Source organism: Burkholderia sp. PU8-34, from assembly GCF_053427725.1.
Genome location: NZ_JBSAXC010000009.1, coordinates 1 through 57,671, shown reverse-complemented (window position 1 = coordinate 57,671; position 57,671 = coordinate 1). Strand labels below are relative to the sequence as shown.

Here is a 57,671-nt window from a genome sequence, read left to right as displayed (position 1 = left end):
TTCGAAGGCGAACTTCCCCCGGCCCCGGCTCCTCGACCGGAACCCTGATGAGTTTCAAACCCTGATAGCCGCTATAACTATCAATAACCCAAGCGCGTGCAGTCCTGTTCATCTTAGACCTCCAAGGTATGTGTTGCGTGGTAGTGAAGAGAGTATTTCTGGGCCGTCCTCGCGCCGGATGACGATGTCCTCCAGGCGGATGCCGAAACGGCCGGGCAAATAGATGCCGGGCTCGATGGGAATAACCATGCCTTCTTCGAGTACGGTTTCCGACGTCGCGGCGATATAGGTGGTTCGTGGCCGTCGATATCCATGCCGTGGCCGGTGTGGTGCACAAAATGCTCGCCGTAGCCGGCATCCGCGATGACCTTGCGGGCGGCCGCAGCCACCTCGCGTGGCGAGCACGCCGGGGAGGCGGCGTTCATCGCGGCCTGCACGACCTCTTCCACGGTCGTGCGGATCTCGCCGTATTCCTCCGGCGGCACGCCGACGACGGCAATGCGGGTGATGTCGGACGGGAAGCCCTGCTTGCGTCCGCCGATGTCGCTTACCACCGCGTCGCCTTCTTGGATGACGCTTTCGCTCTCCGAATGGTGCGGGGAAGCACGGTTTCCACCCGCGCCCACGATCCAGAACTGCGGCGAGGCGCCTTCCTCGGAGAAATGCTCGCGTATTTCGGCGGCGAGTTCCTTCTTGGTCATGCCCGGTTTGATGGCGAAGAACGCCACCTGCATGGCGCGGTCGGCAATACCGGCATTCATCTTCGGCTTGGCGTATTCGCTGCTGTCCTTGCGCATGCGAAGGCCAGCGAGCGTCGCCGGCGTGAAGTCGCGGCGCGTATCGGCCGGCAGCGCATTGATGAGCAGCAGGGCGAAGTCGGCACGCATCGTCTCGTCAAGCGCGACGGGACCGGGCGCTTCTGCGCGGAGCGCCGCGTGCGGGCCTTCGTCATCCGCTCAGTTGTGAAAGGCGATCTCGCAGAACTCGCGGCTGCCCTCGGCATTCAGCGCCGGCATCACGAAGGCTTCCTTGTTCGGGCCGATGAGGAGCACACAGCGGCGTTCGTCGGGATGCGGATCGAAGCCCAGCACCCACTCCATGTGGGAGCCCGGCGCGATTGCGACGAGGTCGGTGCCGGTCTGTTCGTTCATGGTTTTGTCCTCGTTCAGGTAGCGGGAATGACGATACGGCTGCCGAAGACTGGCTCGTCATCCGGAAAAGCATTGAAGGCGGCAAGCTCGGCTTCCGAAGGCGCTTCACAGGAGCCCTTGCGGCTCGGCACCCAGCCGCACTGGCGCTTGAGAAGCGCGGCATATTCCGCGCGCTTCAATGCGGCGATAGCGGGGTCGATGACCGGGATGCCGAGTTCCTTCTCAATCTCCTTATAGAATCCGATCTCCATCGTGCAGCCAAGGATCAGCGCTTCCGCGCCGCCCTCCTCCACGGCCTTGCGGCCGGCAGCAAGCAGCCGACGGTTGGTCTCGTCGTGATCCTTCTGGAAATCGTCGACGCCGAGGCCGACGTCATAGAAGCCCGCAAGGCGTTCGGCATGGCCGTAGCCGTGCATGAGGGACTGCATCTGGTGCACCCATTTACGCCGGCCGACGATGATGGCGAAGCGGTTGGACAGGCTTGCGGCAATCTCGCAGGAGGCGATGCAGGGCCCGGTGATGACCATATCGCCCGAAATCTCGCGCGCATCGTCCAGCGCCGTGTCGTAGAAACAGCCGATGGCAAGCGCGTCGAAGCCTTCCAATGCGGCCGTGCGCACGGCGCGGATGATGCCCCGCGTCACAAGCGCCTCATATGTGCGGAATTCGATATGGGAAAAGCCGTAGCGGGCTTTCGGCAGGGCTGCGATATGCACTTCCGTGCAGGGCAATTTGTGATCCCGCGCCATGGCGGCGAAGATCGCGTCGACGGTTTCGTCCTCGCCGACGGGATTGAGATACATGATCCTGAGCGTTTGCGTGCTCATGTGTTTCTCCTCCGTTGGGTTCGATCCCCGGCCGATGGTCCGGGGATCGTCAGATGTCAAAGGCTGACGCCATAGACCTCACGCACGCTTTCGGCGGTGATGTAGCCGTTCTTGATGTCCTCGCGGACCAGCGCCGGATCGCGCTCCTTCGACTAACCGTTCCGGCGCGCCCACCACATTAGAATGTATGCCGGATGCCCACCGTCACCGCAACCTGGTTACGGGAATTGGCCGTGCCGAGCGCAGCAAGCTGAGCAAGCGGCAGGCCGGAAGTCGTTTCCCCCGTCACCGGATTCGTATAGCGGCCGATGCCGTCGCCGCCCGCATGTTCGTAGTTGAGAATCCCGTACAGCGCTGTCCGCTTTGACAGGTTGTAGGTCAGGTCGACGCTGGCGATATGGAATTTCGGACGCTGTCCCGTCGTCTTCACGTGGCCAAATTCGTAGCTGTAGGCTGCGCCAAGCACAAGGGCTTCGGACAGGTTATAAGTCCCGTTGAGCTCCACAGTGTCGAACGTCACGTCGCTGCCCGAACCGCTGTTGGCTTGAGCGAAATAAAGGCTGTTCGCCAGACGGGAATGGGTATACAAGAGCCCCATGGTCGCGCTCCCGAACGTGTACGAGCCGCCGACCCCAAGGTTCGAGAGCGAATTGGCGTTCTGAATCTGATCATAGGGCGCGGGCCCGAGTGCCGACCAGCTAAGATCGCCGATATACCCGCTGTCGTCTCCGTTCGCACCGCCGCCCAGCGCCGACTGGAACGGATGGTTGACGTAGAGGTAGCCGGCCGCCAGCGTCACCGGTCCATTGCTGTAATTCAGTCCGAGAGACCACGCACTGTTCGTGGCGATACTGCCCGCCTTTCCACCGAAGCTATAGAGCGCACCGAACTTGAAGCCATTCCAGGTGGGGCTCTCGTACTTCAGCGCGTTGGGGATGTTCATCGCGAAGTTGAGGTTGTCGATGTCGCCGAAGTGCGACCCGATGTAAGACGCACCATTGCAGCTCGACGCGAGCACACCCAGATATGACGTGTAGGGGTCAAACTGGCGGCCAAACGTAATCGTGCCGTATGACCCGTTACTGAGACCCAGATAGGCCTGATGGTTGAACAGGGTATTGGGTTGAAGCAAGGCTCCCGTCGGGGTGACGAAGCTGTTTTCCAGAGTAAAGATTGCCTGCGTCCCGCCGCCCAGATCCTCGACGCCCTTCAATCCGAAGACGGAAGGGAAGTTATTTCCGCCCGTCATCGCCACGCTCTTGCCGCCGGTTCTGTTTCCAGCCTGGTCCGACGTAACCTGACTGCTTAGATAGGTAACCCCGACATCCACCACCCCATACAGCGTGACAGTGCTTTGCGAAAAGGCCGCACTGGATGCGGCGGCAAGAGCCACCAACGCGATACCGTTCTTCCACATCTCCAAACCCCTTTAATTAGTATTGCAAAACAACTAGTAAAAAATTTATCCTCTTCGTAAATCTCAACTATTGCGACCGGCCCGAAATCGAACCGTCACCTCACTGAACGGGCTCCGTATGTTGAATGAGCCAGTCCGCTGCCGGGCCGGACACCAGGTCCGTCAGCTCTTTACGAACCCGCGCGTGATAATCGTTCAACCAACGAACCTCGCTATCGGCGAGCATGGACCGCTCGATGCATCGACGGTCGAATGGACAGAGCGTGAGTGTCTCGAACCTCAGGAACGCTCCGAACTGTGTACGCTGTGCACCGATGGTCGCGGCGAGGTTCTCGAGGCGAATTCCCCATCGTCCTGGACGATAAATGCCCGGTTCGATTGAGGTGATCATCCCTTCGCGGATCGCCATGCTCGCGTCCGACGCGCGGAAGTAGTTGATAGCGAAAAGGCCTTCGTGAACGTTCAGGAAATAGCCGACGCCATGCCCGGTTCCGTGGTTGTAGTCGACGCCGCGTCGCCACAGCGGCCGTCTCGCGATAGCGTCGAGCACCGGCGCATGAACGCCTTCGGGAAAATGAGACGTGCTCAGCGCGATCAGCGCCTTGAGTACGAGCGTGTAATCTCGCTTTTGTGCACGACTCGGTTCGCCAAGGGGAACGACGCGTGTGACATCGGTCGTTCCGCCCAGGTAATGGCCACCCGAATCCACAAGCAGCATGCCACTGCCCGTAATTTGCGCGCTGCCCTGCCTGCTCGGCGAGTAGTGCGGAAGCGCACCATTCGCATTGAACCCTGCGACCGTTTCAAAGCTCGCACCGACGAATCCCTGTCGGCCCGCGCGAAACGCGACGAGCCTGTCGTGAATTTCCCACTCGTAAACAGGCTCGCCGGCCTCGATCGCGGCTTCGAGCCACGAGAAGAACTCGCACAATGCAGCGCCGTCCTGACGCATCGCCTTATGGATATGCGCTCGCTCGATCGGCAGCTTGCGCGACTTCGACAATGCACTCGGATTTGTCTCGGCAACGAAATCGACGCTCGCCGCTCGCGCGGCATCGGCAATGCTGAACGTCGTTCTGGCCGGATCCACCAACACGCGGTCGCCAGAAGGGATTGCGGCGATCAGGTCTGCAGCCTCGCGATACGGCTCGATCAGCACCCGTTCGACTGCAAGGGCGTCGCAGAGCTCAGCCGAGATCCGCTCGGTGCCGACATACAATCTCGCGCTCGACATTCCCACCACAAGATGCGCCGCAAACACCGGGTTATAGTCGATGTCATTACCGCGCAAATTCAGCAGGAATGCGATGTCGTCAAGCGTGGAAACGAGATGCCACGATGCACCGGTACGCTTCATGGCGACCCGCAGTTCCCAGAGATTCTGGGCCACGGTTCTCACCGCATACGGGCGAGGATGTAACGAAATGGCGCCCGTTGGCTCCCCTGGGCGGTCGGGCCATACCGTTGCCAGCACGTCGCCGGACGAGTGAAGCGCCAGTTTGGCGGCGGCCAGGCGCTCACACAGCGCATGCCCTTCGCGGAGACTGATCATCCGACCATCCACCCCGACTCGGTCACCGGGTTCGAGCACACTGCCAAGCAAATCGAGCGCGCCCTGGGCACGCGCATCGTGAACGCGTCGCACACCGATTCCCGTGCCGTCCAGTTCAGCCTCCGCCTGTTCCCAATACCTGCCGTCGGTGAACAAGTCCGCGCTGTCGGCCGTGACGACCAGCGTTCCTGCCGAGCCGCTGAAGCCGCTCAGCCATTCGCGCGCTCGCCACCGCAATAGCGGATACTCGGAAAGGTGCGGATCGCCCGTCGGAACGATGTAGGCCGCAAGACCATGCGCCTTCATTGCGGAACGCAGGACCCTCACACGCTGACGGATCACGCGCGGCGAATGCTGACCGGACATGTCACTGGTGCTCATGCTGATCCCGATCCGCTGCCCCCAGGGAACCGTAGACTTCACGCGCACGCTCGGCCCTGACGTAGCCGTCCCGCAGGTCGGCAGCGATCGCGGCGTCTGCACGCTCGCCAGGGTCGCCATATCCGCCCCCATTCCCCGTGACGACCCGCACAATGTCGCCGCTGTTCAGACGCTTCCCGTTCGCAACGGCAAGACGTTCCGACGTACCGTCGGCTCGAATGACCTCGACATAGTTGGGCGTGCCGTCCCGCCCGCCGGCGATCCCCCAGGGCACATGCTTGTGGCGCGAATACGAGCACGTGAGGAACGTGTCGTCCGAACGCACACGATAGTCGAGAACGATTCCCTTGCCACCGCGAAAGCGTCCCTCTCCGCCCGGCTCGTCGTTAAGCGACAGTTGCTCAACGTACAGACCGTAACGGGCTTCGGCCACTTCGGCCGGACAATTGAAGGTTTCGCCGTGGTGAGCGCTGAACATCGCGCTGTTGCCGTCGGCGAATCGCGCCCCGCCCCAGCCACCGACCTGCGGTTCGACGATCGTGAACAGCTCGCCCGTCTCGGGATTCGGGCCGCTGATCAGCGTGCCGCACACGCTGGAGAAATGCCCTGCCGGCAGGTATTCGGAAACGTGCGCGGCAAGGCAGCGCCACAGCACGTCGTACAGCCGCATCTCCACTTCATAGTAGATACCGAACGCAGCCGGGGCCTGCGCATCGAATACCGAGCCCGGTCGCGTGATGACCTTCAACGGCCGGAACGTACCGCCGTTGGTCACGCCGATCGGCGAGGTCACGTTCTTGAAGATCATTTGTGCTGCGATCGTCGCGCCGTCGCGGCAGGTATTATTCGGTCCCGTGTCCTGGTCCGGGTTGCCGGTGAGATCGACGATGAACTCGTCGTCCGTGATCTCGATCGTCGCGGTGTAGACGAGACCGTTGTCCTGTTCTTCCGAAAAACTGAAGCGGCCGCGCGGCAGGTTCTTCATGGCTGCACGCGAGACGACCTCGCCGTAGTCCATGAAACGCTGCATGGCCACTACGAGCGTATCCGCTCCGTACTTCCCCGCGAGCTCCTCGAGCCGCCGCGCGCCGATGCGCACCGACGCAATTCCGGCCCACATGTCCCCCTCGAGGAATCTCGGCAGCCGGCTGTTCGCCTTCATGATTTCGATCACCGCGTTCACCGGCGTGCCGCGATCGACGAGCTTGACAGCGGGAAGCCGCAACCCTTCCTGATAGATCTCGGTTGCATCGGGTGAAAACGACCCGGGCGCCTTTCCGCCGACATCGTTCCAGTGCGCGATATTGGACGTCCACGCGACGAGTTCGTCTCCGACGAACACGGGCATCGCGAGCACGACGTCGTTCAGGTGCGTCACGCCGCCGAAATAAGGATCGTTCGTCACGAAGATATCGCCGGGGCGAACGCCGTCCCGGCCATGAATCTCCAGCACTTTCTTGACGGCCTTGTCAAGGACGCCGACGAACGACGGGATGCCCGCGCCGGACGAAGCGAGGTTCCCGTCGCCATCCGTGATCGCCGTGCCCATGTCGAGCACTTCATAAATGATTGCGCTCATCGCAGTCTTTTTCAGCGCGGCGAACATCTCGTCGCTGATCGCCTGCAGCGAACTTTGAATGATCTCCAATGTGATCGGGTCGAATGTTCGAACACTATTCATGGTTATGCCTTTTCATGCTGTAGCTCGCCGATGCTCACGCACCACGTCCATCGTCGGTGGTGCGGGCACATGCACGATTGCTGTCAATTCGAAGACCGGACGTTGCGTCGGTCAGTTCGCTTCAGGATTCAGGTCGATCAGGAAATTCCCGTAAGGATCGACAGTCACTCGATTGCCCGGGTGGACGACGGTCGTCGTTCCCTTGCTCTCGATGATCGCCGGACCTTCGAACGTCATTCCCGGTTCGAGCGCTTCGCCGTCGTAGATCCCGGCTTCATGCACGCCCTCTTCGGCGTAGTCGACTGGCCGGACGCCTTTCTTCGCATCGCCCAAGCGCTTCCCCGTGACGGGAAGGCGGCTTAGCCCCGGCTTGTCGATCGCTGCGGTGGCGATCACGTGTATCGAGACGAGTTCGACGTCCGCATCGAGGCGATACGTGTATTCGCGCTCGTAAAGCTCATGGAACAGGCCGATCGCAGCTGTGATCGCGTCCGTATCGACCAGTCCGCTCGTAAGCGGCACTTCGACCGAATGCTCCTGATTCCGGTAGCGCAGGCGAACCAGCCGCTCGAACGAGATCCTGTCGCGCTGGATACCCTCGGCTTCGAAACGGGCGATCGCCGGCTGCTCGATCTCGCCGACGGCGCCGGCGATGGCATGAGCGGCACTGTCGTCGAGCGCCATCAGGCGCGTCACGAAATAATCGCGCCGGAAGTCGCTCGTGATCATTCCGTAGGCGGAAAATACAGCGGCCGCACGCGGGATCACGACTCGCCGCATGCCCAGCTCGGACGCCAGCGCAACGGCATGCATCGCTCCGCCGCCACCGAACGCAACAAGACTGAATTCGCGTGGGTCGTGGCCGCGATTCAGCGAGACGAGCTTCAGCGCGTTCACCATATTCTGGTTCGCAATCCGAATGATGCCGCGCGCGACGTCCTCGCCCGACATGCCGAGCTTCTCGCCGAGCATTCCCAGTGCGCGATGCACCGCGGCCATGTCCGCCTCGAGTTCGCCGCCGCAGAAGTAGGCCGAGTTGATGCGGCCGAGCGCAAGGTTCGCGTCGGTCGTCGTCGCATTGACGCCTCCGCGACCATAAGCAGCCGGCCCCGGTGTCGAACCCGCGCTTTCCGGGCCGACATGCAACTTGCCGAAATCGTCGACACTCGCGATACTGCCCCCGCCGTTTCCGATCTCGACGAGATCCACCACCGGCACCATCATCGGATAGCCGGCCGACAACGCGCTACGTTCGATCCAGTAGTCGGTCACCACGGTAACCTGTCCATCTCGAATCAGGCTGCACTTTGCAGTCGTGCCGCCGATATCGAGTGCGAGGATGTTCCGCTCGCCGATTTGGCGCCCCAGCTCCGCTGCGCCACGAAAGCCACTCGCGGGCCCCGATTCGACGATTGCCACCGGCGCCTCGCAGGTCTTCTCGATGGAATCGACGCCGCAATTCGATTGCATCACGTAAAGGCGTCCGCCAAAACCGCGCGCGCGCATCTCATCCTGCAGCGAGTTCAGATACCGGACGGTGACCGGTTGCACATAAGCGGACAGCACCGTCGTATTCGTCCGCTCGAATTCGCGCCATTCCCGAGTGATCTGGTGCGACGCGACTACCGGCAGATCCGGACACAGCTCGCCGAGAGCGGCGAGCACCGCCAGTTCGTGCGCTGGATTGGCATAGGCGTGGAGCAGACAGACGGCAATCGCCTCGACGCCCTGGGTCCGGAAATCGTCAACGATTGCGGCCAACCCATCGAGCGACAACGGGCTGCGCTCACGCCCGGTAAAGTCGAGACGGCCAGCCACTTCACGACGAAGATGACGCGGCACGAACGGCGTCGGCTTGCGGTAGGCGAGATTAAAGAAATCCGGCCGGTTTCCGCGCGCGATCTCCAGCACATCCTTGAAACCTTCCGTCGTGATCAATCCAACCCTGGCACCCTTTCGCTCGGTCAGTGCATTGATCACGACTGTCGTGCCGTGCACCAGGTGCCCGATCTCTTCCGGCTCGATGCCGGCCTTGGCGATCACGTTCACGACGCCCTTTTGAAACGCGTGTGGCGTCGTATCGCTCTTGGCAGTCACGACCGACTGGCGTCCCGATTCGCCGTCGATCCTGAAGCAAACGAGATCGGTAAACGTGCCGCCAACATCAGTCGCTACTCGAATCAGATCCTGCGTTGTCATTTTTCAGTTCCACTACAAAGTATGTTCCTGGACTGCAAGGCCCGGTCTAGTCCCGGCTGCCATCCTGATTGCCTGTATCGACTGCGAAACAGGCCACTGTGTGACCGTCACCCGTATCGTCGAGTGACGGCATCGCGCCGCATCGGGCAGTCGCATACGGGCACCTTGGGCGGAACGGGCAACCGTCGCCGGCGATCGCCCGGCTGTCGACAACCTTGTCCCAGTCCCATTGAGGCTTCAACGCAGCCTCGGCTTCGCTGACGACGGGAATACTCGCGAACAGCATGCGCGTGTATGGGTGCCGGGGGCGCGCGAAGATGGCTTCGGTCCGGCCCGCTTCGACGATCCTCCCCCGGTAGAAAACCGCGACCCGGTCGCTCACATTGCGCACCACGCCGAGATCGTGCGTGATGAACATGTATGTGAGGTGCTCCTGCTGCTGTAGCTCCCGGAGCAAGGCAAGGACCTTGGCCTGCACCGACACGTCGAGCGCGCTGGTCGGCTCGTCGAGCACCACCAATTCCGGACTCGCGGCGAGTGCGCGGGCGATCGCAACACGTTGACGCTGGCCTCCGGACAACTGCGCCGGAACGCGCGTCAGATAGTCCGCGCCAAGACCGACTGTCTCCAGCAGATCGACGATCCTGGCACGACGTTCCGCACGTGTGCCGAGCCGATGGACGTCGAGCGCAAGCCCGACGCTTTGCTCGATGGTCCGTCGCGGATTAAGCGTTGTCGTGGGATTCTGCTGGACAAGTTGAATCGCACGGCGCAATTCCGGATTGCGATCCTTGCGAAGCCGTTCGCCACGAAATTCAATTTCGCCGTGAGACGGCTCGTCGAGCCCCAGGACCATGTTGGCGAGCGTCGTCTTGCCGCTGCCCGATTCGCCGACGATCGCGAGCGTTTCCCCTTCGTACAGCGTCAGGGTGACATCGCGCAACGCATGAACAGGCTTGTCGCCCCGGCCGAATATCCGGCTCACATTGTTCACGCCAAGCAAATGATTACGCATGACACGCCTCCTGCGAATGCTGAAACAACACACAGCGAACGGTGTGTCCGTCGCCGACGACGGATTCCGCCACCGGCTTCGCACATGCGGCCGTCGCGTGTGGACATCGCGGCATGAAACGGCATCCCGAAGGTGGCGCCAGGTAGTCCGGCACGGACCCGTCGATACCGACCGGCAGCCCGTCTCCGGTCAGCCGCGGCACGCTGGCCAGCAGCGCGCGCGTATAGGGATGTCGGGCGTTGTTGAATATGTCGGCAGTACTTCCCTGCTCGACGATCGTGCCGCCATACATCACGTACACCCGATGCGCAAACTCGCGGACCACACCGAGGTTATGCGTGATCAGGAGAACCGCGGCACCGGTATCGTCGACGCGCCGCGACAGCAGGTTCATTGTCTGGCGCTGCACGGTCACGTCGAGCGCCGTGCCCGGCTCGTCCGCGAGGATGAGCTTCGGCTCGTTCAGCAGTGCCATCGTGATCAGCACGCGCTGGCACAATCCACCGCTCAGCTGAAATGGATATGCCGCCAGAATGCGCTCCGGATCGTCGATGGCGACCTGCCGCAACGAATCGGCGCACAGTTTGTCGAGCGCGCGTCGCGACGCGAACGACCGCGACCGGCGAGCCACCGCGCGCAACTGATCGCCAACCGTGAAGGTCGGATTGAGCGACGCCATCGGATCCTGGAAAATCATCGCGATATCCCTGCCGCGCACCGACGGAAAGTCCTTGCGTCGCAGGATTCGATCATTGAAGACGACGTCCCCGTCGATTCGGGCGTCCCGTCCATCGATCAGTCCGAGAATCACTCGCAGGGTCAGCGACTTGCCGCAGCCGGACTCTCCGACTACGGCCACGTGCTCGTGCGCGTGCACTTCCAGGTTGAGATCGTGCAGGATGTGCGCCGTCCCTTCGAAGCGCTTGAAACGCAGGTTGATGTTTTTCAACGAAAGCAGCGGCATGTTAGTTCCCCGCATCCAGAAGGTCGCGGACACCATCACCCAGCAAATTGAAACCGAGCGTCACGACGACGATACAAAACCCCGGGCAAATCGCGATCCACCACTGATCAGGGAGATAGCGCGCTCCGTCGGCGACCATGCCACCCAGGTCGGGGGTCGGCGGCTGCACGCCCAGTCCCAGGAAGCTCAGGCTCGCCCCAAGCAGGATGGCGAAGCCCATGTCGAGCGTCATCTTCGTGACGATACCCGGCAGGCAGTTCGGAAGAATTTCACGCAGCACGATGTGCCAGTTAGATGCGCCAACGACTCGTGCGGCATCCACGAAACTCTCGTGCTTGATTTCGCGGACCTGCGAATACACGAGCCGCGCATACCAAGGCCACCACATCACCGCAAGTGCAATGGTTGCATTGAACAGCGTCGGTTGCAGGAAGCCCATGATCGCCAGGGAGAGCACAAGTGGCGGAATGGCGATGAACACGTCGGTCGTCCGCATGATGACGACATCCAGTGCCCCGTCGAAATAACCGGCCAGCAAGCCGGCCGCCACGCCAACCGGAACCGCGAAGGCCAGCACGACGATGCCGAGCAGCAGCGACACCCGCAGCCCAAAAATGCATCGGCTCAGGATGTCGCGGCCGATGGTGTCGGTACCGAAAGGATGTGCGACGCTCGGTGGCTGGCTGGCATTGACGAAATCCGTAAATGTTCCCGCGTGCAGCGGAAACGGCGCGAGCCACGGGGCAATCACTGCGGCAACGACGACCGCGATGACGATGCCGAGCCCGATGACGGACAGCGGACTGCGGCTGAATACATACCATCGACGAGCCAGCATCATGACCTCGCACCCAGTCGCGCACGCGGGTTCAACCATGGCAGAACCAGGTCGACGAGCGTGTTGACGATAAGAAAGAAAGCAGCAAGCACCATTACCGTGCCGATAATCGCGTTCAGGTCCTTGCTCATGACGGCCTGCACCCCGTATTGCGCGATGCCCGGCCACCCGAACACGGTCTCGACGAGGAATGCGCTGCCAAGCGCCGCCGATACGTCGAGCCCCATGATCGTCAGCGTCGGCACGAGTGCGGGACGAAGCGCGTATTTGAAGTTGATCTGCGAACCGGCGAGCCCGAACGCGCGCGCCAGCTCCACGTACGTCTTGCCGTACGTCTCGATCATGCTCGTCCGCATCATGCGTGCCGCTTGGCCGATGCCGGCGAGTGCCAGCGAGACGCTCGGCAACACGAGATGCGCCAGCGCATCGCCAGCGATATGCCATTGGCCGGTGATCGCGGCGTCGACGACATACAGGCCCGTGACGTGCGGAGGCGGCGCCATGCCGTCGGTCAAACGGCCGGATATGGGGGTCCAACCCAACTTGTAGCTGAATATCAGCATGAATAGCACTGCCCAAATGAACGTTGGAGTGACGGCGAACAGCATCGCCAGTACACGGGTCACGTGATCAGGCAACGCATCCCGGTACCGAGCCGCGACGACGCCAAGCGGCAATCCGATCAGCACCATGAGCGCGGCGGCCCACAGCACGAGTTCGAGTGTGGCCGGGAAGAGGCGCCGTACTTCGAGGGTCACATCGTCGTGGGATTGCAGCGAGATGCCGAGATCTCCATGCATGACCCCTTTCGCGAAGCGGACGTACTGTTCGGGAAGTGGGTCGTCGAGATGCATCTCATGACGGAGCTGCCGCACCTGTGATTCCGATGCAGTAGGTCCCAACGCCAGCCTTGCGGGATCGCCGGGCATCAACCGCGCCAGGGCGAACACCAGGATCGAAACGCCGAACAGGACAAGACATGACTGCAGCAGCCTGCCGGCCAGAAACTTGGTCATAGGAATTCTCTGTGCCGGGCGGCATACCGCCCGGCAGCGATCGTAGTCAGTTGATACTCATCTTCCTGAACAGGAAGTTTCCGCCGGCCATCGGCACCGTCTTGCCGGGATCGTCGAGCATCGGGTTCGAGATATTTGCCTGCTTCGCAAACACCGCATCGTCCGAATTGACGAAAACGGATGGCTGCAGCGCAACGATCCTTGCACCGAGGTCGCGGTACAGTTGTGCACGTTGCGTAGCGTTCGCCGTCGAGCGAGCCTGTGCAAGCAAGTGATCCACATCAGCGTTCTTCATCCACGACATGCTCAGCCAAGTTCCAGCACCTTCGCTGCCGTAAAGCGGGGATAGCGCCGAATCGACATCCGGTGTGACCAGCGACGTATAGACTTCCGCAACCTGCGGCGTCGTCTCTGGCTTCGATGCATGCTCCGAGAGCACGCTCCATGGCAACTTCGCGATGTTCACCTTGATGCCGATTTCCGCCATGTTCTGCTGGAACAGCAACGCGACCTTTTCTTCGAACGGCACTTCCGCAGCCCAAGCGAGATCGAGCGTCAGCTGCTGCCCCTTGTATTTGGACTTCGCCAGCCATTGTTTCGCCGCCGCGACATCTCGCTTCGGAGCAGGAATCGACGGGTCGTACCCCGGCATACCCGCCGGGATCGGGCCGTTGATCGGTTGCCCCTTCGAAACCTGGCTGTTGATCTTCAGCAGACTCATCATTGTCCCGTAGTCGAATCCGAGCGCAATGGCCTTGCGTACGGCCAGATCGTCCGTCGGCGCCCGCTGCATGTTGAGCGAGAGCAGGAACAGGCCTGTACCCGATTCGCGCATCAGCTTGACCCCGGACGCAGACAGCGCTGCCAGCGTCTCATTCGGCAGCCATTCGCTCGAGATATCGTGCTCCTTGCGCATCAGCATTGCACGCACCGTCGTCGGGTCGAGCGAGTACCGGATACGGACCGTCTCGGGTGCATTCTTTTCGAACGATCCAAAGTACGACGAATCGCGAACCAGCACCGCCATCGACTTGCTGTCCTGCGACTGAACCTTGTATGCACCCGATCCCGCGTCGTGCGTCCTCAGGTAAGCTTGGCAATAGTCGCCATTTGCGCCGAAATTCCCCGGTTTCTTCTGAGCATTACAGACATCCTGGCTCAGCACACGAAGGAATACTAAATTTGCAAGGAACGACGAATCGGGCCGTTTCAGCGTAAACACGACCGTCGACTTTCCGGCAGCAGTCACACTCTCGACGCCGTCAAACAGGTTCGCATTTCCCTGGTTGATGGTGCGCATCCGGTTGAACGAGTAGACGACGTCATCGGCATTGACCTTTCCACCGTCATGGAAGGCGACGTTGCTTCTCAACGTGAACGTATACTTCTTGCCGTCCGGGGAAACGGTCCAGCTGGAAGCCAGGGCCGGCTCGATCTTCGTCTTGCCTTCCGGTTCAACCAGCGCGTCATAGACATTGGTCGTGATTACGACAGACCCATAGTCGCTCGCCTTGGCCGGATCGATGTCTTCGACGGCGGCCTCGTCGATTCGCAGATTGCGTTCGCTCGTGGCATGGGCGCCGATCGACCATACCGCCGCCGCGGACAGACCCGCCGCAGCAACAGCGCGCTTGAGTTTCATATGTCCACCTCACTCGATCCAGGGATATTGCGATTTAAGTGCGTCAAATGCCTTCGGGTTACCCAACAGCCACCACAGCACCTCGGTATCCGCCAGCGCTTCCACTCGATGCGGCTCGCCCGCCGGAATCATCGTGAACGCTCCGGCGTGGAATTCCTGACTGCCATGCGGCGTCGTCACGACACAGCAACCCGAGATGACGAATGAATACTCGTCGACATCGTGAATCGACCACCCGGACTCGGGATGTGTGCTGCCCTTTTCGAAGCGCCCAGCGCCGACGAGCGTGCCGACATCGCTGGAGACGATACGTTCATACGCAACAGCTACTGAGGAATCCGAATTGAACGGAACTATTTGCCTTGCCTCCAAGATATCTCCTCGACAACTATCTAGTTAAAAAAGTCGCGGCGTGCCGACCCACATCAGGACTGTCTCCGTCTTGCCCGGGTTGAGCCAACTATGCGAGCTTGTGGACGGATAATGTGCACTATCGCCTACACCCATCCGGAACGACTGGCCGTCGATCGTAATTTCCAGTTCGCCTTCCATGACGTACACGAACTCCTCGCCTGCATGGGTGGTCACCTCGGTATCCGTGTGCCCCGGCGGCATGCGGGTAACGACGACTTCAAGTTTGCGATCCGGAAACGATCCAGAAAGCCGTGAGTACATGTCGCCCGCACTGCCAACGCTGAAGAAGCTCGCATCACGTGCACGCCGCACGTTTGCGGACTCGTGCGGCAGGTCGATGAAGTACTGCATGCTCACGCCCAGAGCCTTTGCGATCCCCGTCAGCGAGGTAATTGACGGGACCGACACGCCCCGCTCCACCTGTGACAGAAACGGTTTGGAAATGCCTGCTGCCGCTGCCGCCTGCTCAATCGTCAAGCCGAGCCTGCGTCGTAGCAATCGAACCTTCACGCCAATGTCGTTCATTCTTTCATCCACTTCGAACAATGCACCGAACCATAGCAAGATCAAAATCCCACGTCAAACTTTGTATGTTTGACTATCTCTTTGTCTGCTATTGGATGCATTTGTATAGGATGCTGAAGACACCGAATACTGGTGGAAACACTGAGAGACGTAGTCCGGGTTGAATCGGCTACGCGGCGAGCCGTCTGGCAGGAAACGCCAAAGTCGGATGCGCTTGGAACCGGTGTCAGTCAGTCGTGGGTGGCGACGGATAATTCAGATCATGCTCCACGTCTTGGTGCGAAGCGGCTAGTACGATCGTCCTACGCCAGTGTCAGCCGCCCAGGGAAAGGCCACGGGAAATCTGGATGTGCAACGATAGGCCAGCCGCATGTGATCGCATCGGCGTCGCCATTGACAAGGGCGACGCACGCGGGCGAAGTCTGTCGCTCCCGGCGCATCACCGATCGCATGCTTTACGGGCAATGCTGGAAACCTGTTGCCGATAGCGAAAGGGGCAGGTCACCCCCGGACGAAGTGCCGTTCAGTCGAGTCGAGCATGACTGACTAGAAGGTGTCGCCCGCCGGTTTCCGTGCGCGCCCGCCCAGGAAAGCGTGATGAAATACAGTGGCATCGAGCGCACTTCCGCCAAGAAGGATAGTGGCTTTTCATCAGCACCGAAGGCGCAGTGGCGATCGTGAAATTTTAGAAATCTGCGGACGCTCGCTGGCGAATGGCAGTAGATGGTTGCGGATTCAACCGGTCGCAGCAACACACTTGAGGCTGCACGGCAGCGAAGAGTATTGCAATGAAGCAGAGACCGCGAATCTGCTGTGCAGGCAGCCGGAAGGCGTGAATGTGGGAGCACTGGCACAAGGGCGGTTCATTGCAGCAGATCGCCCACGGGGTCGGCCGCTCGGTTTCCCTCTGATAGGGGTAATCTATATGAACGCGTCCCGCGCAGCATCGTTACCGACCAACTGCGCAGCTACCCGGCTGCGAAGGCAGAAATTCCCGAACTCGCCCACGTGAAGCATGTGTTCGTTAAGGCAGCTGCACGCGTGAACAACCGCACCGAGAACAGCCACCAACCGACCCGCAGGCGCGAACGCCAGATGCGCGGCTTTCGCGATCCGCGTCGCACGCAGGCGTTTCTCTCATGTTTCGGCCCGATCCGTCAGCACTTCGCGTTGCCCAGCCATCAGATGAATGCGGCACGTCATCGCACCTTACTCAAGGAACGCCTCGCCACATGGCATGGCTGGACTGTCTGTGCCGCAGCCAACGAAGTTATCTGATAAGGATAACTACTCTTTAGGAGGACGCGTAGCCTGCGCTCGTCAACTTGACAGAGCCGTTTTTGGTCTATTTCCGGACCCTAACGGGTGCTCACGCACCCATCAGCCGCATGGCTCTCGTTGTTTTCGCGAATCCCAGAATCCTCGAGACCCGCGTGAGATTGTAGGCAAGCACGTGCAGGCTCATCTCGGTACGCACGTTGGGCAGTTTGCGCGTCAGGACGTGCGTGTAACCCATCCAGTGCTTGAACGTCCCGAAGACATGTTTGACGGTCCGCCTGCGAACTGTCATCGCATCCGGGGTCTTGTCGAGCCGACGTTGGACTGCATCCAGCACAGACTCATGCTCCCATCGGGTAATACGCCGATAATCGCTCGGCGTACATTGCGACTTCATCGAGCACCGAGGACAGGCACTGCTCCAGTAGCGGTGCAGTTGCATACCATGCTCCTCTCGAGTGAAGCGGTAAATCGCACGTTGGCCGGCGGGGCAATGGTATTCGTCGTCTCGGGCAATGTAGATGAAGTCGGCCCGGTCCAATCGACCATGGGCTTTGGCTCCCGAGGTCGTGGGCTTGGGCAGGATCACAGCGGGCCTGCAGGATATTCAACAGCCGCTTGCGGGCCAATGCCGCAGAAGCCGTGGCCGCCCGAGCGTACCACCTGGCCACGGATATGGACTTCGATATCGTCCCAATGGTTGAACGCATCGAGAATCTGCGCAGCGCTCTTCGGATCGGCACGTAGCAAATTGCCGAGCGTCTGGTCCGAGAAGGCGACGCCCCAGCCGAAGATGTCATACGGCCGGCTTCGCTCGACCACGGTGACGTCGTGCGTCGAATTCTGAAGCTTCATCAGTAGACCGAAGTACAACCTGGCCGGACCGCCGCCGATACACACGATCTTCATGGAAACTCCCGGTGGGATGCACTTTTACACTAGGAGTAGATAATTTAGTTGTAAAGCAATTGCTCGAGAAGAAAGGTCGGGGGTAAACGCTGATCCGGGTCGGCAAAACCCGCTCGAGCGCGAATGGCGAGATTCCGCAAGGCCGTCCCAGCGTTCGGCTTCGGCTTCGGCTGAAGACGACCCAATCGCGCTTCATCGTCTTCACGAAGCTCTCGTCCGGCCGCAGATTCCATCGACATCGGCGGCGCGAGGCTTTCGTCGCCGGTGCCGCGAAACCGCGGCGCACTCGGCGCCGCTCAGCTTGCCGAGTGCGCCGTCTCCTTAGCCAGCGACGCTTGCATGAGCACGGCGTCGCGCTTCGCGAGAAGATGCGCGCGCAGGATGACCGCCATCTTCTTCCCGTCGCGAGCCTCCAGCGCGCGAATCATTTCCTCGTGGTCGTGAATCGCGCTGTCCCACTTCGAGCTCTGGAAATTCGACCGAAAGCGCAGCGCCTGCAAGCGCCGGTTCATCGTGACATAAACCTGCCGCAACGCCGTATTGCGCGCCGCTTCGTTGATCCGATCGTGAATCGCCTGATTGCGCACGTAGTAGCCGGACAGATCGTTCTGCGCGCGGCACGCGAGCATCTCGTAGTGCAGCACCTTGATTTCGGCAAGCTCGGCGGGCGTCATGCGTTCGCACGCCAGTTCGCCCGAAAACGCTTCCAGGCCGCTCAACAACTCGAACATCTCCCGAATCTCGGCTTCGCTCATCTGTGATACCGACGCGCCCCGGTTCGGCGAAATATCGACGAGCCCCTCGGCCGCGAGCACCTTCAGCGCCTCGCGCAAAGGCGTGCGCGAAATGCCGAGGCGCTCGCACAGCTCGCGTTCATTCAGCTTCATGCCCGGCTCGAGCACCCCTTCGACGATGAACGTGCGCAGGTGGTCGACCACAGTGTCGTGCAAGCGTTGCCGCTCCACTTTCGGCAGCAGCGGGGCGACCTTCTCGGATGGCATACCAGGATTTTGCATTCAAATTCTCCAAGACTTCATTCAGTCGCGATTTTACTGCATCTGCCAAGCACCACGTTAATACTGGGGTTTCCCCTAATAAATCCATGCTTTTCCAGATGGCCGTCATGAGATAAAGTTTTTTGCATGCAAAATTCAAACGAGGAAACTGACATGCTCAAGCTGGACTTCCACCCCGCCGGTCGCCACTTCCTGCAGATTCCCGGGCCGAGTCCGGTCCCCGACCGCATCCTGCGGGCGATGAGCTACCCCACCATCGACCACCGCGGGCCGGAATTCGGCGCGCTGGGCCTGCAAGTGCTCGACGGCATCAAGAAGATCTTCAATACCACGCAGCCGGTCGTGATCTATCCGGCTTCCGGCACCGGTGCGTGGGAAGCGGCCCTGTGCAATACGTTGAGCGCGGGCGACACGGTCCTGATGTACGAGACCGGCCACTTCGCGACGCTGTGGAAAAAGATGGCCGAGAACCTCGGCCTGAAGCCGGAGTTTCTCGGCCTGCCGGGCATCGAAGGCTGGCGGCGCGGCGTGCAGCCCGACATGATCGAGGCGCGGCTGCGCGCCGATACGGGCCACGCGATCAAGGCCGTCTGCGTCGTGCATAACGAGACGTCGACGGGCGTGACGTCGGACATCGCGGCCGTGCGCCGTGCGATCGACGCCGCGGGCCACCCGGCGCTGTTGCTCGTCGATACGATCTCGGGCCTCGCGTCGGCCGATTACCGGCATGACGAATGGGGCGTCGATGTCACGGTCTCGGGATCGCAGAAGGGCTTGATGCTGCCCCCGGGCATCAGTTTCAACGCCGTCTCGCAAAAGGCGCTCGACGCGAGCCGGAGCGCCCGGCTGCCGCGCGCGTTCTGGGGCTGGGCGGAAATCATCGCGATGAACAAGCAAGGCTACTGGCCGTACACGCCGAACACTAACCTGCTGTACGGCTTGTCCGAAGCACTCGACATGATCCTTGACGAAGGTCTCGAGAACGTGTTCGCGCGCCATCAGCGGCTTGCCGCCGCGTGCCGCGCCGCCGTCACCGGCTGGGGCCTCGAGATCCAGTGCGCGGACCCGGCGGTCTACTCGCCCGTGCTCACCGGCGTGATGATGCCCGAAGGGATCGACGCCGACGCCGTGCGCAAGCTCATCTACGAGCGTTTCGACATGTCGCTCGGCACGGGTCTCGGCAAGATCAAGGGGCGCATGTTCCGCATCGGCCATCTCGGCGAGTGCAACGACCTCACACTCATGGCCACGCTCACGGGCTGCGAAATGGGATTGAAGCTCGCCGGCGTCAAGCTCGCCGCAAGCGGCGTGGCTGCTGCAATGGAGCATCTGATGAACCACGTCGCCACGCCGGCACTGAAGGTGGCAGCATGACGGCGCCCTCGGGGTTGTCCTCCCCCGTCGAGGGTCTCGCAAGCCTGCTGGCCGAGGCCCGCGTTCGCGGTACCGTCGCGGCGCTTGCGTCGCTGCCTGAATACATGCGCCCGGCATGTGTCGACGAAGCCTACGCCGTCCAGCACGCCACGCTGCGTGCAATGCGGACGCCCCCCGCAGGCTGGAAAATCGGCTCGAAATCGCCTGACGGCCCGATCCAGGGCGCGCCGTTGCCGGCCACCACTGTATACCGAAGCCCCGTCACGCTTGCGCGCGACGCGTTTCCGAAGCCCGGCCTCGAGCTCGAAATCGCCTTCGTGCTCGGGCGACGCTTCAAGGCGCTCAGCGGGCCCTTGTCCGACGACGCCGTGCTCGATGGAATCGCATCCGTGCACGCGGCGATCGAAGTGGTCGCCAGCCGCTTTTCGGGATGGCCGAACGTCGACAAGCTTTGGCAACTCGCCGATCTGCAGAATCACGGCGCGTTGATTCTCGGTGAAGGCGTGCCCTACGACCCGTGCTATCCATTCGTCGCCCCGGCGATGAGCTTTACGTTCGATTGCAAGGACGTGGTCGACGGCAAGCCTGCCAACCCTGCCGGCGATCCGCGCCGCTTGCCGGGCTGGCTCGTCAGGCACTGCTTGTCCCGCGGACTCACGCTCGAGCCCGGTTGCGTGCTGACGTGCGGTTCTTATACGGGCATATATTTTCCGGGCGAAGCCGGCGTGGCGCGGGGCGTGATCGAAGGGCTGCCTCCCGTCGAGCTGATGCTCGCCTGAGCACGTGCCGCTCCCCTAACGAGCGCCGACCCACGCTGAACCGAACCGGCCGTGACACCAATGCCCACTCCATCATCGCAGGGATTCGTCCGCCCGATCCGTCTGATGCCCACCTCGGCGCGCGCGGCGCTCACACCGCTCGCCGCGCGCCTGGCGAAGGAACTCAGGGGCGACGTGCTGTTCGAGCGCGCGGCACGCGGCCGCTATGCGACCGATGCGTCGATCTACCAGATCATGCCGATCGGCGTGGTCGTGCCGACGGATCAGGACGATCTGCGGCGCGCGCTCGAGATCGCCCGCGACACCGGCACGCCGTTGCTTGCGCGCGGCGGCGGCACGAGCCAGTGCGGCCAGACGGTAGGCGAAGCGCTCGTCGTCGACACGAGCAAGTGGCTGAACCGCATCGTCGATTTCGATAAAGAGGCGCGCACCGTGACGGTCGAGCCCGGCATCGTGCTCGATCACCTGAACGCCTGGCTCAAGCCGCATGGCCTCTGGTTTCCCGTGGACGTGTCGACCGGCGCGCAATGCACGATCGGCGGAATGGCCGGCAACAACTCCTGCGGTTCGCGCTCGCTCAAATACGGGATCATGGTTCACAACGTCGAAGCGATCGACGCCGTGCTCGCCGACGGTCACGAGGCGCGCTTCGCGGCGCTCTCGACGATGTCGGCGGACGCGCGCACGCGCCAGCTCGTCGAAGACGTGCGCCGGATCGCCGTGCGCGAGCGCGACGCGTTGCGCGAGTGCGTGCCGAAAGTGCTGCGGCGCGTGTCGGGCTACAACCTCGACCTGTTCGACTGCCAGAACCCCCTCGCCTACACGACGACCGGCGAGCCGAACCTCGCCCACCTTCTCGTGGGCTCGGAAGGCACGCTGGCCTTCAGCCGCCAACTGACACTCAAGCTCGCACCGATCCCAGCGCACAAGGTGCTCGGCGTTGTGAACTTCGCGTCCTTCCATGACGCGATGGACATGACGCAGCACATCGTGAAGCTCGGCCCGGTTGCCGTCGAACTGGTCGATCGCACGATGATCGATCTGTCGATGTCCAATCCGTCGTTCAGGCCCGTCATCGAGGAGGCGCTCGTGGGTTCGCCGCAAGCGGTGCTTCTCGTCGAGTTCGCAGGCGAGGACCACAGTGCGCAGCTTGCCCAGCTTGCGCGGCTCTCCGAGCTGATGGGCGATCTCGGCCAGCCGGGCTCAGTCGTTGAGATGCCCGATGCCTCGCAGCAAAAGGCGTTGTGGGAAGTTCGCAAGGCCGGCCTGAACATCATGATGAGCATGAAGGGCGACGGCAAACCAGTCTCGTTCATCGAGGACTGCGCCGTGCCGCTCGAGCATCTGGCCGAATACACGCGCCGTCTTACCGAGGTGTTTCACAAGCATGGCACCGAAGGCACCTGGTATGCGCACGCCAGCGTCGGCACGCTGCACGTCAGGCCGATTCTCGACATGCGCCGCGACGGCGCGCAAAAAATGCGAGCCATCGCCGAAGAAGCGGCCGCGATGGTGCGCGAGTACAAGGGTGCGTATTCGGGCGAGCACGGCGACGGACTGTGCCGCGGCGAATGGGTCGCATGGCAGTATGGCCCTCGCATCAACGACGCATTCCGGCAAATCAAGGCGCTTTTCGATCCCGACGGCCGGATGAGCCCGAACCGCATCGTCGATCCCCCGACGATGGACGATGCCGCGAACTTCCGCTTCGCGCCCGGTTATTGCGAACGCCCGTTGAACCCGCAGCTCGACTGGTCGGCGTGGAGTGTGACGCGCGATCCGCTGACGGGTGAGGAAGGCGAGCCGGGCTCGGGCGGCGACCTCACGGGCGGCCTCGCCAGGGCCGTCGAAATGTGCAACAACAACGGCCATTGCCGCAAGTTCGATGCGGGCACGATGTGCCCGAGCTATCGCGTGACGAAGGACGAAGCGCATGTCACACGCGGGCGGGCCAACACGCTGCGGCTTGCCCTTTCCGGTCAACTTGGTGCGCACGGGCTGGCCGGACAAGACGTCAAGGACGCCCTCGACCTGTGCGTGTCGTGCAAGGGCTGCAAGCGGGACTGCCCGACCGGCGTCGATATGGCGCGATTCAAGATCGAGGCGCGTGCGGCGTGGAACGGGCGCCACGGGATGCGCCTGCGTGAGCGCCTCATCGCGTTCCTGCCACGCTATGCGCCTGTCGCGAGCCGCATGTCGGCGCTCGTTGCGACGCTCGAGCGCACGCCGCTGGCGGCGCAATGGATCAAGGCGGGGCTGGGACTCGCCACGCAGCGTTCGATGCCGCGCTTCAAGCGTGCGTTCCTGTCGACGGCGACACAGCCTGCATCTCGCGCCGACGCAGCGAAGGAGGTGCTGCTCTTCGTCGATACCTTCAACAACTACATGGACCCGGAGAACGCCGCCGCCGCGCGGCGCGTGCTCGAAGCGGCCGGCTATGCGGTGCGGTTCAACGTTACCGCCCCGAACGAACGCCCGCTGTGCTGCGGCCGCACCTTCCTCGCGGCGGGACGCGTCGATGCCGCGACGGCCGAGGCCAGGCGCACGCTCGATGCGCTGCTGCCCTACGTCGAGCGCGGCGTGCCGATCGTCGGCCTCGAGCCGTCGTGCCTGCTTTCGCTGCGCGACGAATTCCTTGCCTACGGCTGGGGCGACGAAGCCGTTCGCCTGTCGAAGGCGTCATATCTGTTCGAGGAGTTCCTTGTGCGCGAGAAGCAGGCGCAACGGCTGAACCTTCGGCTCAATGCGCTTCCTCAGACGAAGGCACTTGTGCACGGCCATTGCCACCAGAAGGCATTCGATGCGCTTCGCCCCGTGCAGACGGTGCTCGGCTGGATTCCGGGGCTGGACGTGTCGACGATCGAATCGTCCTGCTGCGGCATGGCGGGAAGTTTCGGCTATGAAGCGGAGCATTACGACGCATCGATGGCGATGGCCGAGTTGTCGTTGCTTCCAGCGGTGCGCAACGCGGGCGATGCGCTGATCGTCGCCGACGGCACCAGCTGCCGCCATCAGATCGACGACGGCGCCACGCGCGAAGCACTGCACGTGGCACGCGTACTCGCGATGGCTTTGAGGGACGGTTGAAGCGTTTCTGCATTTCGATGAACCGCGGAACGCGAAGACGATCCGCACCGAGGACAGGAGACATGACATGAAACGACCCCGCAAGCCCGCCATCCCCTGATTCGCGTTTGCCGGCTGCCGTGTGCTCCGGCCCCGTCGGCGCACCCTGACGAAGCACGGGAGCCCGTTCGCTGCGAGCGCCCTTGCCGGGTTGCGCGCTCGAGCGCACCATCCAACCAAGACTAGGAGACAAGCATGTTTCGTCGTGCCACGATGCGCGTGCTGTTGCTGCTATGCGTGATGTACTTCATCACATACGTCGATCGCGTCAATGTCAGTACCGCCGCGAGTGCGTTCGGCGCCGAACTGCATCTGTCGCATACGCAGGTCGGACTGGTGTTTTCGATGTTCGCCTACCCGTACCTCGTATTTCAGATCATCGGCGGGTGGATCGGTGACCGCTTCGGTCCGCGCCGCACGCTCGCCGTATGCGGCGTGGTGTGGGCAGGCGCCACCGTGCTGACCGGACTCGCCGGCGGCTTCGCGTCGCTATTGGTTGCGCGGCTGCTGCTCGGGCTCGGGGAAGGCGCGACTTTCCCGACGGCGACGCGCGCGATGTCGAACTGGATGCCGGCCGAGCAGCGTGGCCTCGCGCAGGGCACGACCCACGCCGCCTCGCGGATCGGCAACGCCGTCGCGCCGCCGCTGGTCGTCTGGCTCATGGTCGCGACGGGCTGGCGCGGCGCCTTCATCGTCACCGGCATCGTGAGCTTTTTGTGGGCGATGGTGTGGATCTGGTACTTCCGCGACAATCCGCGCGAGCATCCGCGTATCACCGAAGCGGAATGCGCAAGACTTTCCGCCTATTCGGGATCCCTGGAACGCACGCCGACCCCGTGGGGTCCGCTGCTCGTGCGCATGGCGCCCGTGACGGCCGTGTACTTCTGCTACGGCTGGGTTCTGTGGCTGTTCCTGGGCTGGATCCCGCAGTACTTCCTGCACAACTATCACATGGCGCTCGGCAAGTCGGCGCTGTTCGCCTCGGGCGTGTTCTTCGCCGGCGTGCTCGGCGATTGGCTCGGCGGCACGGTCACGGACGCCATCCTGCACCGCAGCGGCAATGTGCGCCTGGCGCGCAACGTGATGGTCGGCATCTGCATGCTGCTCACGCTGCTCTCGCTCGCGCCCATCATGCTGATCTCGAACATGTCGATCACGCTGGCCGCGCTGTGCCTCAGCGGCGGATTCTTCTTCAACGAGATGACGATCGGCCCGATGTGGTCCGTGCCGATGGACATCGCGCCGAAGCATGCGGGTATCGCGAGCGGTGTCATGAATTCGGGCTCCGCGCTTGCCGCGATCATCAGTCCTGTCATCGGCGGCTGGCTGATCGACCGGACCGGCAACTGGAACCTGCCGTTCATCGTATCGATGGCACTGATGGCCATCGGGATCGTGCTGTCGTTCACGATGCGTCCGGACTGCTCGCTCGAGGTCGAGCATCGTGAAGCAACGACAGCGAAAGCCGGCAATCTGGCGTGAAACGGATCGGCTGCGCTTGCGATATGACAATGAACAGCGCGAAGGAGCATTGAAATGAACGAATCCGCCATCGCCATCGAGCGAGATGACACCATCGCGACCGTCATCATCGCTCGGCAGACAAAGCTCAACGCGATGACAAGGCACATGTGGAGCACGCTGGGAGAGGCCATCGAAACGCTCTCGGCCGACGATTCGCTGCGTTGCATCGTCGTACGTGGTGCCGGCGACAAGGCATTTTCGCCGGGCAACGACATCGGCGAGTTCCGCACCGATCGGGCCAATGTGGAGCAAGCGCGGGCATATGGCGCGATCATGCATCGCACGCTCGCGGCACTCGACGCTTGCCGCCACCCGCTCGTCGCGATGATTCACGGCGTGTGCGTCGGCGGCGGCCTCGAAATCGCGGCGATGTGCGATTTGCGCATCTGCGGCGAATCGAGCCGCTTTGGCGTGCCGATCAAGCACCTCGGGCTCGTGATGGCGCATGCGGAACTCGCGGGGCTCGTTCGGCTCGCCGGGCCTGCCGTGGCGCTCGAGATCCTGCTCGAAGGGCGCATCTTCGATGCGGCCGAAGCGCTCGCCAAGAGACTCGTGACGCGCGTCGTCCCCGACGGCCAGGTAACGGCACACAGCTACGAGACGGCGCGCCGCATCGCCAATGGCGCGCCACTCGTTGCGCGCTGGCACAAGCGATTCGTGAAACGCGTCATGGATCCGACACCGTTGTCGGCTGCCGAGCGCGACGAGGGCTTCGCCTGTTTCGGGACCGACGATTTCCGCACGGGTTATCAGGCATTCCTCGATAAAGTCCAACCGCAATTCAAGGGACGTTGAAGTGAAACAGACCGAGACGACCGGCACGGGACCGCTTGCCGGCATGCGCGTGATCGAGCTCGCGCACATCATGTCGGGGCCGATCTGCGGGATGATGCTTGCGGATATGGGCGCGGACGTCATCAAGGTCGAGAAGATCCCCGACGGCGACGATTGCCGGCGCTTCGCGCCGATTCTCGAGGGCGGCGAATCGGCCTCGTTCATGATCGTCAACCGCAACAAGCGCGGCATCGCACTGAATTTGAAGACTACGGGCGGACGAGAGGTGCTGCGAATGATGCTCGCGACGGCCGACGTAGTCACCGAGAACTACCGTCGCGGCACGATGGAAAGGCTCGGCATGGGGTACGAGACGCTCAAGGCTGCGAACCCCGGGCTCGTCTACTGCGCGATTTCGGGGTTCGGCCGCAGCGGGCCGATGGCCGACAAGGGCGGTTTCGACCTGATCGCCCAGGGCATGAGCGGCCTGATGAGCATGACCGGCGAGCCGGGCCAGGCACCGATCAAGGCGGGCTCGCCGGTTACGGACATCAACGCCGGGATCCTCGCGGCGCTCGGCATCTGCGCCGCTTATGCGGGCAAAGCGAGAACGGGGCGCGGGCAAATGGTGGATACGTCGCTATTCGAAGCGGGTCTTCAGCAAATGTACTGGGCGTTCGCCAACTATTTCGCCGACGGCACGGTGCTGCCGAAGGCGGGTTCCGCCAATCCGACGAGCGCGCCCTATCAGGCGTTTCGAACACGGGACGGCTGGATAAACATCGGTGCAGCCAACCAGGGCAACTACGAGCGGCTCGTCGACGTGCTGCAGATACCCGGGCTCGCCGACGACGAACGATTCCGCACTAACGCCGACCGCATGAAGCACCGCGCGGCGCTCGTGGAGATCCTGGGCATCCGGCTCGTCGAGCGGACCACGGACGAATGGCTCGCGTGCTTCGACGAAGCCGGCTTGCCAAGCGGGCCGGTCCTCGAAGTGCCCGAGGCTGCCGCTCACGAGCAGGCGATTGCACGCGGCATGATCGTCGAAACGGCGCATCCCGTCGCTGGACGCGTGCGAGGCCTCGGCCTGCCGATCCATTTTTCCCACGGGTGTGAAAAGCCGTCGCGGCCGGCACCTCTCCTCGGGCAGCATACGGCGCAATTGCTGCGCGAATACGGGTTCGACGACGAACGGATTCGAGGACTCGAGAAAGAAGGCGCGATCTTCGGCCGCGAGATGCCCGTGGACCATTCGACGGCGGCGTAGCAAAACGGTGCTTGCGCTCGAGCGCAAGCACCGCTGATGTGCTCGACCACGCGCGCTTGAGCCATACGGTGTCCACGGGCCATGCCCGAACGCGGATGCCTGCAGAGCGTTGAAGCGCGCACACGCACAAGCGGCACCGATGTCCGCAAGCTGACGCTTGAGCGGCTGCAAAGCGCGCGCACCGGTGCGGTGGCGAACGCGCCCACCATGCCGCACTGCGGCAATGCCACGACATTCCGGCCCTTCGTCGCGCCATCGCCGCGCCTGCCCGGCCATCGGGCGTTTCAGTGCGTTGAGTCGATACCACCCTGAATCGCCGAATATTGAATGCAAAATCCATTCCATAAGTCCTCAACCTAGCTCCAGAAAATGGTTGCACGGATCTTCTGAGTCGACGAGACCGTCTCTTGATAAGGCTTTCGTATCGAATCAGGGTTTACGACACATTGCATGCCCACACAAAGTCATCATATAACATGATCGTGTTTTGCATGCAAAATGCACATTGCGAACGACCGAGCAGGCTGAGACGTTGTGGCCGAGATGAAGTGCTACCAAGGAGACAGTAGCGATGCGGATCTATCAGTTCATCAACAAGGTGCCGGGCGGGATGATGGTGGTCCCTCTTTTCGTCGGGATGCTGATCAATACCTTCATTCCGAACGCGCTGAAGATCGGCGGGTTCACACAGGCGCTGACCAACCAGGGGTATCCCACGATTCTCGCGATGTACCTGTTCACCGTCGGCACCAAGATGACCTTGCGAGCGGCGCCCAGCATGCTCAAACGCGGATTCGGCATCCTGTTTGCGAAGGTGGGCATTGCCGTGCTGATTGCCCTCGCAATTGCTCATTTCTTTCATGGGAGTGTGCTGGGTCTCAGCACGCTCGCCGTTCTGGCCGCAATGAACGACACGAACGGAGGCATGTTTCTCGCGCTGACCAGCACCTTCGGCAACAAGGAAGATTCCGGCACTTACGTCGCACAGAGTATCGAGACGGGGCCGTTCGTCACCATGATCGTCCTTGTCGGTGCGGGTTTGGCGAACATCCCGTGGCTGACCATGTTGTCGGTCATTGCACCGATCTTTGCGGGCGCGATATTCGGCAATCTCGACAGCGAGTTGCGCGATTTCTTCGGCAAGCATGAACCGTTGATCGTCCCGTTCATGGCCTTCACGCTTGGCCAGGGGATCAATCTGAAGTCGGTATTCGCCGCGGGTGTGCCGGGCATCGTGCTGGGGGTAGCGGTATTTGCGATTACCGGCATCGTCTGCGTTTTTGCCGACCGGGTGCTGGGCGGCTCGGGCGTGGCCGGCGCTGCCGCGTCGAGTACCGCCGGCAACGCAGCGGGCACGCCGCAGGCGATTGCGCTGGCGGACCACTCATATGCGGCGATCGCACCGGCCGCCACCATCCAGGTGGCCGCATCAGTGATCGTGACGGCGGTGCTGACGCCGATCCTGACTGCCTGGGTGTTCCGGAGAGCGCAAAAGAAACAGGCGCTGCTTCATGGGCACGCTGCTGCCCATGAAGCAGCGCGACGCGATGATGAGCGTGACGCTCTGTCGCTGATCGGTTCCATCGACAAATGAACGAAAGGCAAAGGCAGTGGAAAACCTGAAACTCGAACTGGTGCGGGCGCTTCTCGCATATGCAGTCGACAACGCGAGCAAGGCATTCGACAAACCGGTATGCATCTCGGTCTGCGACGGCCACGGCTTTCTGGCCGGCTTTTTCCGGATGGACGGAGCGCCCGTGCGCAGCATCCAGATATCGCAGCAAAAAGCCTATACGTGCGTCCGCATGGGCGTGACGTCCGTCGCGCTTCTCGACCGCCTGCGGCAGGAAAACATTCCGCTCAGCTACTTCTGCGATCCGCTGCTGACTGCATTGCCAGGCGGCGCAGTGCTGACCGACCGTCAGGGGCGCATGAGCGGTGCAATCGGCGTCAGCGGCCTCGCGCCTGCCGACGACCAGGCCTTGGCCGATGAACTCGCCCGCTTCGGCGCTCGATATCCGTTGCCGGACGACGCGCAGCAAGGCAGTTGAGCCTGATCCTTACTTTGAGAGCAATCCATGAAACGAGCCAATATTTACGTCACGCGCATGATTCCGCAGCAAAGCATCGATGATCTGCGTCAGTTCCATGAAGTGGAAGTGAATCCGCATGATCGTGCACTCACGCGCGACGAACTTTTGCAGGCGGTGCGGGGCCGCGACGCCGTGATTACCCTGCTGACCGACACGATCGATGACGACGTGATCGATGCCGCCGGCCCGCAATGCAAGATCTTCGCGAATTACGCGGTCGGATTCAATAACTTCGACCTCAAGGCAGCTACCCGGCGCGGCGTGATCATGACCAACACGCCAGGCGTGCTCGACGACGCCACCGCCACGCATGCATGGGCGCTATTGCTGGCGAGCGCGCGACGCATCTCCGAATCCGAACGCTACGTGCGCGACGGCAAATGGCAAGGCTGGTCGCCGATGGCCTTTCTCGGCCAGGACGTCGATAACAAGACGCTCGGAATCGCCGGCATGGGTCGAATCGGAGCAAAGTTCGCGCGCAAGGCAGCCGCATTCGACATGAAGGTGATCTACACCGACGCCCAGCGCAATGCGGAAATCGAACGGCAGGTCGGTGCGACCTTCGTCGACAAGGAATCGCTGTTGCGGGAGTCCGACTATCTGTCCCTGCACCTGCCACTCACGCCCGAAACACACCACTACATCGGCGCGCCGGAATTGGCGCAAATGAAGCGAACGGCGATCCTGATCAATGCCGCCCGTGGGCCACTCATTGACGAAAAAGCGCTCGTCGCCGCGCTGCGCGACAAGATGATCTTCGGAGCTGCGCTCGACGTCTTCGAGAACGAACCCGATCTCGAAAGCGGATTGACCGATCTCGACAACGTGGTCCTGGTGCCGCATATCGCGTCTGCGACGACCGAAACCCGCATTGCCATGGGCAACATAGCAATCGGCAACGTCATCAGCGTACTCAAAGGCAAAAAGCCGCAGACCTGCGTCAATCCCGAAGTGCTGCTGTAGGCAATGCGGCGATGCGTTGCCGATATCGACGATGTAAAACACTCATTGAAAAGGTAATGTGATGGCAAACGTTGGATTTATCGGACTAGGTATTATGGGCGCGCCAATGGCAGCGAATCTGCAGCGAGGCGGTCATCAATTGTTTGTGCACGATCGAAATCGGCCTCCCGCGGGATTGATCGAGAATGGCGCAACGCTGTGCGAGTCGGGTCGTGCAGTCGCACAGCATGCCGACGTTGTTATCGTGATGGTGCCCGACACGCCGCACGTGGAAGCCGTGCTGTTCGACGAAAACGGCGTGGCAAGCGGCCTCGGTGCCGGGAAGATTGTGGTCGACATGAGTTCGATCTCGCCGATCGCGACGAAAGCGTTCGCCAGAAAAATCAACGAACTGGGATGCCAGTACCTGGACGCTCCGGTTTCTGGCGGCGAAGTGGGTGCCAAGGCCGCCTCGCTCACCATCATGGTCGGCGGCCCCGATGACGCGTTCGAGAAGGTCAAGCCGCTGTTCGAGCTGATGGGCAAGAACATCACGCTGGTGGGCGGCAACGGCGATGGGCAAACGACCAAGGTTGCAAACCAGATCATCGTCGCCTTGAACATTCAGGCAGTCGCGGAAGCGCTGCTGTTTGCGTCGAAGGCCGGTGCCGATCCTGCGAAGGTGCGACAGGCCTTGATGGGCGGCTTTGCGGCGTCGCGCATCCTCGAAGTACATGGTGAGCGGATGGTCAGGCGCACGTTCGAACCGGGTTTCCGGATCGAGCTTCATCAGAAGGATCTCAACCTCGCGTTGCAAGGCGCCAAAGCGCTTGGGGTTTCCCTTCCCCATACTGCATCTGCGCAGGAACTGATGAATGCATGTGCCGCACACGGCATGAGCAAGCTGGACCATTCGGCGCTCTGCCGTGCAATCGAATTGCTTTCCATGCACGAGATAGCCGGCGCCTGATGCACCTGCGGTCCGCGATGGACGGACTGGACCGTCCTGCGCGGCCCGGGGCAGCGGTTCGTCTCGTCAAGAAGTCGACTTGCGAGATGCCTTTGGTTGGCGCAACGGACTCGACGCCCTGTGCCCCCGCGATCCGACTCGCTTCAAAGTCACCTTGTCGTCTGTTCGAGGTCTGTTCGAGAAATGATGAAGAGATACCACTTTGCCGCTACGATTGCGGTCCTTTCCGCACTGGCCGTGCCTGCATTCGCTGCTGATTCCAACGTCGAAGAGACGACGATTCCACAACTGGAGCAGGCGTTCCACGATCATCGCCTGACCTGTCATGCGCTCGTCCGAACCTACCTTGACCGGATCACCGCTTACAACGAGCAGGGACCGAAGCTCAATGCGATCCTCACGCTGAACCACGACGCCCTCGCCACCGCTGACAAGCTCGATGCGGCCTTCTCGGAGAAGGGCCCGGTCGGACCGCTGCACTGCGTGCCTGTCGTGCTGAAGGACAACTACAACACGGCCGACTTGCCGACGACGGGCGGCTCGCTGTCGCTCGAGGGTGCGCGACCAGCCAGGGATGCATTCGTGGTGGCCCGCTTGCGCGCGGCCGGCGCGGTGATTCTGGCGAAGACGAACATGCACGAGTTCGCGCTCGCGGGCACCACGGTGAGTTCGCTGGGCGGCCAGACACTGAATCCGTACGATCTCACACGCACGCCCGGCGGTTCGAGCGGGGGCACGGGCGCGGCGGTCGCCGCCAACCTGGCGATGGCCGGCACGGGTTCCGACACGGTGAACTCCGTGCGCTCACCCGCCTCCGCCGATTCGCTTGTCGGCCTGCGTCCGACACATGGGCTGCTGAGCTTGACCGGCATCATGCCGGTGTCGAGCACGCAGGATGCGATCGGTCCGCTCGGCCGCCATGTCGTGGATGTCGCCGCCATGCTGCAGACGATGGCGGCGGCGGACCCCGCCGATCCCGCTACCGAAGGCCATCCGCATCCGAACTACGTGGCTTCGCTGCGCGCCGACGCGTTACGGGGCAAGCGGATCGGTGTCTTGCGCGTGATGTTCGGCTCCGCGCCCGAGCATCGGCCCGTGAATGCCGTCATGGAGCTGGCGCTCGCCCAGGTGAAGAAGGCCGGCGCGACGCTCGTCGATATTGACGCGCCCGAACTCGGATCGGACAAGCTCATCGCTGATAACGACGTGCAGAAATACGAGTTCGCGACCGTGATGAATCACTACCTCGCCACGACCATGCCGAACGCCCCGCTGAAGACGGTCCAGCAGATCTACGCGAGCGGCCGATTCAACCACGCGACGCTCGACGGTTTCCTGAGGGCGTCCGTGTCCTACAAGGACGGCATGTCAGAACCGGACTACAAGCTTCGCCTGGAGCGTGACGCCAAAACGCGCGCGATGCTGGCGAAGATCATGGCCGACAACCACCTCGATGCGATCGTCTACCCGCTGCAGAAACGGCTCGTCGTGCCGTTGACAGAACTCAATCAGGCCGATCGCAACGGTATTCTCGCGTCCGTGACGGGCTTCCCGGCCATCACGGTTCCGGCCGGATTCTCGGCCCCGACACCAACCGCCCCGCTTGGCGTGCCGGTCGGCATGGATATCCTCGGCAAACCGTGGCGTGAGGCAGAGCTGCTGTCGATCGCTTACTCGTTCGAGCAGGCGACGCATGTCCGCCGTCCGCCGCAAAGCACACCGCCACTCGCGTCCGGAATGTAAGCCGAGCTCGTCATATTGCGGCGCGCGGCTGATGAGCGGAAGATAGCAGCGCGCCAGCCGGCTTCGTGGCGGCGCCAAAATCGGCCCGGATTAACCTGACGAGCAATGGAAATTTATCAGCTACGATCCTTTCTTTCGGTACTGCGTGTCGGACATTTGACACGCGCGGCGGAGCAGCTGCATTTGACGCAGTCGGCCGTGTCGAAGCAGATCAAGGCGCTCGAAGACGAGCTGGGGCTGACTTTATTCATTCGATCTCCGTCAGGCATGACATTGACGCCTGCGGGGAAACGCCTGGCGCCGCTTGCCAAGCGCACAGTTGACGCCGCCACCGAGCTGGCCAACCTGGCCCGCTCGATCCAGGGCCATCTCACCGGCACATTGAGGCTCGGAACGATCATCGACCCGGAATCCATCAGACTGGGAGAGCTGCTGCGCGAGATGCGGCAACACCATCCTCAGGTCGAGGTTGTTCTCGAGCACGGAATATCGGGCTCCGTGCTGCAGCGCGTGAAAGCGGGCGAACTGGACGCCTGCTTCTATCTCGGCACGGTAGACGACGCGGATCTCACCGTCATCCGATTGAGCATCGAAACCTACCTGGTGGCCGCCCCTGTGGGATGGCGTGACCGTTTGACGCGATCTTCCTGGACGGAACTGGCGGCCATGCCCTGGATCGGCACGCCAGCAGGCAGCTCACAAACGGCGCTCATCGACAAAGTCATGAAGCAGCACGGACTCTCGAGGCAAACCGTCGTCCAGGCCGACCAGGAATCCTCGATGATCGAACTCGTGAACGCAGGCGTCGGCTTGTGCCTTGTCCGCGAACGACTCGCGCGGGAAATCGGTCCCGACATGAATATCGTGTTCTGGGCGGGCGACAAGCTGCACTGCCCTCTCGCCCTCGTGGCTCGCAGCGAGCATGCGAGCAACGCGCACATGGCCGCGTTGTTCGAAACGACTTTCAACGTATGGCCGTCGGCTGTCTACCAGTAACCCGTAACACGAGCCGCAACCGGCAACTCGCCGATGCACATGCGTTCGGCGCCATTCCTGCCAGTCATGACGGCGTTGAAAAACCGCCATTAGACGCAATTCGAAGGCAACGCTACAGTAGCTCACCGCCCTACTTTGGAACAGGAGCTACTTCGATATGCGACGCCAGCGACGTGGAAAGATCATTGCAACGCTCGGGCCGGCGAGCGCCGATCGGGCGACGATTCGAGCGCTGTTCGATGCAGGGGCCGATGTCTTCCGGCTGAATTTCAGTCACGGCACGCAGGAGCAGCATAAGGAACGGTTGTCATTCATTCGTGACATCGAGCGGGAAGTCGGCCGGCCGATTGCTGTTCTTCTCGATTTGCAGGGACCGAAGCTCCGCATCGGGACGTTCTCCGACGGTCCGGTGACGCTTGCTCCAGGAGCGCGCTTTCGTCTCGATCTGGCGAGTACGCCCGGTGACGTCTCGCGCGTGCAACTCCCTCATCCGGAAATCTTCGCGGCATTGAGCCCCGGCCACGAGTTGCTGCTCGATGATGGCAAGCTCCGTTTGCGCGTCGAGCATTGCGGTGCCGACTTCGCGGATACGGTTGTCGTCGTCGGAGGTCGTCTGTCCGAGCGCAAGGGCGTCAACCTGCCGTCGGTCGTATTGCCCATCTCGGCGCTGACGCAGAAGGACCGCGCCGACCTCGAGTTCGGCCTCGATCTCGGCGTGGACTGGGTCGCACTATCGTTCGTGCAACGACCAGCGGACCTCGACGAAGTGCGCGAGATCGTGAAGGGTCGCGCCGGTATCATGTCCAAACTGGAGAAACCCGCGGCAATCGATTGTCTCGACGAGATCGTCGAGCATTCGGATGCCGTCATGGTGGCGCGAGGCGATCTCGGTGTCGAATTGCCTGCCGAAAAGGTGCCAAGCATCCAGAAGCGAATCGTGCGTGCATGCCGCAGGGCTGGCAAGCCGGTCGTCGTGGCAACGCAGATGCTCGAATCGATGATCGCGTCGCCGGTGCCGACCCGCGCCGAAGCATCGGACGTCGCGACAGCCGTCTACGACGGCGTCGATGCAGTGATGCTCTCCGCCGAATCCGCATCGGGCCAGTACCCGCGGGAGGCGGTAACCGTGATGGATGCGATCGTCTCCGAGGTTGAAGCCGATCCCCACTGTACAGTGGAGGTCCACGAGTCCTGCTTCTCGCCGGAAGCAACCGTAGCCGATGCGGTATGCGCTTCGCTGCGGCAAACAGCCGACTTGCTGGGTGTCGCCTCGATCGTTACCTTCACGCGCTCCGGCTTTACCAGCCTGCGTGCATCGCGGGAACGCCCGTCGACACCCATCGTGAGCGTCACACCGAACGTCCAGACCGCGCGCCGCCTGGCGCTCGCATGGGGCGTTCATTCCGTGCATGTCCAATACGATCTGAACGATACGCCCGGCATGGTCGAGGTGGCTTCAGCCGTCACGCGAAATCAAGGCTATGCGGCGCCGGGGGCGCTCATCGTGATCGCTGCCGGCGCGCCATTTGGCAGAGCCGGTACGACCAATCTGTTCCATATCGCCCACGCGTGAAGAACGCATGCTCGCCCCCTTCCGCGATGCGATGACTTGTGGAGTTCAAGACCGGGACGTCATGCCGGTCGGATCGGGTTGCGACATGCAGGCGGTGGTCATCTATCGAAGCAGAATCCGGCGATCGGTCGACCTGCTCCGGGTGTAGCGCATTTCCTGTCCCGGCTTCCCGGACCGAATCAGCAATCTGGACTACGTAATGCATGGACTACGTAATGCCTGGATCACATGAGGGAGACAACATGAAAATCGTCATTGCGCCGGACTCGTTCAAAGAAAGCCTCAGCGCGCTCGAGGTTGCGGATGCGATTGAAGCAGGCTTCCGGGAGGTGTTTCCGGATGCCTTCTACGTCAAGGTACCGGTCGCAGATGGGGGTGAAGGGACCTTACAGGCGTTGATCGATGCGACGGGCGGCACGCGCCGCACGGTCGATGTCGTTGGTCCGCTCGGCGCCTCGGTCAAGAGTTCCTACGGTTACACTGCGCAATCCCGGCTCGCTGTAATCGAAATGGCGGCGGCGAGCGGCCTCGGCCTGGTCCCGCCACCCAAGCGCGATCCCCGTATCACGACCACGTTCGGCACGGGGCAACTCATAATGGATGCGCTCGACGTCGGCGCGCGGCGTTTCGTGATCGGCATCGGTGGCAGCGCAACAAACGATGGCGGGGCCGGCATGATACAGGCACTCGGTGTGCGCCTTCTCGACGCTACAGGCAATGAGATCGGTTACGGCGGCGCGGAACTCGCACGGCTCGCGCAGATCGACGTGAGCGGTCTCGACAAGCGTATGGCGCACTGTCAGATCGACGTAGCCTGCGATGTGACAAATCCTTTGGTCGGTCCACGGGGCGCGTCCGCGATCTATGGACCGCAAAAAGGCGCAACAACCGAAATGGTCGAGCAACTCGACCAATGTCTTCTCAACTTCGCATCAGTGCTTCATCGTGACCTCGGCCGGGACGTCGCCGACATTCCCGGTGCCGGTGCCGGCGGGGGCATTGGTGCAGCGCTGCTCGCCGTGTTGAACGCGCGACTTCGCCCCGGATGCGAGGTCGTGACGGAAACCATCGATCTGGTCGGCACGCTCTCGGACGCGGACCTCGTGATCACGGGTGAAGGACGTACCGATTCGCAAACGATCAACGGGAAGACACCCATTGGCGTCGCGCGCGCGGCAGCCGTATGTGGGGTTCCCGTGATCGGCCTTGCAGGTTCGTTGTCGCATGACTCGTCTGCCGTCCACGCGCATGGAATCGGCGCCGTGTTCAGCGCGGTTCGCCACCCCTGTTCAGTCGAAGATGCATTGCGAGATGCGGCGTTCAACGTGCGCAGCGCGGCACGCAACATTGCCTCGGTGTTGCGTATGGGGATGCAGGTCGGCGTCTGCATTCCCTGATGTAGCGACAGCCGAGCCATGCGACCGCTTCGTTGCAGCGCGCACGGCTTCTGGAATTTCAGCTCGAAATCCAGAGTGCAACGGCCGCTTGCCGGCGCCCTTGTGCGAACTTATCCTGTGCCGGAACCTCGACCCTCGCCCCATAAACAAGCATGCAAGCCGACGCGCGCGGTCAGGTATTGTGCGGCCATGTCGCGCGCGGGTGCAGGGTCCGCACGACCGCCGAGCTGATGCTCGCGCTGCTTCCCGAACATCGCTTCTCCCGGGAGCTCGACCCGAGTACCGGATTCAGGGAGCTGGTGATCCAATGCGAACCACCCGCGAATCCGGCTTGAACCGCGGATTCGGTACGGTACACTTGCACGCTCGCGGACCGACACCCCCTGGTCAAATTTCGGTTGGCACGAAGGGGCCAAATTGAATCGGCGCGGACGGGCCCGGCGCCAGCCGCCCCCTTTCTGCCGCCATACATCAGATGAATCATTGAATGTCCAGCAATCCCATCCCCCGGCTCTCTCCTCTTTCAGAGGATGACGTGTCGCCGCAGGAGGATGCTGGCGAACGGCTGCGGCAACTGGTGAAGCCGGCTTGGCTCCTCGCGCTGGTGTCCGACCTGCCGGTGATTGCCGCGCCGGCGCGCCCCTGGCGCCTGTTCGAGATCGGCTGCGGCGGCGCCGCTACCTTCGCGCAAGGGCATATTCCCGGGGCGAGTTACATCGACACTGGAGAGCTGGAGTCCGGCCCCTGGTGGAACAAGGTTCCGGACCACGAGTTGCTGCGCGTGCTGCTTGCCCACGGCATCCGCCGCGACACCACAGTCATCCTCTATGGTCGCAGCACGCTCGCCGCGGCGCGGGCCGCGCACCTGATGCTGTACGCGGGCGTGGCTGACGTGCGCCTGCTCGACGGTGGCCTCGCCGCGTGGCAGGCCGCCGGCTGCCCGATGGAGGCGGGGGCGCCGCACGCCTACCCGGCGCTGGCCGACTTCGGCGCGCGGCTGCCCGTCCGCCCGGACTACCTGACGAACACCGAGCAGGCGCGGCAGCTGCTTCAGCGGCAGGATGGGGGGCTGGTCAGCGTCCGTACCTGGAGTGAGTTCGTCGGCCGAACTTCCGGCTACGACTATATCGAGGCCAGGGGCGACATTCCCGGCGCCCTGTGGGGACGCGCCGGCCACGACGGCGACGTTCACAGCATGTGCGATTACCAACGCCAGGACGGTACGATGAAGCCGCACGCCGAGATCCAGGCGTTCTGGCGGGAGGCCGGCATCCACGCCGGGCGCAGCATCGCCTTCTACTGCGGCACGGGCTGGCGCGCGTCGCTTGCGTTCTTCTACGCCTGGCTGATGCGCTGGGAGCGCATCAGCGTGTACGACGGCGGCTGGTACGAGTGGAGCAGCGATCCCGCCAACCCAGTGGCGGCCGGCCCGCGCTGTCGTGTCGGGCCGCAACCCCATCGAGAGACCTCGATCGAATCCGATGCCATCTGCGGCCGATAACGTGCCGGCCGCGGGCGCGCCGGCAAGCTGCGCCACCTGTTCCACGATTCCGTGAAGAATCAGGAACAATCTCTTCCTCGCGGCTGTATATCTCTTAAGTTTCCGCTTACCTAGACTGTCGTCATTGGTTACGAACAAGGTGTTCGTAACAAGACAAAACCACGTTGGAGGTAAGCATCATGAAGAACCTGATTCAAGCCGTCGTCGTTGCCGCTGCCCTTGCCGCTCCGGTTGCCGTGTTCGCCCAAAGCAGTGCCCCGCTGACTCGCGCACAAGTGCGGGCGGAACTGGTTCAGCTTGAACAGGCTGGTTGGCACCCGGCGGTCGGCAACGACCCGCATTACCCGGAAGACCTGCAGGCCGCTGAAGCTCGCGTGGCTCAGCAACACGTTGCCCAGGCGCAAGCTGCCGACAACAGTGGTTATGGCGGACAAGCGCAAGGTGTAGTCGCTACGGGCTCGCGCGCCCCGGTGGTCCGTCCGGCAACTGACGAAGAAATGAAGTCGCTGTATCGCGGCAGCTAATCCGGCGACGCAAGATAGGTTCGGCCAGGTTCTCGCGCCTCGAATGACTGGCTCGCTACCCGGAGACAACCGGGTGGCGGGCCGATTCCGTTCAATACCTCCGCCATCGGTAATCTAGCCGGTGGCTTCGCCTGGTCTTCGCGGGCTGGGCGCTTTTTCCACGTTTTCTCCTCACGCTCTGACATCGGCTTCGGCGATGTGGCCACTCTCGCGCGCAGAGCGCGGCTGAAGTCGTCTCCGTTCCGGGATCGGTAACTTCAGCTTGCCAGCAAGGTCCTGAGTGCCGCGATCGTATGCGGCCGCGAGTACCAGAAGCCCTGCGCTTCGTCGCATCCAAGTTCGCGCAGCCGGTCGGCCTGCTCCACCGTTTCGACACCCTCGGCCGTCACGCGCATTTTCAGTGCATGCGCCATTGCGATGATCGCGCTAACGAGTTCCGAACTTCCCGCGTCGTCAGGCAGCCCCGCGATGAACGAGCGATCGATCTTGACCCGGTTGACCGGGAAGCGCGTCAGATAGGACAGGCTCGAATACCCAGTCCCGAAATCGTCGACCGCGACTTCGACGCCGAGCTCGCGAATCGCGCGAATCGTTTGGAGTGCGCGTTGCGTGTTGGCAAACAGCACGCCTTCGGTGATCTCAATCTCGAGGCACTGAGGTGCGAGGCCGCTGCGATCCAGCGCGTCCTGGATGATCTCGAGGAGATTGCCACGTTCGAACTGCTGCGGCGATACGTTCACGCACACGCGCGGCAGATGCGGGACGACGCGACGCAGCTTGCCGAATTCCTGGCACGCCGTGCGGATCACCCATTCACCGATCTTGTCGATCAATCCGCTCTGTTCCGCGATCGGAATGAATTCGGCCGGACTGATCTCGCCGTGTGACGGATGTTTCCAGCGCATCAGCGCCTCGACCTGCGCAATTTCGCCGGTCTCGAGCGTCACCTGGGGCTGGTACGTCAGCCAGCACTGCTGTCGCTCGAGTGCGCGGGCGAGCATCGATTCCAGTTCGAATCGCCGCGCCGCACGCACATCGAGCGCGCTGGAGAAATGCACAACGCCGTTCGCCCCCGCGTCGCGCGCAGACGACAGCGCGACTTCCGTACGGCGCATCAGCGTGTCGACATCTTCGCCATTGACGGGATACGTCGCGATGCCCGCGTGAGCGGCCACGCGAAGATGCGCACCGACGAACTCGACCGGCTCGCACGCATGCGAAACGACCATGTCGATCAATTCCTCCGATGCCTCGTCGCTGAGCAACGCGAATTTTCCTTCGCCGATACTCGCGAGTGCATGCGCGCGCGGGATGCGCGACCGCAATCGTTCGCCGACCACCTGCGCGACCATTTCGACGCCCGGCTGCCCAAGCGCATTGCGGATCGTTTCAAGACCGGACACCGCGAACATCACGACGCTGAAACGTTCACGAACAGCACGCGCACGCGTAATACGCAGGTCGAGCCGCTCGGCGAACAGTCTGCGGTTCGGCAATTGCATCGCATCGTCGAAATGCGACGCGTACCAGCGCTCGACGTCCGACCGCTGTTCGTGCGCGCATTCGACCAGGAGACCGACGTATTCGTCGATTGCATGCGCGTGGTAGCTGCAATCTTCACCCGCGCTCGCGTCATCATCCGAAGCAGGTGCATCATCAAGCCGCGATATGTCGACCCGCACGAGCCGCAATGCGTCCAAACGCCCGCTTATGAACCAACGACCAGCATTCAGTTGCGCGACAGGTGTAATACAGGACACACCGTCCGGTGAGGCCAGGAGTGCCTGAATCGTCGATCGACCGACGTGCATTGCGGCCGGATAGCCGGTCAGCGCTTCGAACGCGCGATTGACCCAGCTCAGCATCCCGTTGGCGTCACAGAGGAACATCGGATGCGCGGCCTGCAACGCCGCCTGTTCGAAGCGCGATGCACGAGCCTGTGCTACGGACGAACGCGGTCCGTCGCTCGCATTGCCACTTGGGGGCCACGCGTCGGCCGGATTACCTGGTGACATTTTTTTGTTCATCGGATTGGGTTTCGGTCATCGCGCTGCGATGACAAAGAGAGGCAAGTCGGCAATGACTGGCGTGTGGCAAGTCGCAATAATTTTCGTTCGACAGCAACATCGGGCGCGCGCCGGAACCAGAGATCATAAGTGATTTAGCCGGTGCGCAACGCATCGGCACCCGATATGACGCGACTGCGTTGGCTCGACAACGCTGCTGCACCTTGCGGTAAGGATTATTGCTGCGGTTGAGCACTGACCTTCCCGCTACGCGGCCTTGCATCCCAATTCGGCCATTCGGACCGTCGCCGAAACCCGTCAAACGCGACGGGCTCGCGGGGCAGGTTTGTCGTGTGGCACCTGCAAGTTGCACAAACTCATCCGAATGAGCTCGCCCTGGAACTATCGCATCCGCTATTGGCGCAATATCGAATTTGGCGACGCTCGCCGTCCCACCGTTCGGCCTCATCCAACATAGCGTGCTTCGACACCGCTACGCACCACCAGATCGAAGCGCTCTGGCCGGATATGAAACACCGTCGATTCGCACGTCCGGCCGTCCGCCAGCCGGGAGGTACGCCGCAAAACCAACAACGGCGCCTGTTTCCCCGTCCCCAACAGCGTGGCAATGTCATCCGGCGCCGCCACCGCCGTGACCGTCATGTCCGCATCGACGATTTGCCAGCCGAGCAGACGCTCGAGCATCTCGTAAGACGGCAGGCTTTCGGCCTGCGCACGCGTCACCGCGCGCGCGTCGGGCAGCATGCAGGTCTGCGCGAGCGCGACGGGCGCGTCGTGCTCGCGCTGTTCTCGGCCGTCGCGGCGATGTGGGCGACCGAACCGCTGCATCACCTGCCGTCGGAGATCGTCGCGCTGGTCGCGCTCGCGCTGCTGTTCGCGCCGGGCGTGCTGCGCTTTGGCTGGGCCGAGGTCGAGCAGCGCACGATCTGGGGCACGCTGTTCCTGCTGGCCGGCGCGCTGTCGCTGTCGGCGGCGATCAGTTCGTCGGGGCTCGCGGGCTGGGCAGCCGATCACATCTATGCCGCCGCGCAGGGGCACGGCTGGTGGCTCACGATTGCGATCGTGATGCTCGGCACCCACGTGATCCGCATCGGCATGCTGTCGAACGTCGCGGCCGTCACGATGATCGCGCCGATCGCGATCGCGCTGGCGCCGCGCCTCGGGTTGCATCCGGTCGCGTTCACGATGCTCGTCAGCGACACCGACAGCTTCGCGTACCTGTTGCCCACGCAGATCACCGCTGGCGTGATCGCATACAGCAGCGGCGCATTCTCGACGGCCGACTACGCGAAGGTCGGCGCAGTGTCGGTGCTGATCGCGATCGCGTACGGCCTGTGCGTGAGCGTGGCTCGGCGTCCCGGTCTGGAATCCGGCCGCGCCCTGGCCGTTCGCGCATTGAACATTGAAGCGCGCCTCTTTCCCTCGACTTTTATCAGCCCGCCCATGAACGAAGCCAACGACACCCTCGCCACACTTGATGCGCGCGCCGCCGCACTGCGCGACCGGCTCGGCCCGCACGTCGCGCCGGCGGGCCTGTACGAACGCCACAAGCGCCTGCCGTTCGCTGGGCGCGTGCGCTGCAACGTCGCGCGCATCGAAGCCGGCGACTGGAGCGAGATCGTGCTCGACTACGAAGTCGGCTCGTCCGGCATCGCCGACGGCGGCTGGTTGAAGGCGACCTTCAAGTTCTATTCGGACTGTGCGCTGTTCCAGACGAGCGATCCGACCGCCGCCAACTACATCAGCGCCGAATACCAGGCGGCGCCGCTCGTGCCCGGGCAGAGCCCGGCCACCGTGCAGGCGCTCAACGTGCGGTTCGACCAGAAGGGACACGAGCGGCCGTTCCAGAAGGCGGTGATCGTCGATATCGTCGACGGCTACGTGAATGCCGGCGATCGCATCGTGATCCGCCTCGGCGACCGCCGCCGCGGCCCCGGCACGCGCGTGCAGACGTTCGCCGAGGACAACTTCCGGTTCCGGCTTTACGTCGATCCGCTCGGCACGTCGCGGTTCGTCGCGGTGCCCGGCGACGTGTCGATCGACATCCGCCCCGGCCCGCCGTCCGACGTGCTGCTGAACGGCCCGCGCTTCGTGCGGCCCGGTACGCGCGCGCCGTTCCGGCTGTCGCTGCAGGACCGCTGGGGCAATGCGTGCCGCGACGTCGGCGGCATCGTGCGCGTGGTCGCATACGACGAACGCGGCGCAGCTGTCTACCGTCGCGACCACGCGCTGCCCGACGCGGGATTCGCGACCTGCGCAGTGGACGACCTGCCTGTCGACGCGGGCGCGCTGCGCATCGTGGCCGACGTCCCCGCGCGGCCTGACGTGCGTGTGGCGCAGGCGCGGCTGACGGTCGACGCGTCGCAGCCCGCGCCGCGCGCCCTGTATGCGGACCTGCACGTGCACGCGCACGACACGGTCGGCACGAACAGCCCCGAGTACAACGCGCGCTATGCGCGCGACATCGGCGGCATCGACGTGCTCGGCTACACGGCGAACGATTTCCAGATCACCGACGAGAACTGGCAGCTCGGCGTCGACGCCGTCGAACGCTTCAACGAGCCCGGACGGTTCGTCGTCTATCCGGTGCAGGAATGGTGCGGCAGCTCAACCGCGGGCGGCGACCACAACGTCATGTTCCTCGGCGATGCACGGCCGGACTTTCCGTACAACGCACGCGGCGAGCACAACCGCACGCTCGTCTGGAACGAGGACATGACGGGCAGCGCGGTCGAGCTTGGCCGCTGGCCCGTCGAAGAACTGTGGGACGCGTATGCGGGCGACGCCGCGCAGCATCTTGTGATGCCGCACGTGGGCGGTCGCCGCTACATTCCGGACTGGCATCACCCGGAACTCGAACGGCTTGTCGAGATCGCGTCGTCGTGGGGGCATTTCGAGTGGCTGTACCAGGACGTGATCGCGCGCGGCTACCGGCTCGGCGTGGCCGCGAGCGGCGACGAGCATCGCGGCCGGCCCGGCGGCGGCGCGCCGGGCGTGCAGGTATTCGGCGTGCACGGCGGGCTGACAGGCGTGCTCGCGACGGCGCTCGACCGGCGCAGCGTCGGCGAAGCGCTGCGCGCGCGCCGCACCTGGGCGACCACCGGCGAGCACAGCGCGATCCTCGTGCGCTGCGGCGATCACTGGCAAGGTGATGCGTTCGCTCATCACGGGCCCGCGCGACTCGACTACCGGCTGCTCGGCGAGGCAGGCTGGGAATACGTGGCCGCCTACGATCACGACGGCCTGCTGTGGGAACGCGACCTGCACGCGGAACTCGGCTATGCGGAACGCCTGATCCGCGTGCGCTGGGGCGGCGCACGCATCCGCGATCGCTACCGCTGGGCCGCATGGCGCGGCCGGATCCGCATCGTCAACGGCACGATCCACCGTTTCGGGTCGAACGGGTTCGAGCATGTCGAGGAGTCGGCATGGCGCACCGGCGCAACCGACATTGAGTTCCGCAGCGACACCTATGGCGATGCCGACAGCATCGAGATCGACGTCGGCAATCTCGCCAATGCGACGATCGTGGTCGAAGGAACGATCGACGGCTTCGTCAAGACCGGCGATCCGCTGCAGCGCAATCCGTTCGCGCATGCGCCCGCGTTCCGCTTCGAGATTAGTGGCACGGAGCTGCTCGCGCGCGGCGCAGCAACGCACGCGCTCGGCGGCACCGAGCTGTTCGTTGCGGTCGAGCGGCTTACGGACCGGGCACTGCCCGTCGACCTCGCGGGCAACATCGACGTCGCGCCCGGCAATGCGCGGTTCGGGCATCGCCCCGTGTATTTCTTCGGGCGGCAGCGCAACGACAGCAAGGTGTGGTCGTCGGCGCAATTCATCCGCTTTCACGAGTGACGAACACCACGCCGCGCCATGCGGCGTAGTGCGATCAATGCACTTTCGGAAAACCGTGCCGCTCGGCCAGCAGTTCGATAATGCGGCGAGAAGCCGTGACGAATCTCACGCCGCCGAGTGTCTGCGCATCCTCTGGCGCAAGCTGGTCGCTGCCCGGCACTAGCACCGGCAAACCTGGATGCGCGTCGTCGAGTACGGCGAGCATGTCATGGCGCGGGCGCTTGAACGTGACCCGTTTTACGTCGATTCGATCGGCCCGCGCCGGATCGCTCGCGACCAGCCCGAGCGCGGTCGCGAACAGCGCTTCGGAGATGCCTGGCGCACCGCCACGGTGCCCGATTTTTTCACGCCAATCGTCGCTTTGCGTGACCCTCCGGCTTACCGAATTTCCCCTCTTGCGCCGGCGTATCATTTTCAGCAATTCGCCGGAATTTTTCGCATTTGCCTCGTGCGACGTGTTCCGTCAAAGATGAAGTGATTTCCACGGCCGTCAAATGACGGAGGTACGTTTTCCATTTCGGTCCGTGCCCAGTTCCCCAGTGAGGTTTCCATGCATGTGTGAAAATCCCGTTGCATGTCATATCAACGAAACTTTGCGAGCCGTCTCGAAACCGTCATCTGCACGATGGCAAAATCGCCATCCGAGCGGCAGACCTGTGTGCCCACGATTACTGCGTTCAGGCTCTTCGATGTTAAAAATGAGAAATCGCGCTTTCGTTTTTGCTCGGGTCATGACGCGGGCGCTTTAGAGGTTTCGACCGTAGCAAAAGCGTATCACCCATGAGCGCGATGGCGCAGAACGCCAACGCATTCTGCGGAACACTGGCCACAATTGTTTGCGTGTTTGACCAGGAATTGAGCAAAACACATTCCGCGCACGCCGGTTTCGCACATCGGTAACGGCACGTGTGGTCGGGTGAATAAGTAAAAAATGGTATAGCCGTGCCGTTGAAACAAACTTGAGTTTCCGGAATGATTCGCCCCGCGACTATCGTCGGGGCGCGGCGAACCGCCCGCAATACCCCATCGGGCGCTCACACATTACGGGGAGATCCAATATGGCTTGAACAACGCCGAAAACAGGCATTCGACCACTCTGCTTACAGACGCTTCGTGCATTCGAACCCTCGACGAAACAGGAGTATCGCCGTGAAATTCCACTGTGCCCTGGCTGCTGCCATTATTGGCGCCGCGTTGTGTTCCCGTGTCGTATTTGCTGCCGATCCGCTGCCGGCCCTTGGGGCCGATCCTGCTCATACTTCGGTCTCTGGCCTTTCGTCCGGCGCATTCATGGCCGTTCAATACCAGGTCGCCTATTCCAACTCAGTGATCGGTGCAGGTGTCGTCGCCGGCGGCCCGTACTACTGCGCCGCCGGCAACCTGTTCAACGCCGGCATCTGCATGGGACAAGTGCCGTTCGTACCGCCCAATCCCGCGCTGATGGTGAGTGCCGCCCAAGGCTTTGCCGCGCTCGGTCAGATCGACCCGCTGGACGGTCTGCAGCGCGACCGCATCTACGTGTTCAGCGGCACCAAGGATACGGTGGTGTACCAGCAAGCGGTCGACGCGACGGTATCGTTCTTCAAGGAAGCCGGCGTTCCCGACGGCAACCTCACGTACGTCAACACGCTGCCGGCCGGCCATGCGCTGATCACGCCGTCGTTCGGCAACGACTGCCCTGCCAACGCGGCGCCCTATATCAGCCATTGCGCGGTCGCGCACAAGAACTACGATCAGCCGGGTGCACTGCTGAAGTTCATTTACGGCCCGCTGAATCCCCCTGCTGCGCAACCCGGCGGAAAAATCATCACGTTCAATCAGCGTGAATTTGCCGGCGCCGCAACCGGGATGGCCGACGACGCGTATGCCTATGTTCCGCAATCCTGCACGCAAGGCACGGCGTGCCGTGTCCATGTTGCATTCCATGGTTGCAAGCAGTCGGCGAATGTCGTAGGTAACGATTTCTATCAGAAGACCAGCTATAACAGCTGGGCCGATGCCAACAACATCGTCGTGCTGTATCCGCAGGTCAACGCTTCGACCATTCCATACAATCCGCAGGGTTGCTGGGATTGGTTCGGCTATACAGGCCAGAACTACGCATTGAAGTCGGGCCCGCAGATGCTTGCCGTGAACGCGATGGTCAACCGGCTTACTTCGAAGCCCTGATACCGGAATGCTCGGGTGCGCCGTACGGTCGCGGCGCACTCGCTGGCCTCCTGGCGCTGGCGGTACGCGGCATTTCGTCATCGGTTCCGCGCACCTGCCGGTGCATATCGTCGTAAAGGCGACTTATGTAAGCAAAGATTTGCCGAATTCGCCGGAGGCCGGTGGAGACCGGGCCGTCGCTTCGGACAGGCAGCCTCAAGTTCATCGGTCGGCCGCGGGGCGGTCGGTTTGTTTGCACATCGAGCCAACAGCGACAACCCCTTAGTAGACTCCGCGCCCGCATTGCATATACTACCTGCCAGTATCGCGATATTTGCAACACCACGCCACATTCTCCCGACGAAAAGAAACGCGCCCTGCTTGTGCCAACTGACGAGGGATCGCCAACACGCCGAATCGCTCGACGAAATTTTCAATAGGACTGCCATGAAATCACGTGCCGCTGTTGCATTTGAGCCGGGTAAGCCGCTGGAGATCGTCGAAATTGACGTCGAACCGCCTCGCAAGGGCGAAGTCCTCGTCAAGATCACCCATACCGGCGTGTGTCATACGGATGCTTTCCGGAACCCGGCCGGACGAACATCGACTTCACAGTCGCCGGCAATGCCTCCGGCGCGATGTCGGGAGGCAAGGAGATGGCAATCAATTCAAAGGTGTCCGTCATACAGGAGATCCACGAGGCACATGTTGCGAAACCTTGACCACGCTACTGCATTCCTTCTGAAATGCCCATATTGCAACGCCCGTTTCTCGACACTCGAAACAGAATGGGCCAGCGTGTGCGACTGCATCGCCCCCTTGTGCCCGCACGCGCACCGTCAATGCTCAAGGAGGCGACCGTCCCACCGCACTGGCTAGTGCCGGTGCGATTGTAATTCGTGCAGCGGCGGATGCGCGGGATTCATGAGCTCGCTCCATTGCGTCCCTGCGACCACAGAAGGTACGAACAGCGTCGCCACGTGGCTCTCGGTCAGCCACTCGTCACCGAAACGCCTTGCCGAGCGGTAATCGACATCGTCCCAACCGGACGCAGCACCAAGTTTCATTTATTATTCTCTCGAAATACAAATAATGCGATAATTCTAGCTCTCAAATCATGTCAGAGCAGCCTCTTGGTCAACCGCTCTGAGCTTTCGAAAAATGATGGATACGTGACGGAATGGCCAGCAAGACACTCCAGCGCCTAATGGAAGACGCTCGACGCGGAGAACCGCTTGATCCTCAGATGCTGCGCGACAGCGGCATTAGCGCCCAACTGACCACGTATCTGGTCAATGCCGGTTGGCTCCAACGTCTGTCGAAAGGGGCTTATCTGTTGACAGGCGACGCGCCCACGCGTGACGGGATTCTGGCTTATTTGAGTCGACGGATTCACGGTCTGCATGTCGGTGGCAAGACGGCCCTGGATTGGCGTGGTGCGCGCCACAACCTGAATTCTCGAGAACGCGTTGTTCTTTGGGCCGAACGTCCGTACGTCATGCCTGACTGGGTAGACGAACACATGCCCTATGCGCTGCAGACGACGTGCTTGTTCGATATGAGCCCGTCGGAAGGCACGGGGCTGTCGACACTTCCCTATCTCGATCCCTCGATTCTTGTTTCCGAGCCCGAGCGCGCCCTGCTCGAGCTCGCGAGTGACGTGGGCAAGCGGCGCGAGAAGGGGCAGTCGCTGGAGGAAGCCATCCATATCGCGTCATCGCTGCCCAATCTCCGCCCGGAGGTGCTCGACGGACTGCTGTCGCGCTGTACGCGCGTAAAAGTGGTCAAGCTGGTGCGTGACCTGGGTGAGGCCAGTGGATTTCCCTGGGGCCGAGATCTGCAACGACATGTCGACCGGCTCGGAGTCGGCAGGCGCTGGACAAGCAGTCGCAAGGGCGGCCCCCGACTCAACCTGAAAGCCTGAAAGCCTGACGAGCGTGTTACTTCAGTGGCAGCGCCTGTCCCAACAAACGACCGATATGTTGCTGTCGTTCCCTTTTGTGCTGCTGGTGACCGCCTAGACGCATTTCACACACCCCGCTCGGCGGTCAAAGGCGGCACAGCCAACGACCGCATTTTGTGGCCCTTGCCGCAACTGTCCATTGATATTGATGTGGTTATCCCGCGCACTGTTGAGATGGTCATTAGGAAGGGCGCTGGGCGCGGGCGAGAGTCTGGTACTGGAGCCGGACTCGAACCGGCACGCATCGGTCAGGGCGCGGCGGATTTTAAGTCCGCTGTGTCTACCGCTTTCACCATCCGGGCTCGCGTGGTGGGCCTGGCCGGACTTGAACCGGCGACCAATCGAGCTACACCCGCGGCGGCACGCATTCTCGCACAATTTAGGGTGCCAACAGGATAGTGGTTTCCATGGCTTATCACTGAATGCATCGTGACCAATCACGGCGACAGCCGTCGCGCCCGTTGTTCCTCACCAGGCATTTTGCGCGCGCGAAGACTGACCGGCACGCTCAGCTCTCGCCGGGCCACCAAGGCTTCGCCGGCGGCCGGATCAGATAGTCATCCAGGTTCTTGCCGATCAGCCATTTCGGGCAGGCGCCGTGACCCGACCACGATCTGCCCGATGACGGGTCGTAATATTTGGCGGGCAACTTTTTCGGCTTGTCCTTCACGAAGCCGGCCGCGCGTAACAGTTCCAGCTCCGTGATGCCGTACTCCTTGACCTGCTCTCGAATCGAAGCCAGGACGGCCGCCTTCTCTTGCTTTCGGGCTTCTTCAAGGAGCAAGTTGACGTGGCCAAGTTGCTGATTCAGCGCCTGAATTTTGCTGGTCGTCATGGGGAAGTCGTGTTGATCGATACTGTGGGATCCCGCCACGGGGCATCCAATTCGCTTCGCTAATTCGCGGGCTGCTCGGCGGTTGCCGATGGTGACGCCGCCCCAGCAGGACGACGTGCCGTCAGCATCCTGGCGCGCGCGGCATCTGCCGGCGATACCCGCCCTGCTTCACTGCCCGTCAGATCGACGCGTACGGCACCGTCAACGAGGCAGGTCCAGTAGCGGTGTCCTCGACACCAGGTCTTCATGGCGTCTCGCAGCTCGGCCTCGCTCAAGCGGAGTTCCTGGGCCCGATGGATCAAGTCCTCGAGAATGCCAACCTTGACGGGGACCTTGGGCGCCGGATTTCTCGGGAAAGTCTGGGGAAACCGCTTCTGGAGTTTCGCGATCGTCAATACCACCGGATCCGGGGGATTCGACGGTATCCGCTGCGACGCGCCCCGCTTTCGCCGCGTCTTCGTCGCCCGCTCCCGCTCAGCGTTGCTCGCAAGTTGGTCGCGCAACGTCGCAAGTTGTTCGAAGCCCATCCCGTCAAACTCACTGGAAAATAAGCGGCGATTGTAGCAGCAGGCGGTTCGGTGCCGCCTCACGCAATCCATCAGGACTTCTGCGAATGGCCTTAACGGGGTACACCAGCACTCGACGTGACAGGTGCCTGGAACCGACGCCACGCGTCGTTCCGTATCGAACATGCGCGAACGCATGGCGCCTTATCCACCCTGCTCAGTGGCACAAGGCGCAGAAGGCGGGATCATGGGGCGGCAACCCAATACGATGCGGCGCAGTAGCAGTGGCAATGTCGACTGAACCGGCCTCCGCAGCCGCTGCTCGCCCGTCAGATGAGAGACGCTGCAGACGCGGATCGGCCCGCGTCGATCCGGGCACGGTTACGCATCGACTCGATGACCACCCACCACGAGGCTTGCCCATCCGTCGCCCCATTTCCAGCGTCCGGACTTCGCATCAACTGGCCGTCGTGGATACCCCAATCACTTGCGGCCATCGCCTTTTGCCACCTGCCTGAGGGATTGCGAGGCTCACCCGTTGCAGCGGTCGCGATAGATGTAAAGTCTTCGGCCATTGCGCCGTGCTGAACGGCGTCGCATCATCGTGCGCGACACGCGCAAGCCGTCCGCGGTCTCTGCGGGCGGTATCGTCAGGCGCCGTTCGCCACCTGAGTCGGCGATCCGTGACGGCCAATGCGGTAGATGGTCACGGGTTCAGCCGACCGCCAGCTTGGTCGGCGTTGACCTTGCCCTGCGGGTCGACGTCGCTGGCGAAATCCGCGCCGGCCGAAGCTGCAAAGGTTGCAAGGTCGGCAGTGAATGTTATAGGGTAGTGGCCGAGTCCGCGTCTGGCGGACCTGATCGAGGATTTGACGAATGAACAAGCAAGAACTGATTGACGCCGTTTCCGCCTCCACCGGCGACAGCAAAGCCAGCACTGGCGCCGCCATTGATGCCATTCTCGAGACCGTGACGCAGGCGGTCACGCGCGGAGATACGGTGCAGCTGATCGGCTTTGGTTCTTTTTCGACCGGTGCGCGCGCCGAACGCAACGGCCGCAATCCGTCGACTGGGGAAACCATCACGATCGCGGCCGCCAAGACGGTCAAGTTTACCGCCGGCAAAGCCTTCAAAGACGCCGTGAACGGCTGATCGATGGCGGTTCAACGGACGTGTCAGGAAAGACGATTTTCCCGGTAGTGTGGTGCCACGCAAGATGAGTTCGAAGCACAGTCGCGGAAGGGCCTCCCCACCCCGACGCACCCTGACCAAGACGATGTTGTTGCCGATGGACAAAACGTCCGTACGGGAACAGTCCTTGTCCTATCACCTCGCACTGGCCGTATGCCGGGACGGCCACGGGAACCCTTATCTGTTCAACGAGCTGATTCGCGTCGCCTACATCGCGTGGTTTCTACAGCGGGCAGGCTTCGGAGACGAACCCGTCGAGTGCTGCAAGACGGTCGAGCGTGCAGTCGAGGCCGCGTACGCGCACGCTGACCAGTCGAATGAATGGGTTCTTGCAGAGGACGCGGTGCCAGCCGTCGAAAGGCTGCTGGTACTGCACGATTGGCAGCTGGATGTCGCGCCACTGCACGAGGTGATCGAGGCCGAGCTCCAGTTCAAGCGCTTCCTTGCCGGAACGGCCGCGTCTCCTATTCCAGAGATGGTTTCAGGTAGCGCTGCGGCAACCCGTTGGCACGCCGAGCGGGTGCCGCACATTCGATGACCTGCGAATCGTGTCGTCCGCGGGCACCCGGTCGATTGACCCACCTGTCGTGATGGCTGCCCTCCGATCAGATGAATGCAGGCCGGCCGACCATCTGAAAGTGCCGGCACGGTCCCATCCCGATCGACCTCGCGCGCTTTGCGGTCAAGTCGCTCGTGGCCCGGCGCGCGCATTCGCTCAGTGACACGAAATCAGTAATCCTATCCGGAAGGCGGCGAGCTGCCAGGATGGAACACGCCTGACGTCCGCCCAGGCGTGGTGCCAAACACGATACGTGCCGCCGGTGCTCGTCGGCCGAAACTGCGGCGACATGTGCGGGAGGTTCATGCGTCAGGCGCCTCACACAATGAGGCGGGTCCAATCCACAATCCGGCTCGACGCTGCAAAGAGCGGCCACGCAATTGCTGTCGGTCGCGGCACCGGATCGACACTTCATCGCGACCCCGGCACACCCGCCAGCAGACGCGTCATTACACGATCTCGTCGACGGGAATATGCGCGACGCCGCTTGCGCAGATGCGCTCCGCACTGTTGACGGGCACCGGTGAACCGGTGGGCTCGAATACCGCGTCACCGGGTTCGTAAACCCGGCCCGACATCGCGCAAATGCCGCCGACGGTCGCCGTCGATGCAGTCCAGATCTGTTCGCTGTAGCAGACGCGCCCGGCTTGCCGCCACGACACAACGATCCGGTCGGCTCCGGGCCGCTCCAGCACGCGGACCGTTGGCCGGACAGTGTCGGGTCACACTGGGGATGACGGCTGACACCCCTCTTGCGCCGTGCCGGTGGTTCCCGCTTCGCGCCCCCGCTCGCGGCGCATCCGGACGGCCAGCATCGTGCCTCGGCACGTGGCCGCGCCATACCGACATGCAAATCGATCTCGCATCGCGCGCGTCACGCGCCCCTCGACCGTGAGGGCGTAGTCGATGCCGATCTCTTCCCCGGGACCGATCGCACGCAAAGCCCGAATGAAAATCCGGCCGCCCCGCTCTTCCGCCTCGCAGTTCGGCGCGCACGAATGGTTGATTCAACGCGACGAGTTCCCCCCTGCTGCGCCATCGAAGACGTGGCCACCGCCGAGATCGAAGAAGAAGGTGTGGTGGGGATTGGCCGGATCGGCCGGCGGTCTTGCCACGGCGACCACCCAATCGACACGCTCACCGGTGGATTCGAGGAGCACTTCACCCGCGTCAAGCTCGCGGTGCGCGAAGACGCCGCGGCCATGAATGGGCGAGCGCCGCACCACGATGCGGGCCGAGCGCGGGGATACGGGACGCGTGATCATCGTATGAAGCGAATTCAGGTCGCTCCTACCTCGCACTTCGAGCGCAGTATGGGGGTTAAAGACGACTACCGCGGCGGCGGAAATATGAGCATGAGCGGCCGGGATCCACGTCTCCAGACCGCTCATCCACCCAATCCGCAGCGTTACTCGCTCGCGGCTTCCGTGACGACTTCCGGCGTGACCGCCGCATCAGCCTTTCGAGCTGTTTTTTTCGCGACGACTGGCCGTCGGCTACGCGTCTTTTTTGCGGGAACGCTGCTCGACGGACGGCCCTGCTTACGAGCCACAGTCGCGCGCACCGATTTCACGGGCTTCGATTCCGCTTTTGGGGTTTTCGAAGCCGCCTTCTTGGCCGTTGCTTTCTTGGCTGCGGGCTTGTTCGGGGCAGTTGGGACGGCGCTATTTCTCTCGGTAGCGGCCTCGATCAGGAAACGGGAGCGGTCCTTCACGTCCTTGATCCATGCCGGAGCGCGGCCTCGACCACTCCACGTTTCGCCAGTCTTCGCATTGAGATATTTAGCCGGCACGACGCGCTTCGTCTGTTTGGCGGCACCTGCCTTTTTCACCGCCGCAGCCGTGCCCGCTCGCCGGCCACGCTTCCGACCGACGAAGCCCTCGACGTCCGCGATCGTCAATCCATGCTTTTCCATCAATTCGCGGATCTTTTCCAGGCCGGCCGTCGCCTGCTTCGCGACCATGGCCTCGGCTTGCTTTTGCAGTTTCGCGATCTTCGACTGAATGACTTCCAACGTTGCCATTGCTACCTCCCTATCGGAATTTTTCTTAGCTCGTCGCGCTTCTTCCGACCGCAATATCACTCGGGTCGGTGCGCGTGCGAAAGCGAAGAATACACACAGCATAGATTATTCCGCAATACAAGCGTACTCAGATACGTGAGCCGCCACCGAAACATCGACAGCATCCGACTATTTCATGAAAAACAGCACCCCAAAACATCTCTCCGACACGATATGGATGCGCTTGCGAAGCAATTCCGGTCTGAAAGTCAATGGCGCGCGTCGCCCGGAGCACGGGTGAGTTTTTCGCGTTTGCATCACCACGGCCCGGTCGCGAATGAGCACGCTGAGCGTACGATCCCCCTTCTCCCGATCTTTTCGCTCTCGCGATCGCGCTTCCCGTTGGGCGTGTGCATGGAAGCGTCGGTTGCCGTAATCGAGCCAAATCGGTCTGTGCTTGCGCTGAAAAACACATGCTTTCGCCGTGGCGGCGATTTCCGGCGGCGATACCGCGCAGTTCGAAAGGTGGCGCGGAACAGCCGCAGGGCGTGTCGTGCAGCGGATATGGAGGCGTGCGGCCCCATCTCGAGGGGGTGTTGTTCCTCGCCGTCAAACGTGGAGGCCCGAGACGAGCGCGCACGTACCCGACATCATTGCTCCGGCCAGCGGCGGGGTCGTAGCGATGGACGCGCAATGCTTCATCGTGGTGGGATCAATATCCGGGCCGAAAGTACCAATCAGCTGAGCGGCACCCGGGGGACCTTGAGGTGAATCGCCTGCGGAATCTCGGACTGTTATCTCGACTTTACGCGTAAGGCCGCGAGATGATCTTCTTTACACGGTTGCCGCCGCGGGCTGCGGGGTGGCGGCGTTCGCAACGGCTGTTTCCGACATCGCCATCTCTGGACGGATCATGGCAGGCTGCATGAAAAGTGGGGAGTCGCCGTATTGGCGCGCAGGACGCCGGCAAGCTATCGCTCAATGCCACAATTCCGTGACGAATCGGAAACAATCGCTACCTCGCGCTCCCGCGTTGAATGTGGACCGGCGCGCATCGATCGTGGATTGGTTTCCTGTTACGGGCAGAACAAGAAACTATGGGATACCGTACAGGCGAAGCTTTACCGGATCGCAGTGGACATGCGAACGCTGACGCCATACGGCGCTGCAACCGGACCACGCTGTTGAACTCCTCCCAGGGGGTACGTTTTCGCCCCATGGAGCGACTGACGCGTCAAATGCCGACATTGCCTCGTCTATAATGAAAAATTCAGAATAATCGCATGGAGCCCTACTTTATGAGTCAAGCCCGCGGGCGATATGCGGGATCTCGGGACAGCGGCCAACGCCAACCTCGCCACGTAAAGAACCCCCCGTCCAACCGGCAGGGACAACCGTATGTGAAGACGCCTCCTCGAGATTCCACCCAGACTGCCTCCATTTTCAAAACACGATCGTTTCAGTTTCTGGTCGATGCGGTGGGCGCAGAGAATATCGCGATAGCACTTGAATCCAACATGACGCGAGTGGCCGAGCTGATGAAGGGCGAGAGGTTCACGCCCGAGACCGCCTTTCACATGGAAACCACGCTTGGGTTGCCGCATGGATTTTTCGACCACCCCAATCCTGCGCTCGCGGCCGAGACCATCGCTCGTCTGAAGTCACCGCTCGACTTCATTCAAACGGACGACGGACCAGGCGCGGAGTCTGAAGCACTTAAGCCGGCTTCTGCCCTAAACGTCGATCAACAACCATTTCTTAAAGATAGTTTGTCCAAGGAAGCGCAAATGCCAAAGAAAGCAGCTAGGGGAGCGCACAGAGCCGTCAAGAACAATCGACGCGAAATGGCCGAACAGCCTAAACCCGATGCGCCGCTAAAAGCCTCACCTTCGAAATACAAGAGGTCTCCCAAAGCGCCCCAACAGCAATCGCTGGCATTAAGCGACAGCGCCGAGGTAGAAAACATCCGACGCGCTAACCTCCACGTTCTCACCAGTCGCAATGGATCGAAAGCAAGACTTGGTGTGGTCATGGCGATGAGTGGATCCAACATGGCGCATCGGCTACATGGCAAGAAACGCATGGACAGTGTCGAAGCAAACCGATTCACGGAGCGACTTGGATTGCCAACTGGCTGGTTGGACACCCCGCGCTCCGAAGCCGAGATTCCAGAGTCGGTGTCGCGCATGCTTACGCCTGCTCCGCGCGGTCGCGTGTCCGTTCAACAACACGAGCCGCTTGCGGTCGCAACAAACGATGGCGTGCCAGGGACGCTCGCCGATGAGAAGGTGCACGCGGCGCGCGCGGGCGCCCTAGGCGATTCGGAAAGCCTCTCACCTGTTTCGGCGGATATTGCAGGAGAGAAAGAGACGACCGTCGTCAGCCCGCAAGATCATGTAAGTGATTTCCCCGTCGGCCTTGCCGGTCGCACACTTGAAGAAAGTGATGGCAAGGCCCCGGCAGCCACACCGTCCACCCGTGAGTCGTTCCCCGCCTCCGCAATACTGCAGCGAAACCCAGTACCGCTCCCCTTCGCTTCCGTGACCAGCCTCGACAATCTTCATGGTATTGAACCGATAGCGGAAGCATTGATCAAGACGCTAGCAGGTAAAGCACGCACGGGTCGATTGGACGAATTGAAAGCTCTGGAACTTTTGCAGCAAGCGGTCCTGTTGTGAGTCGGTGGTAAACCTCCCCTTGATTTCCGTATGTTTTACAGGGGTAACCCAATCTAGATACGACAAGGGGAAGCCGACAGAGCGGGGCGTGAGCGAGGACGACCGTCACCTGACCGAAAGTTGCGTCGCACAATATCGGCCGGTAGAATTTAGGGCTCGCCATTCTGCGCGCACCACAATCCGCGAGAGGCATTCCGGCCTCGACTGTCCGTGCGCCATCCCACGATTTCGTTCGCACCCCGACAGGCTTGACCAGCCGTCACGTCCGCGACGATCGTCGGCCAACTCTGTCGAGGAGAATGTATTGGCAAACCCAGTTCGCGACGATTCAGCATCCCGCGTGATCGCGGTCACGTCGAAGACCAGCCGCCGCGCCCCAAAGGAAAAGACGCCGGGCGTCGCAACACTGCTGGACGTCGCAGCGATGGCGCGCCAGGACGAGGAGCGCCAACGCCAGATGCGTGCGCTGATCGCGCTTGGCCGTGAGCGCGGCTAT

Annotated in this window: 49 protein-coding genes and 6 pseudogenes (1 of these 55 running past the window's edge); 26 read left to right on the top strand and 29 right to left on the bottom strand. The window is 62.3% G+C overall.

Annotated features, from left to right (window positions below; all coding sequences use genetic code 11):
- The 15 genes and pseudogenes from ACV22Z_RS21485 to ACV22Z_RS21415 all read right to left on the bottom strand — a co-directional run.
- Window positions 1-112, bottom strand: the beginning of a protein-coding gene (locus ACV22Z_RS21485; RefSeq protein ID WP_448078298.1) for a zinc-binding dehydrogenase. 902 nt of this gene lie to the left of the window's left edge; the window shows 112 of its 1,014 coding nt (coding positions 1-112); its start codon is at window positions 110-112; its stop codon lies beyond the left edge, outside the window.
- Window positions 109-701 (bottom strand): annotated as a pseudogene (locus ACV22Z_RS21480) (M24 family metallopeptidase). Before ACV22Z_RS21480 ends, ACV22Z_RS21485 begins: the two are co-directional and overlap by 4 nt.
- Window positions 702-956: 255 nt before the next feature.
- Window positions 957-1,151 (bottom strand): hypothetical protein, encoded by a 195-nt coding sequence (locus ACV22Z_RS21475; protein ID WP_448078297.1) that lies wholly within the window; start codon window positions 1,149-1,151, stop codon window positions 957-959.
- Between the two features lie 14 nt (window positions 1,152-1,165).
- The gene (locus ACV22Z_RS21470; protein WP_448078296.1) at window positions 1,166-1,978 is read right to left on the bottom strand and encodes an aspartate/glutamate racemase family protein; all 813 of its coding nucleotides are present in this window, start codon (window positions 1,976-1,978) and stop codon (window positions 1,166-1,168) included.
- A 178-nt stretch (window positions 1,979-2,156) separates the two neighbouring features.
- Window positions 2,157-3,395 (bottom strand): porin, encoded by a 1,239-nt coding sequence (locus ACV22Z_RS21465; RefSeq protein ID WP_448078295.1) that lies wholly within the window; start codon window positions 3,393-3,395, stop codon window positions 2,157-2,159.
- 100 nt (window positions 3,396-3,495) lie between these two features.
- The gene (locus ACV22Z_RS21460; protein WP_448078294.1) at window positions 3,496-5,328 is read right to left on the bottom strand and encodes an aminopeptidase P family protein; all 1,833 of its coding nucleotides are present in this window, start codon (window positions 5,326-5,328) and stop codon (window positions 3,496-3,498) included.
- Complete coding sequence (locus tag ACV22Z_RS21455) at window positions 5,315-7,009, bottom strand: hydantoinase B/oxoprolinase family protein (RefSeq protein ID WP_448078293.1); 1,695 nt, start codon at window positions 7,007-7,009, stop codon at window positions 5,315-5,317. Before ACV22Z_RS21455 ends, ACV22Z_RS21460 begins: the two co-directional genes overlap by 14 nt.
- Before the next feature lie 111 nt (window positions 7,010-7,120).
- Window positions 7,121-9,208: a hydantoinase/oxoprolinase family protein gene (locus ACV22Z_RS21450; protein ID WP_448078292.1), complete on the bottom strand. Its 2,088-nt coding sequence runs from the start codon at window positions 9,206-9,208 to the stop codon at window positions 7,121-7,123.
- A gap of 46 nt (window positions 9,209-9,254) precedes the next feature.
- Entirely contained in the window at window positions 9,255-10,223 is a 969-nt protein-coding gene (locus ACV22Z_RS21445) for an ABC transporter ATP-binding protein (protein WP_448078291.1), read from the bottom strand.
- Window positions 10,216-11,187, bottom strand: a complete 972-nt coding sequence (locus ACV22Z_RS21440) for an ABC transporter ATP-binding protein (RefSeq protein WP_448078290.1) — start codon at window positions 11,185-11,187, stop codon at window positions 10,216-10,218. Before ACV22Z_RS21440 ends, ACV22Z_RS21445 begins: the two co-directional genes overlap by 8 nt.
- A gap of 1 nt (window position 11,188) precedes the next feature.
- On the bottom strand, window positions 11,189-12,028 hold the full coding sequence (locus ACV22Z_RS21435) for an ABC transporter permease (protein ID WP_448078289.1): 840 nt from the start codon (window positions 12,026-12,028) through the stop codon (window positions 11,189-11,191).
- Entirely contained in the window at window positions 12,025-13,041 is a 1,017-nt protein-coding gene (locus tag ACV22Z_RS21430) for an ABC transporter permease (RefSeq protein WP_448078288.1), read from the bottom strand. Before ACV22Z_RS21430 ends, ACV22Z_RS21435 begins: the two co-directional genes overlap by 4 nt.
- A gap of 46 nt (window positions 13,042-13,087) precedes the next feature.
- Window positions 13,088-14,683 carry an ABC transporter substrate-binding protein gene (locus ACV22Z_RS21425; RefSeq protein ID WP_448078287.1) on the bottom strand — a complete coding sequence of 532 codons (1,596 nt, stop codon included), beginning with the start codon at window positions 14,681-14,683 and terminating at the stop codon, window positions 13,088-13,090.
- Window positions 14,684-14,692: 9 nt separating this feature from the next.
- Window positions 14,693-15,055 carry a cupin domain-containing protein gene (locus tag ACV22Z_RS21420; protein WP_448078286.1) on the bottom strand — a complete coding sequence of 121 codons (363 nt, stop codon included), beginning with the start codon at window positions 15,053-15,055 and terminating at the stop codon, window positions 14,693-14,695.
- A gap of 24 nt (window positions 15,056-15,079) precedes the next feature.
- A complete protein-coding gene (locus ACV22Z_RS21415; RefSeq protein ID WP_448078285.1) occupies window positions 15,080-15,622 on the bottom strand; it encodes a helix-turn-helix domain-containing protein in 543 nt (180 codons plus the stop codon).
- A 933-nt stretch (window positions 15,623-16,555) separates the two neighbouring features.
- Between ACV22Z_RS21415 and ACV22Z_RS21410 the strand changes: the two are divergent.
- Window positions 16,556-16,900: pseudogene (locus tag ACV22Z_RS21410) on the top strand (DDE-type integrase/transposase/recombinase); the annotation flags it as partial.
- Window positions 16,901-16,991: 91 nt separating this feature from the next.
- On the opposite strand, the pseudogene ACV22Z_RS21405 reads toward ACV22Z_RS21410, so the two are convergent.
- From ACV22Z_RS21405 to ACV22Z_RS21395, 3 genes and pseudogenes are all read right to left on the bottom strand, one after another.
- Window positions 16,992-17,483 (bottom strand): annotated as a pseudogene (locus ACV22Z_RS21405) (transposase); the annotation flags it as partial.
- Between the two features lies 1 nt (window position 17,484).
- Window positions 17,485-17,809: pseudogene (locus tag ACV22Z_RS21400) on the bottom strand (bifunctional salicylyl-CoA 5-hydroxylase/oxidoreductase); the annotation flags it as partial.
- A gap of 296 nt (window positions 17,810-18,105) precedes the next feature.
- The gene (locus tag ACV22Z_RS21395) at window positions 18,106-18,825 is read right to left on the bottom strand and encodes a GntR family transcriptional regulator (RefSeq protein WP_448078284.1); all 720 of its coding nucleotides are present in this window, start codon (window positions 18,823-18,825) and stop codon (window positions 18,106-18,108) included.
- Between the two features lie 153 nt (window positions 18,826-18,978).
- Here ACV22Z_RS21395 and ACV22Z_RS21390 point away from each other — a divergent pair, with 153 nt between their 5' ends.
- The 18 genes and pseudogenes from ACV22Z_RS21390 to ACV22Z_RS21305 all read left to right on the top strand — a co-directional run bounded on the left by ACV22Z_RS21390 (window position 18,979) and on the right by ACV22Z_RS21305 (window position 39,411).
- The gene (locus tag ACV22Z_RS21390; protein WP_448078283.1) at window positions 18,979-20,199 is read left to right on the top strand and encodes a pyridoxal-phosphate-dependent aminotransferase family protein; all 1,221 of its coding nucleotides are present in this window, start codon (window positions 18,979-18,981) and stop codon (window positions 20,197-20,199) included.
- Window positions 20,196-20,978, top strand: coding sequence for a 2-keto-4-pentenoate hydratase (locus tag ACV22Z_RS21385; RefSeq protein ID WP_448078282.1), 783 nt, complete (start codon window positions 20,196-20,198; stop codon window positions 20,976-20,978). The genes ACV22Z_RS21390 and ACV22Z_RS21385 overlap by 4 nt, the downstream gene beginning before the upstream one ends.
- Before the next feature lie 60 nt (window positions 20,979-21,038).
- The gene (locus ACV22Z_RS21380; RefSeq protein ID WP_448078281.1) at window positions 21,039-24,065 is read left to right on the top strand and encodes an FAD-binding and (Fe-S)-binding domain-containing protein; all 3,027 of its coding nucleotides are present in this window, start codon (window positions 21,039-21,041) and stop codon (window positions 24,063-24,065) included.
- 234 nt (window positions 24,066-24,299) lie between these two features.
- Window positions 24,300-25,586 carry an MFS transporter gene (locus tag ACV22Z_RS21375; RefSeq protein ID WP_448078280.1) on the top strand — a complete coding sequence of 429 codons (1,287 nt, stop codon included), beginning with the start codon at window positions 24,300-24,302 and terminating at the stop codon, window positions 25,584-25,586.
- A gap of 54 nt (window positions 25,587-25,640) precedes the next feature.
- Complete coding sequence (locus ACV22Z_RS21370; RefSeq protein WP_448078279.1) at window positions 25,641-26,423, top strand: enoyl-CoA hydratase/isomerase family protein; 783 nt, start codon at window positions 25,641-25,643, stop codon at window positions 26,421-26,423.
- Window positions 26,424-26,466: 43 nt separating this feature from the next.
- On the top strand, window positions 26,467-27,672 hold the full coding sequence (locus ACV22Z_RS21365) for a CaiB/BaiF CoA transferase family protein (RefSeq protein ID WP_448078489.1): 1,206 nt from the start codon (window positions 26,467-26,469) through the stop codon (window positions 27,670-27,672).
- Window positions 27,673-27,753: 81 nt separating this feature from the next.
- On the top strand, window positions 27,754-27,984 hold the full coding sequence (locus ACV22Z_RS21360) for a hypothetical protein (protein WP_448078278.1): 231 nt from the start codon (window positions 27,754-27,756) through the stop codon (window positions 27,982-27,984).
- Window positions 27,985-28,243: 259 nt separating this feature from the next.
- Window positions 28,244-29,266: a 2-keto-3-deoxygluconate permease gene (locus tag ACV22Z_RS21355; protein WP_448078277.1), complete on the top strand. Its 1,023-nt coding sequence runs from the start codon at window positions 28,244-28,246 to the stop codon at window positions 29,264-29,266.
- A 16-nt stretch (window positions 29,267-29,282) separates the two neighbouring features.
- Window positions 29,283-29,723, top strand: a complete 441-nt coding sequence (locus ACV22Z_RS21350; protein ID WP_448078276.1) for a GlcG/HbpS family heme-binding protein — start codon at window positions 29,283-29,285, stop codon at window positions 29,721-29,723.
- Between the two features lie 27 nt (window positions 29,724-29,750).
- Complete coding sequence (locus ACV22Z_RS21345) at window positions 29,751-30,728, top strand: 2-hydroxyacid dehydrogenase (protein ID WP_448078275.1); 978 nt, start codon at window positions 29,751-29,753, stop codon at window positions 30,726-30,728.
- 61 nt (window positions 30,729-30,789) lie between these two features.
- Window positions 30,790-31,677 carry a 2-hydroxy-3-oxopropionate reductase gene (glxR, locus tag ACV22Z_RS21340; RefSeq protein ID WP_448078274.1) on the top strand — a complete coding sequence of 296 codons (888 nt, stop codon included), beginning with the start codon at window positions 30,790-30,792 and terminating at the stop codon, window positions 31,675-31,677.
- Between the two features lie 120 nt (window positions 31,678-31,797).
- A complete protein-coding gene (locus ACV22Z_RS21335) occupies window positions 31,798-33,420 on the top strand; it encodes an amidase family protein (RefSeq protein ID WP_448078273.1) in 1,623 nt (540 codons plus the stop codon).
- A 105-nt stretch (window positions 33,421-33,525) separates the two neighbouring features.
- Window positions 33,526-34,416: a LysR family transcriptional regulator gene (locus ACV22Z_RS21330; protein ID WP_448078272.1), complete on the top strand. Its 891-nt coding sequence runs from the start codon at window positions 33,526-33,528 to the stop codon at window positions 34,414-34,416.
- A gap of 157 nt (window positions 34,417-34,573) precedes the next feature.
- On the top strand, window positions 34,574-35,989 hold the full coding sequence (pyk, locus tag ACV22Z_RS21325; protein ID WP_448078271.1) for a pyruvate kinase: 1,416 nt from the start codon (window positions 34,574-34,576) through the stop codon (window positions 35,987-35,989).
- A gap of 242 nt (window positions 35,990-36,231) precedes the next feature.
- Window positions 36,232-37,386, top strand: a complete 1,155-nt coding sequence (locus ACV22Z_RS21320) for a glycerate kinase (RefSeq protein WP_448078270.1) — start codon at window positions 36,232-36,234, stop codon at window positions 37,384-37,386.
- Window positions 37,387-37,544: 158 nt separating this feature from the next.
- Window positions 37,545-37,721: pseudogene (locus ACV22Z_RS21315) on the top strand (DUF296 domain-containing protein); the annotation flags it as partial.
- Between the two features lie 152 nt (window positions 37,722-37,873).
- Window positions 37,874-38,887: a sulfurtransferase gene (locus ACV22Z_RS21310; protein WP_448078269.1), complete on the top strand. Its 1,014-nt coding sequence runs from the start codon at window positions 37,874-37,876 to the stop codon at window positions 38,885-38,887.
- A gap of 179 nt (window positions 38,888-39,066) precedes the next feature.
- On the top strand, window positions 39,067-39,411 hold the full coding sequence (locus ACV22Z_RS21305) for a DUF4148 domain-containing protein (protein ID WP_448078268.1): 345 nt from the start codon (window positions 39,067-39,069) through the stop codon (window positions 39,409-39,411).
- Window positions 39,412-39,668: 257 nt separating this feature from the next.
- Here ACV22Z_RS21305 and ACV22Z_RS21300 read toward each other — a convergent pair whose 3' ends face one another.
- Together ACV22Z_RS21300 and ACV22Z_RS21295 are read right to left on the bottom strand one after the other, a co-directional pair.
- On the bottom strand, window positions 39,669-41,426 hold the full coding sequence (locus tag ACV22Z_RS21300) for a putative bifunctional diguanylate cyclase/phosphodiesterase (RefSeq protein WP_448078267.1): 1,758 nt from the start codon (window positions 41,424-41,426) through the stop codon (window positions 39,669-39,671).
- Between the two features lie 456 nt (window positions 41,427-41,882).
- Window positions 41,883-42,182 carry a UTRA domain-containing protein gene (locus tag ACV22Z_RS21295; RefSeq protein WP_448078266.1) on the bottom strand — a complete coding sequence of 100 codons (300 nt, stop codon included), beginning with the start codon at window positions 42,180-42,182 and terminating at the stop codon, window positions 41,883-41,885.
- 30 nt (window positions 42,183-42,212) lie between these two features.
- Here ACV22Z_RS21295 and ACV22Z_RS21290 point away from each other — a divergent pair, with 30 nt between their 5' ends.
- Entirely contained in the window at window positions 42,213-45,293 is a 3,081-nt protein-coding gene (locus ACV22Z_RS21290) for an SLC13 family permease (RefSeq protein WP_448078265.1), read from the top strand.
- A 34-nt stretch (window positions 45,294-45,327) separates the two neighbouring features.
- On the opposite strand, the gene ACV22Z_RS21285 is transcribed toward ACV22Z_RS21290, so the two are convergent.
- Window positions 45,328-45,714: a DUF3088 family protein gene (locus ACV22Z_RS21285; protein ID WP_448078264.1), complete on the bottom strand. Its 387-nt coding sequence runs from the start codon at window positions 45,712-45,714 to the stop codon at window positions 45,328-45,330.
- 728 nt (window positions 45,715-46,442) lie between these two features.
- Between ACV22Z_RS21285 and ACV22Z_RS21280 the strand changes: the two genes are divergently transcribed.
- Both ACV22Z_RS21280 and ACV22Z_RS21275 read left to right on the top strand, forming a co-directional pair.
- Window positions 46,443-47,462 carry an extracellular catalytic domain type 2 short-chain-length polyhydroxyalkanoate depolymerase gene (locus tag ACV22Z_RS21280; RefSeq protein ID WP_448078263.1) on the top strand — a complete coding sequence of 340 codons (1,020 nt, stop codon included), beginning with the start codon at window positions 46,443-46,445 and terminating at the stop codon, window positions 47,460-47,462.
- Between the two features lie 426 nt (window positions 47,463-47,888).
- Window positions 47,889-48,023, top strand: a pseudogene (locus tag ACV22Z_RS21275) (S-(hydroxymethyl)glutathione dehydrogenase); the annotation flags it as partial.
- On the opposite strand, the gene ACV22Z_RS21270 reads toward ACV22Z_RS21275, so the two are convergent.
- Together ACV22Z_RS21270 and ACV22Z_RS21265 are read right to left on the bottom strand one after the other, a co-directional pair.
- Complete coding sequence (locus ACV22Z_RS21270) at window positions 47,989-48,126, bottom strand: hypothetical protein (RefSeq protein ID WP_448078504.1); 138 nt, start codon at window positions 48,124-48,126, stop codon at window positions 47,989-47,991. The pseudogene ACV22Z_RS21275 and the gene ACV22Z_RS21270 overlap by 35 nt on opposite strands.
- Before the next feature lie 190 nt (window positions 48,127-48,316).
- The gene (locus ACV22Z_RS21265) at window positions 48,317-48,508 is read right to left on the bottom strand and encodes an RES domain-containing protein (RefSeq protein ID WP_448078262.1); all 192 of its coding nucleotides are present in this window, start codon (window positions 48,506-48,508) and stop codon (window positions 48,317-48,319) included.
- Between the two features lie 113 nt (window positions 48,509-48,621).
- Here ACV22Z_RS21265 and ACV22Z_RS21260 point away from each other — a divergent pair, with 113 nt between their 5' ends.
- Window positions 48,622-49,365, top strand: coding sequence for a type IV toxin-antitoxin system AbiEi family antitoxin domain-containing protein (locus ACV22Z_RS21260; RefSeq protein WP_448078261.1), 744 nt, complete (start codon window positions 48,622-48,624; stop codon window positions 49,363-49,365).
- 547 nt (window positions 49,366-49,912) lie between these two features.
- On the opposite strand, the gene ACV22Z_RS21255 is transcribed toward ACV22Z_RS21260, so the two are convergent.
- Both ACV22Z_RS21255 and ACV22Z_RS21250 read right to left on the bottom strand, forming a co-directional pair.
- A complete protein-coding gene (locus tag ACV22Z_RS21255; RefSeq protein WP_448078260.1) occupies window positions 49,913-50,239 on the bottom strand; it encodes an H-NS histone family protein in 327 nt (108 codons plus the stop codon).
- A gap of 59 nt (window positions 50,240-50,298) precedes the next feature.
- Window positions 50,299-50,766: a ProQ/FinO family protein gene (locus tag ACV22Z_RS21250; RefSeq protein WP_448078488.1), complete on the bottom strand. Its 468-nt coding sequence runs from the start codon at window positions 50,764-50,766 to the stop codon at window positions 50,299-50,301.
- An 855-nt stretch (window positions 50,767-51,621) separates the two neighbouring features.
- On the opposite strand from ACV22Z_RS21250, the gene ACV22Z_RS21245 reads away from it, so the two are divergent.
- Together ACV22Z_RS21245 and ACV22Z_RS21240 are read left to right on the top strand one after the other, a co-directional pair.
- Window positions 51,622-51,897 carry an HU family DNA-binding protein gene (locus tag ACV22Z_RS21245; RefSeq protein ID WP_448078259.1) on the top strand — a complete coding sequence of 92 codons (276 nt, stop codon included), beginning with the start codon at window positions 51,622-51,624 and terminating at the stop codon, window positions 51,895-51,897.
- Between the two features lie 166 nt (window positions 51,898-52,063).
- Window positions 52,064-52,474 carry a hypothetical protein gene (locus tag ACV22Z_RS21240; RefSeq protein WP_448078258.1) on the top strand — a complete coding sequence of 137 codons (411 nt, stop codon included), beginning with the start codon at window positions 52,064-52,066 and terminating at the stop codon, window positions 52,472-52,474.
- Between the two features lie 470 nt (window positions 52,475-52,944).
- Here ACV22Z_RS21240 and ACV22Z_RS21235 read toward each other — a convergent pair whose 3' ends face one another.
- The 4 genes from ACV22Z_RS21235 to ACV22Z_RS21220 are packed head-to-tail and all read right to left on the bottom strand — an operon-like array spanning window position 52,945 to window position 54,518.
- Window positions 52,945-53,190, bottom strand: coding sequence for a DUF3331 domain-containing protein (locus ACV22Z_RS21235; protein WP_448078257.1), 246 nt, complete (start codon window positions 53,188-53,190; stop codon window positions 52,945-52,947).
- A 27-nt stretch (window positions 53,191-53,217) separates the two neighbouring features.
- The gene (locus ACV22Z_RS21230) at window positions 53,218-53,502 is read right to left on the bottom strand and encodes an SET domain-containing protein-lysine N-methyltransferase (RefSeq protein ID WP_448078487.1); all 285 of its coding nucleotides are present in this window, start codon (window positions 53,500-53,502) and stop codon (window positions 53,218-53,220) included.
- Window positions 53,503-53,886 carry a hypothetical protein gene (locus ACV22Z_RS21225; RefSeq protein WP_448078256.1) on the bottom strand — a complete coding sequence of 128 codons (384 nt, stop codon included), beginning with the start codon at window positions 53,884-53,886 and terminating at the stop codon, window positions 53,503-53,505.
- A 17-nt stretch (window positions 53,887-53,903) separates the two neighbouring features.
- Complete coding sequence (locus ACV22Z_RS21220; protein WP_448078255.1) at window positions 53,904-54,518, bottom strand: H-NS histone family protein; 615 nt, start codon at window positions 54,516-54,518, stop codon at window positions 53,904-53,906.
- 1,277 nt (window positions 54,519-55,795) lie between these two features.
- Here ACV22Z_RS21220 and ACV22Z_RS21215 point away from each other — a divergent pair.
- The gene (locus ACV22Z_RS21215; protein WP_448078486.1) at window positions 55,796-57,175 is read left to right on the top strand and encodes a hypothetical protein; all 1,380 of its coding nucleotides are present in this window, start codon (window positions 55,796-55,798) and stop codon (window positions 57,173-57,175) included.
- Window positions 57,176-57,671 lie beyond the last annotated feature (496 nt).

Bases quoted from the DNA above. Each gene is read 5' to 3' on its own strand.
- ACV22Z_RS21360 (WP_448078278.1), top strand. From the start codon at position 27,754: ATGCCCGAACGCGGATGCCTGCAGAGCGTTGAAGCGCGCACACGCACA.
- ACV22Z_RS21475 (WP_448078297.1), bottom strand. From the start codon at position 1,151: ATGAACGAACAGACCGGCACCGACCTCGTCGCAATCGCGCCGGGCTCC.
- ACV22Z_RS21345 (WP_448078275.1), top strand. From the start codon at position 29,751: ATGAAACGAGCCAATATTTACGTCACGCGCATGATTCCGCAGCAAAGC.
- ACV22Z_RS21415 (WP_448078285.1), bottom strand. From the start codon at position 15,622: ATGAACGACATTGGCGTGAAGGTTCGATTGCTACGACGCAGGCTCGGC.
- ACV22Z_RS21430 (WP_448078288.1), bottom strand. From the start codon at position 13,041: ATGACCAAGTTTCTGGCCGGCAGGCTGCTGCAGTCATGTCTTGTCCTG.
- ACV22Z_RS21260 (WP_448078261.1), top strand. From the start codon at position 48,622: ATGGCCAGCAAGACACTCCAGCGCCTAATGGAAGACGCTCGACGCGGA.
- ACV22Z_RS21445 (WP_448078291.1), bottom strand. From the start codon at position 10,223: ATGCGTAATCATTTGCTTGGCGTGAACAATGTGAGCCGGATATTCGGC.
- ACV22Z_RS21370 (WP_448078279.1), top strand. From the start codon at position 25,641: ATGAACGAATCCGCCATCGCCATCGAGCGAGATGACACCATCGCGACC.
- ACV22Z_RS21425 (WP_448078287.1), bottom strand. From the start codon at position 14,683: ATGAAACTCAAGCGCGCTGTTGCTGCGGCGGGTCTGTCCGCGGCGGCG.
- ACV22Z_RS21465 (WP_448078295.1), bottom strand. From the start codon at position 3,395: ATGTGGAAGAACGGTATCGCGTTGGTGGCTCTTGCCGCCGCATCCAGT.
- ACV22Z_RS21245 (WP_448078259.1), top strand. From the start codon at position 51,622: ATGAACAAGCAAGAACTGATTGACGCCGTTTCCGCCTCCACCGGCGAC.
- ACV22Z_RS21390 (WP_448078283.1), top strand. From the start codon at position 18,979: ATGCTCAAGCTGGACTTCCACCCCGCCGGTCGCCACTTCCTGCAGATT.
- ACV22Z_RS21215 (WP_448078486.1), top strand. From the start codon at position 55,796: ATGAGTCAAGCCCGCGGGCGATATGCGGGATCTCGGGACAGCGGCCAA.
- ACV22Z_RS21450 (WP_448078292.1), bottom strand. From the start codon at position 9,208: ATGACAACGCAGGATCTGATTCGAGTAGCGACTGATGTTGGCGGCACG.
- ACV22Z_RS21330 (WP_448078272.1), top strand. From the start codon at position 33,526: ATGGAAATTTATCAGCTACGATCCTTTCTTTCGGTACTGCGTGTCGGA.
- glxR (WP_448078274.1), top strand. From the start codon at position 30,790: ATGGCAAACGTTGGATTTATCGGACTAGGTATTATGGGCGCGCCAATG.
- ACV22Z_RS21365 (WP_448078489.1), top strand. From the start codon at position 26,467: ATGCGCGTGATCGAGCTCGCGCACATCATGTCGGGGCCGATCTGCGGG.
- ACV22Z_RS21470 (WP_448078296.1), bottom strand. From the start codon at position 1,978: ATGAGCACGCAAACGCTCAGGATCATGTATCTCAATCCCGTCGGCGAG.
- ACV22Z_RS21355 (WP_448078277.1), top strand. From the start codon at position 28,244: ATGCGGATCTATCAGTTCATCAACAAGGTGCCGGGCGGGATGATGGTG.
- ACV22Z_RS21255 (WP_448078260.1), bottom strand. From the start codon at position 50,239: ATGACGACCAGCAAAATTCAGGCGCTGAATCAGCAACTTGGCCACGTC.
- ACV22Z_RS21265 (WP_448078262.1), bottom strand. From the start codon at position 48,508: ATGAAACTTGGTGCTGCGTCCGGTTGGGACGATGTCGATTACCGCTCG.
- ACV22Z_RS21295 (WP_448078266.1), bottom strand. From the start codon at position 42,182: ATGCTGCCCGACGCGCGCGCGGTGACGCGTGCGCAGGCCGAAAGCCTG.
- ACV22Z_RS21460 (WP_448078294.1), bottom strand. From the start codon at position 5,328: ATGAGCACCAGTGACATGTCCGGTCAGCATTCGCCGCGCGTGATCCGT.
- ACV22Z_RS21375 (WP_448078280.1), top strand. From the start codon at position 24,300: ATGTTTCGTCGTGCCACGATGCGCGTGCTGTTGCTGCTATGCGTGATG.
- ACV22Z_RS21455 (WP_448078293.1), bottom strand. From the start codon at position 7,009: ATGAATAGTGTTCGAACATTCGACCCGATCACATTGGAGATCATTCAA.
- ACV22Z_RS21300 (WP_448078267.1), bottom strand. From the start codon at position 41,426: ATGTCACCAGGTAATCCGGCCGACGCGTGGCCCCCAAGTGGCAATGCG.
- ACV22Z_RS21395 (WP_448078284.1), bottom strand. From the start codon at position 18,825: ATGCAAAATCCTGGTATGCCATCCGAGAAGGTCGCCCCGCTGCTGCCG.
- ACV22Z_RS21320 (WP_448078270.1), top strand. From the start codon at position 36,232: ATGAAAATCGTCATTGCGCCGGACTCGTTCAAAGAAAGCCTCAGCGCG.
- ACV22Z_RS21225 (WP_448078256.1), bottom strand. From the start codon at position 53,886: ATGAGCGGTCTGGAGACGTGGATCCCGGCCGCTCATGCTCATATTTCC.
- ACV22Z_RS21305 (WP_448078268.1), top strand. From the start codon at position 39,067: ATGAAGAACCTGATTCAAGCCGTCGTCGTTGCCGCTGCCCTTGCCGCT.
- pyk (WP_448078271.1), top strand. From the start codon at position 34,574: ATGCGACGCCAGCGACGTGGAAAGATCATTGCAACGCTCGGGCCGGCG.
- ACV22Z_RS21440 (WP_448078290.1), bottom strand. From the start codon at position 11,187: ATGCCGCTGCTTTCGTTGAAAAACATCAACCTGCGTTTCAAGCGCTTC.
- ACV22Z_RS21380 (WP_448078281.1), top strand. From the start codon at position 21,039: ATGCCCACTCCATCATCGCAGGGATTCGTCCGCCCGATCCGTCTGATG.
- ACV22Z_RS21310 (WP_448078269.1), top strand. From the start codon at position 37,874: ATGTCCAGCAATCCCATCCCCCGGCTCTCTCCTCTTTCAGAGGATGAC.
- ACV22Z_RS21250 (WP_448078488.1), bottom strand. From the start codon at position 50,766: ATGGGCTTCGAACAACTTGCGACGTTGCGCGACCAACTTGCGAGCAAC.
- ACV22Z_RS21270 (WP_448078504.1), bottom strand. From the start codon at position 48,126: ATGACGGACACCTTTGAATTGATTGCCATCTCCTTGCCTCCCGACATC.
- ACV22Z_RS21220 (WP_448078255.1), bottom strand. From the start codon at position 54,518: ATGGCAACGTTGGAAGTCATTCAGTCGAAGATCGCGAAACTGCAAAAG.
- ACV22Z_RS21435 (WP_448078289.1), bottom strand. From the start codon at position 12,028: ATGATGCTGGCTCGTCGATGGTATGTATTCAGCCGCAGTCCGCTGTCC.
- ACV22Z_RS21385 (WP_448078282.1), top strand. From the start codon at position 20,196: ATGACGGCGCCCTCGGGGTTGTCCTCCCCCGTCGAGGGTCTCGCAAGC.